The sequence below is a fragment of the Pseudomonas sp. FW305-25 genome, from assembly GCF_017351415.1.
Taxonomy (GTDB): domain Bacteria; phylum Pseudomonadota; class Gammaproteobacteria; order Pseudomonadales; family Pseudomonadaceae; genus Aquipseudomonas; species Aquipseudomonas chlororaphis.
Window position 1 is genome coordinate 1 of the sequence record NZ_JACNDE010000025.1, and the last position, 57671, is coordinate 57671.

The 57671-nt window shown below is 65.3% G+C and carries 40 protein-coding genes and 2 pseudogenes (1 of these 42 running past the window's edge); 20 read left to right on the forward strand and 22 right to left on the reverse strand.

Annotation, left to right across the window (positions count from 1 at the left end; translation table 11 throughout):
• Positions 1 to 58 precede the first annotated feature (58 nt).
• Positions 59 to 1054, forward strand: a complete 996-nt coding sequence (locus J4E58_RS21435; protein ID WP_087091121.1) for a LysR family transcriptional regulator — start codon at positions 59 to 61, stop codon at positions 1052 to 1054.
• Between the two features lie 161 nt (positions 1055 to 1215).
• A complete protein-coding gene (locus tag J4E58_RS21440) occupies positions 1216 to 1734 on the forward strand; it encodes a GNAT family N-acetyltransferase (protein WP_087091120.1) in 519 nt (172 codons plus the stop codon).
• A gap of 171 nt (positions 1735 to 1905) precedes the next feature.
• Here J4E58_RS21440 and J4E58_RS21445 read toward each other — a convergent pair whose 3' ends face one another.
• Positions 1906 to 2610 (reverse strand): aspartate/glutamate racemase family protein, encoded by a 705-nt coding sequence (locus J4E58_RS21445; RefSeq protein WP_087091119.1) that lies wholly within the window; start codon positions 2608 to 2610, stop codon positions 1906 to 1908.
• A gap of 79 nt (positions 2611 to 2689) precedes the next feature.
• Here J4E58_RS21445 and J4E58_RS21450 point away from each other — a divergent pair, with 79 nt between their 5' ends.
• Positions 2690 to 3496 carry a helix-turn-helix domain-containing protein gene (locus J4E58_RS21450; protein ID WP_087091118.1) on the forward strand — a complete coding sequence of 269 codons (807 nt, stop codon included), beginning with the start codon at positions 2690 to 2692 and terminating at the stop codon, positions 3494 to 3496.
• Positions 3497 to 3565: 69 nt separating this feature from the next.
• Positions 3566 to 4057, forward strand: coding sequence for a hypothetical protein (locus J4E58_RS21455; RefSeq protein WP_172963027.1), 492 nt, complete (start codon positions 3566 to 3568; stop codon positions 4055 to 4057).
• A 10-nt stretch (positions 4058 to 4067) separates the two neighbouring features.
• Here the strand turns inward: J4E58_RS21455 and J4E58_RS21460 are convergent, their stop codons facing one another.
• The 4 genes and pseudogenes from J4E58_RS21460 to ccoN form a co-directional block, all read right to left on the reverse strand.
• A complete protein-coding gene (locus tag J4E58_RS21460; protein WP_007930255.1) occupies positions 4068 to 4463 on the reverse strand; it encodes a hypothetical protein in 396 nt (131 codons plus the stop codon).
• A 1016-nt stretch (positions 4464 to 5479) separates the two neighbouring features.
• Positions 5480 to 5794, reverse strand: a pseudogene (locus J4E58_RS32020) (PAAR domain-containing protein); the annotation flags it as partial.
• Between the two features lie 106 nt (positions 5795 to 5900).
• Positions 5901 to 6128 carry a hypothetical protein gene (locus tag J4E58_RS21470; RefSeq protein ID WP_007930252.1) on the reverse strand — a complete coding sequence of 76 codons (228 nt, stop codon included), beginning with the start codon at positions 6126 to 6128 and terminating at the stop codon, positions 5901 to 5903.
• 73 nt (positions 6129 to 6201) lie between these two features.
• Positions 6202 to 7629 (reverse strand): cytochrome-c oxidase, cbb3-type subunit I, encoded by a 1428-nt coding sequence (gene ccoN / locus J4E58_RS21475; protein ID WP_037035619.1) that lies wholly within the window; start codon positions 7627 to 7629, stop codon positions 6202 to 6204.
• A gap of 494 nt (positions 7630 to 8123) precedes the next feature.
• Here ccoN and J4E58_RS21480 point away from each other — a divergent pair, with 494 nt between their 5' ends.
• The 12 genes from J4E58_RS21480 to J4E58_RS21535 all read left to right on the forward strand — a co-directional run bounded on the left by J4E58_RS21480 (position 8124) and on the right by J4E58_RS21535 (position 26943).
• Entirely contained in the window at positions 8124 to 9797 is a 1674-nt protein-coding gene (locus J4E58_RS21480) for a nitrite/sulfite reductase (protein WP_087091116.1), read from the forward strand.
• Between the two features lie 75 nt (positions 9798 to 9872).
• Positions 9873 to 10367: a DUF934 domain-containing protein gene (locus tag J4E58_RS21485; RefSeq protein WP_007927667.1), complete on the forward strand. Its 495-nt coding sequence runs from the start codon at positions 9873 to 9875 to the stop codon at positions 10365 to 10367.
• A 236-nt stretch (positions 10368 to 10603) separates the two neighbouring features.
• Positions 10604 to 11569: a hypothetical protein gene (locus J4E58_RS21490; protein WP_087091115.1), complete on the forward strand. Its 966-nt coding sequence runs from the start codon at positions 10604 to 10606 to the stop codon at positions 11567 to 11569.
• Positions 11570 to 11738: 169 nt separating this feature from the next.
• On the forward strand, positions 11739 to 12410 hold the full coding sequence (locus tag J4E58_RS21495; protein WP_087091114.1) for a DUF3313 domain-containing protein: 672 nt from the start codon (positions 11739 to 11741) through the stop codon (positions 12408 to 12410).
• A 379-nt stretch (positions 12411 to 12789) separates the two neighbouring features.
• Positions 12790 to 13233 (forward strand): SRPBCC family protein, encoded by a 444-nt coding sequence (locus tag J4E58_RS21500; RefSeq protein WP_087091113.1) that lies wholly within the window; start codon positions 12790 to 12792, stop codon positions 13231 to 13233.
• Between the two features lie 286 nt (positions 13234 to 13519).
• Entirely contained in the window at positions 13520 to 14020 is a 501-nt protein-coding gene (gene tpx, locus J4E58_RS21505; protein WP_087091112.1) for a thiol peroxidase, read from the forward strand.
• Positions 14021 to 14195: 175 nt separating this feature from the next.
• On the forward strand, positions 14196 to 15512 hold the full coding sequence (locus tag J4E58_RS21510; RefSeq protein ID WP_087091111.1) for an MdtA/MuxA family multidrug efflux RND transporter periplasmic adaptor subunit: 1317 nt from the start codon (positions 14196 to 14198) through the stop codon (positions 15510 to 15512).
• Positions 15509 to 18601 (forward strand): MdtB/MuxB family multidrug efflux RND transporter permease subunit, encoded by a 3093-nt coding sequence (locus J4E58_RS21515; protein ID WP_087091110.1) that lies wholly within the window; start codon positions 15509 to 15511, stop codon positions 18599 to 18601. Before J4E58_RS21510 ends, J4E58_RS21515 begins: the two co-directional genes overlap by 4 nt.
• Before the next feature lie 136 nt (positions 18602 to 18737).
• Entirely contained in the window at positions 18738 to 21845 is a 3108-nt protein-coding gene (locus J4E58_RS21520) for an efflux RND transporter permease subunit (protein WP_087091109.1), read from the forward strand.
• A complete protein-coding gene (locus tag J4E58_RS21525) occupies positions 21842 to 23320 on the forward strand; it encodes an efflux transporter outer membrane subunit (protein WP_087091108.1) in 1479 nt (492 codons plus the stop codon). The genes J4E58_RS21520 and J4E58_RS21525 overlap by 4 nt, the downstream gene beginning before the upstream one ends.
• 386 nt (positions 23321 to 23706) lie before the next feature.
• A complete protein-coding gene (locus tag J4E58_RS21530) occupies positions 23707 to 25785 on the forward strand; it encodes a bifunctional diguanylate cyclase/phosphodiesterase (RefSeq protein ID WP_087091107.1) in 2079 nt (692 codons plus the stop codon).
• A gap of 411 nt (positions 25786 to 26196) precedes the next feature.
• Positions 26197 to 26943 (forward strand): SDR family oxidoreductase, encoded by a 747-nt coding sequence (locus tag J4E58_RS21535; protein ID WP_062825763.1) that lies wholly within the window; start codon positions 26197 to 26199, stop codon positions 26941 to 26943.
• A 329-nt stretch (positions 26944 to 27272) separates the two neighbouring features.
• Here J4E58_RS21535 and mapR read toward each other — a convergent pair whose 3' ends face one another.
• The 3 genes and pseudogenes from mapR to J4E58_RS21550 all read right to left on the reverse strand — a co-directional run bounded on the left by mapR (position 27273) and on the right by J4E58_RS21550 (position 30668).
• Positions 27273 to 28682 carry a GntR family transcriptional regulator MpaR gene (gene mapR, locus J4E58_RS21540; RefSeq protein ID WP_007930974.1) on the reverse strand — a complete coding sequence of 470 codons (1410 nt, stop codon included), beginning with the start codon at positions 28680 to 28682 and terminating at the stop codon, positions 27273 to 27275.
• A gap of 133 nt (positions 28683 to 28815) precedes the next feature.
• Entirely contained in the window at positions 28816 to 30228 is a 1413-nt protein-coding gene (gene ccoG, locus J4E58_RS21545) for a cytochrome c oxidase accessory protein CcoG (RefSeq protein ID WP_087091106.1), read from the reverse strand.
• Positions 30229 to 30435: 207 nt separating this feature from the next.
• Positions 30436 to 30668 (reverse strand): annotated as a pseudogene (locus J4E58_RS21550) (DUF3203 family protein).
• Between the two features lie 198 nt (positions 30669 to 30866).
• Between J4E58_RS21550 and J4E58_RS21555 the strand changes: the two are divergent.
• Positions 30867 to 31373 (forward strand): MgtC/SapB family protein, encoded by a 507-nt coding sequence (locus tag J4E58_RS21555; protein ID WP_087091105.1) that lies wholly within the window; start codon positions 30867 to 30869, stop codon positions 31371 to 31373.
• Positions 31374 to 31472: 99 nt separating this feature from the next.
• Here the strand turns inward: J4E58_RS21555 and J4E58_RS21560 are convergent, their stop codons facing one another.
• A complete protein-coding gene (locus tag J4E58_RS21560) occupies positions 31473 to 31658 on the reverse strand; it encodes a hypothetical protein (protein ID WP_087091104.1) in 186 nt (61 codons plus the stop codon).
• A 246-nt stretch (positions 31659 to 31904) separates the two neighbouring features.
• Between J4E58_RS21560 and J4E58_RS21565 the strand changes: the two genes are divergently transcribed.
• From J4E58_RS21565 to glgB, 3 genes are all read left to right on the forward strand, one after another.
• Positions 31905 to 33905, forward strand: coding sequence for an alpha-1,4-glucan--maltose-1-phosphate maltosyltransferase (locus tag J4E58_RS21565; RefSeq protein WP_087091103.1), 2001 nt, complete (start codon positions 31905 to 31907; stop codon positions 33903 to 33905).
• A 288-nt stretch (positions 33906 to 34193) separates the two neighbouring features.
• A complete protein-coding gene (gene treS / locus J4E58_RS21570) occupies positions 34194 to 37511 on the forward strand; it encodes a maltose alpha-D-glucosyltransferase (protein WP_087091102.1) in 3318 nt (1105 codons plus the stop codon).
• Between the two features lie 42 nt (positions 37512 to 37553).
• Entirely contained in the window at positions 37554 to 39782 is a 2229-nt protein-coding gene (gene glgB / locus J4E58_RS21575; protein WP_087091101.1) for a 1,4-alpha-glucan branching protein GlgB, read from the forward strand.
• Between the two features lie 259 nt (positions 39783 to 40041).
• Here the strand turns inward: glgB and J4E58_RS21580 are convergent, their stop codons facing one another.
• From J4E58_RS21580 to J4E58_RS21640, 13 genes are all read right to left on the reverse strand, one after another.
• The gene (locus J4E58_RS21580; RefSeq protein ID WP_087091100.1) at positions 40042 to 41097 is read right to left on the reverse strand and encodes an autotransporter outer membrane beta-barrel domain-containing protein; all 1056 of its coding nucleotides are present in this window, start codon (positions 41095 to 41097) and stop codon (positions 40042 to 40044) included.
• A 491-nt stretch (positions 41098 to 41588) separates the two neighbouring features.
• Complete coding sequence (locus J4E58_RS21585; protein WP_087091179.1) at positions 41589 to 42389, reverse strand: endonuclease/exonuclease/phosphatase family protein; 801 nt, start codon at positions 42387 to 42389, stop codon at positions 41589 to 41591.
• Between the two features lie 93 nt (positions 42390 to 42482).
• Positions 42483 to 43238 (reverse strand): PIG-L deacetylase family protein, encoded by a 756-nt coding sequence (locus J4E58_RS21590; protein ID WP_007926788.1) that lies wholly within the window; start codon positions 43236 to 43238, stop codon positions 42483 to 42485.
• A gap of 292 nt (positions 43239 to 43530) precedes the next feature.
• The gene (glgX, locus tag J4E58_RS21595) at positions 43531 to 45699 is read right to left on the reverse strand and encodes a glycogen debranching protein GlgX (RefSeq protein WP_087091099.1); all 2169 of its coding nucleotides are present in this window, start codon (positions 45697 to 45699) and stop codon (positions 43531 to 43533) included.
• Between the two features lie 113 nt (positions 45700 to 45812).
• Positions 45813 to 46169 (reverse strand): DUF2934 domain-containing protein, encoded by a 357-nt coding sequence (locus J4E58_RS21600; RefSeq protein ID WP_087091098.1) that lies wholly within the window; start codon positions 46167 to 46169, stop codon positions 45813 to 45815.
• A gap of 21 nt (positions 46170 to 46190) precedes the next feature.
• Complete coding sequence (locus J4E58_RS21605) at positions 46191 to 48983, reverse strand: malto-oligosyltrehalose synthase (RefSeq protein WP_087091097.1); 2793 nt, start codon at positions 48981 to 48983, stop codon at positions 46191 to 46193.
• A complete protein-coding gene (gene malQ, locus J4E58_RS21610; protein ID WP_087091096.1) occupies positions 48980 to 51061 on the reverse strand; it encodes a 4-alpha-glucanotransferase in 2082 nt (693 codons plus the stop codon). Before malQ ends, J4E58_RS21605 begins: the two co-directional genes overlap by 4 nt.
• Positions 51058 to 52854, reverse strand: coding sequence for a malto-oligosyltrehalose trehalohydrolase (gene treZ / locus J4E58_RS21615; protein WP_087091095.1), 1797 nt, complete (start codon positions 52852 to 52854; stop codon positions 51058 to 51060). The genes malQ and treZ overlap by 4 nt, the downstream gene beginning before the upstream one ends.
• Positions 52855 to 52866: 12 nt before the next feature.
• Positions 52867 to 54435 (reverse strand): glycogen synthase GlgA, encoded by a 1569-nt coding sequence (glgA, locus tag J4E58_RS21620; RefSeq protein ID WP_053261026.1) that lies wholly within the window; start codon positions 54433 to 54435, stop codon positions 52867 to 52869.
• A 487-nt stretch (positions 54436 to 54922) separates the two neighbouring features.
• Positions 54923 to 55876, reverse strand: a complete 954-nt coding sequence (locus J4E58_RS21625; RefSeq protein WP_087091094.1) for a D-2-hydroxyacid dehydrogenase family protein — start codon at positions 55874 to 55876, stop codon at positions 54923 to 54925.
• 21 nt (positions 55877 to 55897) lie between these two features.
• Positions 55898 to 56908 carry an alpha/beta fold hydrolase gene (locus tag J4E58_RS21630; RefSeq protein ID WP_087091093.1) on the reverse strand — a complete coding sequence of 337 codons (1011 nt, stop codon included), beginning with the start codon at positions 56906 to 56908 and terminating at the stop codon, positions 55898 to 55900.
• A 134-nt stretch (positions 56909 to 57042) separates the two neighbouring features.
• Complete coding sequence (locus tag J4E58_RS21635) at positions 57043 to 57480, reverse strand: YqaA family protein (protein WP_087091092.1); 438 nt, start codon at positions 57478 to 57480, stop codon at positions 57043 to 57045.
• A protein-coding gene (locus J4E58_RS21640) for a DUF411 domain-containing protein (protein ID WP_016704754.1) crosses the window boundary here: on the reverse strand, positions 57477 to 57671 show its 3' end. The gene runs 255 nt beyond the window's last position; the window shows 195 of its 450 coding nt (coding positions 256-450); the start codon falls outside the window, past its right edge; the stop codon is at positions 57477 to 57479. Before J4E58_RS21640 ends, J4E58_RS21635 begins: the two co-directional genes overlap by 4 nt.

Genomic DNA, 57671 nt, shown 5'->3' on the forward strand with positions numbered 1-57671 from the left:
CGTCGCTGCCCGTACAACGCGCAATGGATGCCATCACCCACACGACAGGGAGTCACTCATGTCCTTTCTCGAACCCGTCCCGATCTCGGGCATCACCCCCTACATCGCCCAGGCCGAACCCCGGGAAGCCTGGCTGGCCCTGGCCGCCGGGATCGAGCCGGAGCTGGCCCAGTATTTCCTGGTCACCGCCCGTTGCGGCTGCTTCATGCAGGCGGCGCGCAGCCTGAACATCAAGTCGACGCTGCTGCGCAAACAGCTGGCGCACCTGGAGGAACAGTTGCGCCGCCCCTTGTTCAGCTTCCAGGGCAGCGCCCTGAGCCTCAGCCGCGAAGGCCAGCAGCTCAAGGCGCAGCTGATCGCCCTGGCCCACGAGCGCATGCTACCGGTGCTCGAACAGCCGCTGCTGCGCCTGGCCGTGGCCGAATCGATCCTGCACGACATCCTCGGTCGCGACCTGATTGCCCTGTTGCGGCGCAACGCCAGTGTGCGCCTGGAGATCATCTCCATCGACAGCGAGCTGTCGCTTCGGGCCCTGAGCGCGGACGTGGTGGTGTGGCTGGGCGGGGTGGATTCGCCCAAGCCGGGGCCGAGTTTCGTCACCAGCGCGCCGCAGCCGCTGGTGCGCCTGGACTACCTGCCGCATATCGCCAAGCGTTATTCGCGGGTCGCGGCGCGCCCCGACAGCCTGGACGACCTGGCCGACTACATGCTGGTGCAATGGCAGCAGGACCGTCAGGTCGAGCCGCTGCGGCCATGGAACCAGCTGGTGGAGCAGCGCCTGGCGGGGGTGGTGCAGGTGCATTCCTACGAGCTGATGCTGGAGATGATCCGCTGCAGCGCCTGCATCGGCCTGCTGCCTCATTACATGAGCCGCTTCGACCGCGGCCTGACGGCACTGCCCGGGCTGTTCGACGAGGCCATGGCGCGCCAGGTGTGGATGGCGGTGAACGCCGAAGTGGAGCACGACGCCGAGGTACAACAACTGGTCGACCTGATCCTCAATACCTTCCGGGAACGCAGCGAGTGGTTCGACTTCGACGACACGCCTCCGTAGGAGCGAAGCTTGCTCGCGATGGCGTCCTGCCTGATACACCGCGGCGCAGGCATCGCCAGCAAGCTGGCTCCTACAGAGAGAATCCCTGTGTCCGGCGCTCGCCATCCGCGGCGCTGGCGCTCTACACTCATCGGCCGTATCGCATGAACCAAGGAAGACTTATGCCCGCAGAGATCCCCAGCATCGTCATCGAACGCTTCAGCGAAGCCCATGTGCCGGGCATTACCGCGCTGTACAACGACCCCGCGGTCGCCCGTCAGATGCTGCAAATGCCGTTTCAACCTTCCGAGGTCTGGCGCAATCGCCTGGCGCCGAGCAACGAACGACTGGTGGCCCTGGTGGCGCTGCACCAGGGCGCGGTGATCGGCAGTTGCAGCATCGAGCAATACTCGCGCATCCGCCGCGCCCACTGCGGCAGCGTCGGCATGGGCGTGGCGGTGGAATGGCAGGGCCAGGGCGTTGGCAGCCGGCTGTTGGCGACGGTGCTGGAGGTGGCGGACAACTGGATGAACCTGCAACGGGTGGAACTGAGCGTATTCGCCGACAACGAAGCCGCACTGGGCCTGTACCGCAAGTTCGGCTTCGAAAGCGAAGGCCGGCTGCGCGACTACGCCGTGCGCGACGGCCAGTACGTCGACGTCCTGAGCATGGCGCGCCTGCGCCGCGCCCTCGCTACCTGAACGTTTACCTAACCTCCACCGGCCCCTGTAGCCGCTGCCGAGCGCCAGCGAGGCTGCGACAGGTCCGCAGGACCTCAGCGATCTCGAGAGCGCCGCGCCCGTTCCGGGCGATCGCAGCCTCGCCAGGGCTCGGCAGCGGCTACAGGCTTGCGGATGGCCGATGATCTGCGGTCAGCCATGCCGCGCTCCATCCAAGGCAAACGCCACCGCCGCCCGCGCATGCAGCTCGGTGGTGTCCAGCAGCGGCAGGGGGCTGTGTTCGGGCTTGAGCAGCAGGCCGATCTCGGTGCAGCCGAGGATGATGGCCTGGGCGCCGCGCTCCATCAGGGCCTGGATCACCTGCTGGTAGCGCTGGCGCGAGGCCTCGCTGATGACGCCCACGCACAGCTCGTCGTAGATGATCCGGTGCACGGCCTGGCGGTCCGCGGCGTCCGGCACCAGCACCTTGAGGCCGCGATCGAGCAGGCGCTGCTTGAGAAAATCCTGTTCCATGGTGAAGGCCGTGCCCAGCAGACCCACGCTGAGGGTGCCGGCCTTGAGCGCGGCCTCGGCGGTCGGGTCGGCGATGTGCAGGAAGGGCACCGACAGCACGGCCTGAATCTCGTCGGCGACCTTGTGCATGGTGTTGGTACAGAGCACCACGCATTCGGCGCCACCGGCCTCCAGGCGGCGCGCCGCATCCACCAGGATCCCGGCCGCGAGGTCCCAGCGCCCGGCGTGCTGGGCCTGTTCGACAGGCCCGAAGTCGACGCTGTACATTAGCAACCGCGCCGAACGCAGCGGCCCGAGACGGTCCCGTACCTGCTGGTTGATAAGGCGGTAATACTCGGCGCTGGACTCCCAGCTCATGCCGCCGATAAGGCCGATGGTGCGCATACACAGCTCCTGTTGCTGACAAACCTGAATGCCGAGAGTGTCCCGTGACGCAGCCCCGCGATCTATCAAGAAATTTCACATGTCCGGCGTGCTGAGCAGCAAAGTCCAGGATCACGAGCTGCTGCGCCGCGAACTACTGGGCGGCACGCTCGACCTGCAACTACTGCCGCGCGCGGCCTACAGTGCGCGCGATCCGCTGCAGTGGCAAAGCCTCGGCCTGAGCCTGGAGCGTCAGCAGGGCGTGCATGCCATCGGCAGCGACCGGCGCGAGGATTTCGACAGCTGGCCGGGGACCCTGGCCTTGACCCCGGCCGGGGTCGAGGTGTTTTCCGAGTCGCCCCAGGGCGGTGAATACCTGCTGCTGCGCTGGCTGGCCGACCCCCAGGCCCTGGGCATCACCCGCGGTTCGCGACGCCTGCAACGGCCCGGACACGCCCGGGCCCTGGCGTTGGGACGCCAGGCGCGGCGGCTGTTGCTGGAACCCGCTGGCGACCCATTGGCCCTGGAACAATGCGCCCTGCAGTTCGCCGGCCTGGCCGCCTTCGACCCAGCACCGGCCAAGGCCGCCAGGCGCACCGAGTTCAGCCGGGTGCTGACGCTGATCGAGCAGCAGTACGCCGAGCCCCTGTCGCTTGGTGAACTGGCGGCCTGCACCGGGCGTAACGAACTGCGTTTTCTGCGCGACTTCACCCGCGCCATCGGCATGACGCCCCATGCCTGGCTGGTCGAAGTCCGGGTGCAGGCGGCGCGCCGGCTGATCGAACGCAGCGACCTGCCGCTTGCCGCCATCGCCCTGGAAACCGGCTTCGCCCACCAGTCCCATATGGGCAGCGCCTTTCGCAAGATCCTCGGCCTGACCCCGAGCCAGTACCGCGCAGGTTTTTAGTCATACGCCGACACCCCCCATCTGCCATGCTCAAGGTCCGCAACCGCGGTTTCTCGAAGAGGTATGAACATGGACGACGTACGGCAACTGGGCGAGATGCTTCGGCGCTATGCAGAAAGCGAAGCACACAAGAAACAGCTGTTCGAAAGCCAGAAGGTGCTCTGGGCGAGCCGTATCACCGAGCTGTTCGAGCATATCCAGCAGTGGCTGGCACCGGTGCTGATGCCGGACCTGCTGACCTTGAATCGCGAACCCTACTTGGCCTTCAGCCCTAGCGTCCCGGTGAAAACCTCGACCTTCAAGACCGAGAAACTGACCATCGTCATCGCCGGCAAACCAGTGGAGTTCGTGCCCGATGTGATGGGCGCCGCCGGGCAGATTTCCCTGGCGGTCATGGGCCTGACCGCCGCGCGTTACGGCAGCGTGTCCCTGGTGGGCTTAGCCGACGGCAGCTGGCAATGGCGCCAGGCCAACGGCCTGAAGGAGTCCGACGTCTTTACCTTCGACGGCAACTTCCTGGCGTCGCAGTTGCAGGCGCTGATTCCCCGGGAGCGTGGGTGAGGGCCCGGAATCAGGGCTGCGCAGCTTCCAGCACCTTGAGTTGATAGGTCCTCTGTGCTTCCTGCCCTGTGCATTGAGTACCGTAGCTGCTGGTATACGCGTTGATGGTATAGGTGCCCGGTGTCAGCGGTTTACCGGTGATCAGCGCGTAATGGGTTCTTTTCTGGTAACTCAACTCCAGCCCCTCGGGTAACGGATGGTCGGGGTGAATATAAAAACCGGTCAGTGGCGTATCGGCGCCCACCACCTCCAGCTTGACGCTGAACGGCTGGCCGACGACGGCGGTGGGCAGGGTCTCTGGCTGCATCGTGAGATCCGGGCGGGTATAGCAGCCCGGAAGAAATCCCAGCCCACAACCGCTGAGCATGAGTGAAAGACCAATAGATGAAATCAGTGCGCGCTTCATGGGAGTTTCCTGGGAGCTGTTCAAGGGATCTTGCTGAACACAAGGCCGCCATATATGTATTTGAGAATGGTCTGCAGGGTCGATCCCGCTGGGATCTGATGCAATAACTCACCCCAGGAAAAGATCATTGAGGAACTGATGGTGTCACTGGGTGCCGTGGTCGAGGTGATGGGGCCGGATAAGGTTTTCGCTGGTTGCTCCCAGGTCACCCAGTGGTTTTTCATTTGCCCTGCATTGGCTGCCAGCATCCCCGCACCGATAAGGGTCGCCATATGAGTGCCGGGGCGGATGTACTGGAACAGTTCGCTCAACTGATCCTGGTTTATATGGGACGAGAACTGGATGTTGTCGAAAAGAATCTCGGCTCCCGCTTGTTTGAACCATTTTCCGAGCCCGGCGGGCAGGGTGATCCCGGAGAACATGTCATCCGGCTCGTCATAGGCGAACAGCAGGTTTTCACTGTCGCGCAAGCAGGCCAGGGTGATCCAGTCGATAGCCCAAATGCGGTCGCCTTCTGTGCCACGGCTGAAGTTTTTCGGATTGCAGGCGCCGTGGCTCGGCTTGATGTGCAACTGCCCGATGGTGGTTTCACCCGTTTCCCATAGCTCGGTGATGGCTTTTGCGTACAGGTCGGGACGGTCCATCAGCAAGGCATAGAAGAAGGTGGCCGGACCGCAGAGGCTGGTGTCTTTCTGGTCGGGGTAGGGGCTGATTGGATGAAAACGTTTCAGGCTGCCGCCTTGCGCCTTTGCCAGGCGAGCCTCAATCTGCTCGTGAATCTTGCTCTTCTCGAACGGGTCTTGCGGGGTGCCCATGGGGTGAGCCTGATCGTTGAAAATCCGCTCCTTCATAGGCGCCGCTTGAAAGTCGTCGAGAATTTTTGCTGCCGCTGCCCGCGGATCAGCGACGACCGCCGGGATGGTCGGAGCCAGTGCCGCCACGGCTGGCGCGCCAGCCAGCGCTGCGGCCTGTGGGGCAGCGGCAGGCACTAGGGCCGCTGTGGCCGCCGCCAGGTTCGGCATCGCCGACACCGCGCTGACCGGCGCCGCTGTAACGGTATCGCCAATGATCACACTGCCCGAACCGCCGACGATAATGCTGCCGTGGCTACAGGTACTGCTCTGTACCGCTGCATTACGGCCATTGATGAAGACGGTTGCCGACACCCCACCGACGATCGCCGCGCCGCAGGCGCTCTGGTCGTCGCGCCGGGCTGCGGCCAGGCCGTCGAACAGGACATCGGGAGAGCCGCTGACGAAGGGGTTGGTGCCATGGCCCGGCATCGGGCAGGAGGTCGGGTCGGTTACCCGGGCTGCTGGTTTTCCGCTCATTTTCGAAACGTCCGTGTTTAGTCAGCGGCGAAGACTAAGCGAAACCCCGGCCGCTGGCCAATCGGTTGTCCTTGGCGCGCAGTGGCGATCAGGCCGCGAGGCGGGGTCAGACCTCCATATTGCCCCAGCCGGGCCTGGCGGTTTGCGGTTCCGGCGCCACGGCGTCGATTTTCTTGCCGGTGGCCAGTTCCACCCGGCGTGCCACGTCCGGGTCGTCGGCGAAGGGGATCAGGCTGGCGTCGTCGAGGCTCTTGGCCGATTGATGGCGCAGGCAGTAGCCGATGCTGAGGTAGAGGAAGGTCACGCCGAGCAGGTCAAGGGCGAATTCGATCATCGGGGGGCTCGCTGTGCTGCAGGAGGGATGAGCGACGCGGGCCGGGTGTGGCCCGCGTCGTGCTCTTGGGCGATCAGGCGATCTGGGCGTCGCTGAGGGCGAGGCGCGGGTCGGCCACGCGCACGGTGCGCCATGTGTTGTAGGCCATCAGCAGCATGCCGCTGAGGAAGAACACGCCCCCGGCGAAGCGCACGATAAAGCCCGGGTGGCTGGCCTGCAGGGCCTCGACGAAGGAGTAGGTGAGGGTGCCGTCGTCGTTGACCGCGCGCCACATCAGGCCCTGGGTGATGCCGTTGACCCACATCGAGGCGATGTAGAGCACGGTGCCGATGGTCGCCAGCCAGAAGTGCAGGTTGATCAGTGGGATGCTGTGCATCTGCTCACGGCCGAAGACCTTGGGCACCATGTGGTAGATGGCGCCGAAGGTGATCATCGCCACCCAGCCCAGGGCGCCGGCGTGGACGTGGCCGATGGTCCAGTCGGTGTAGTGGGACAGGGCGTTGACCGTCTTGATCGCCATCATCGGCCCCTCGAAGGTCGACATGCCGTAGAAGGCCAGGGACAGCACCAGGAAACGCAGGATCGGGTCGGTGCGCAATTTATGCCAGGCGCCCGAGAGGGTCATCATGCCGTTGATCATGCCGCCCCAGCTCGGCGCCAGGAGGATCAGCGACATGGCCATGCCCAGCGATTGCGCCCAGTCGGGCAGGGCGGTGTAGTGCAGGTGGTGCGGACCGGCCCAGATGTACAGGGTGATCAGCGCCCAGAAGTGCACGATGGACAGGCGATAGGAATACACCGGGCGCCCGACCTGCTTGGGCACGAAGTAATACATCATCCCGAGGAAACCGGTGGTGAGGAAGAAGCCCACGGCGTTATGGCCGTACCACCACTGGACCATGGCGTCGGTGGCGCCGGAGTACACCGGGTAGGACTTGAACCAGTCCACCGGGATCGACAGGTGATTGACCACGTGCAGCATGGCGATCACCAGGATAAAGGCGCCGAAGAACCAGTTGCCGACGTAGATGTGTTTGGTCTTGCGCTGCACCACGGTGGTGAAGAACACGATGCCGTAGACCACCCAGACCACGGCCATCCACACCGCGCCGGAGAATTCGATTTCCGCGTATTCCTTGGTGGTGGTGTAGCCCAGCGGCAGGGTGACCAGCATGATCAGGATCACCGACTGCCAGCCCCAGAAGGTGAAGGCGGCGAGCTTGTCGGAATACAGCCGTACCTGGCAGGTGCGCTGCACCGCGTAGTAACTGGCGGCGAACTGGGCGCTGCCGGCGAAGCCGAAGATCACCAGGCTGGTGTGCAGCGGGCGCAGGCGGCCGAAGCTGGTCCAGGGCAAGTCGAGGTTCATTTGCGGCCAGACCAGTTGGGAGGCGATCCACACCCCCATGGCCATGCCGATCACGCCCCAGACCACGGTGGCGATGACGAATTGGCGTACCACCTTGTAGTTGTAGGCCGGTTCCATTGTTGCTGTGCTCATGGTCAATGCTTCCACGGTTGCAAAGGCTTGCCAGGCCACCCGGCCTGGCATGCCATGCACTGTAGAAAGCACGGGCGAAACAAAACAGGCTCAGAAAAACTGCATTAATACGGATCAGATTGACCGCCTGCCAGCACAGGTCCGAGAGCTGCTGATACGGTTTTTTAGTGTTTACCTGAATCTGTAACGTCCTGAGCTGCAAGTGCATAGTCACCACCACACCAAAACCCCCCGGATCACCCCTGGAATGCATAACCCCGTGGCCACCCTGGCCCTGTAGCCGCTGCCGAGCGCAGCGAGGCAGCGAACGAGTTGGGCGGCATCCCGATGGAGCGCTCGCAACCCGGATGGTGCGGTCTGGCTGACAGAGCGCATATGCCGGTTTTGCGGCTGCCTTGCAGCCGATCGCAGCCTCGCTGCGCTCGTCAGCGGCTACAGATTGCGAGGCCAGCTCCAGGGGACAGGATCGGGGGCAGCACTGATGAGGCCGTGACATGTATCACTATGACGAGTACGACCGGGCCCTGGTCTTTGAACGGGTGGCGCAGTTTCGCGATCAGGTCGAACGCTTCATGGCCGGCGAGCTGAGCGAAGAGGAGTTCCTGCCGCTGCGCCTGCAGAACGGCCTGTACATGCAGAAGCACGCCTACATGCTGCGGGTGGCCATTCCCTACGGCACCCTCAGTGCGCGGCAGATGCGCACCCTGGCCAGCATTGCCCGCGACTACGACCGCGGCTACGGCCACTTCACCACCCGGCAGAACATGCAGTTCAACTGGATCGAGCTGGCCCAGGTGCCGGACATCCTCGAACGCCTGGCCAATGTCGAGATGCATGCGATCCAGACCTCCGGCAACTGCGTGCGCAACATCACCACCGAAGCCTTCGCCGGGGTGGCCGCCGACGAGCTGATGGACCCGCGGCCCCTGGCGGAGATCCTGCGCCAGTGGTCGACCATCAACCCGGAATTCCTGTTCCTGCCGCGCAAGTTCAAGATCGCCATCTGCTCGGCCCGCCAGGACCGGGCGGCGATCATGATGCATGACATCGGCCTGTACCTGTACCGCGACTGGCGCGGGCAGATGCTGCTGCGGGTGATGGTCGGCGGCGGCCTGGGGCGCACGCCGATCCTCAGCCAGCAGATCCGCGACGGCCTGCCGTGGCAGCACCTGCTGTCCTATGTCGAGGCGGTGTTGCGGGTGTATAACCGCCACGGCCGGCGCGACAACAAGTACAAGGCGCGGATCAAGATCCTGGTCAAGGCCCTGGGTATCGAGGCCTTCGCCAAAGAGGTGGAAGAGGAGTGGCAGCACCTCAAGGACGGCCCGGCGCAACTGACCGAGGCCGAATACCAGCGGGTCGCCAGTGCCTTTGTGCCGCCGCTCTATGAACGCCAGCCGGCCACCGACCTCGACTACGGCAGCCGCCTGGCCGAGGAGCCGGCCTTCGAACGCTGGGTGGCGCATAACGTCAAGCCGCACAAGGTGCCGGGCTATGCCAGCGTGGTGCTGTCGACCAAGCCCGGCAGCGCCTCACCGCCCGGAGACGTGACGGCGGCGCAGATGGAGGCGGTGGCCGACTGGTCCGAGGCCTTCGGTTTCGGTGAAATCCGTATCGCCCACGAACAGAACATCGTCCTGCCGGACGTGCCCAAGGCCGCGCTGCATGAACTGTGGCGGCTGGCCGGCGAACAGGGCCTGGGCTGCGCCAACGTCGGCCTGCTGACCGACATCATCGCCTGTCCCGGCGGCGACTTCTGCGCCCTGGCCAACGCCAAGTCGATCCCCATCACCCAGGCGATCCAGGCGCGTTTCGACAACCTCGATTACCTGCACGACCTGGGCGACATCAGCCTGAACATCTCCGGCTGCATGAACGCTTGCGGCCATCACCACATCGGCAATATCGGCATCCTCGGCGTCGATAAGAACGGCAGCGAGTGGTACCAGATCACCCTCGGCGGCGCCCAGGGCAAGCACAGCGCGCTGGGCAAAGTCATCGGCCCGTCGTTCAGCGCCGAGCAAGTGCCGGGGGTGATCGAGCGCATCATCGCCACCTTCGTGCGTTACCGGGAGAGCGAAGAACTGTTCGTCGACACCGTGCAGCGCATCGGCCTGGAGCCGTTCAAGGAGCGGGTCTATCCGAAAGTGCTGGAGGCGCAGCCATGAGCCCGCAGCGCGATCGCGCAATAGAAGGCACAGCCGTGAGCGAGGAATTAAAGCCATGAGCCAGGAGTTACAGCCATGAATAATCTGCTGCGTCTGCAAGATGGCCAGGCCGGGCGGGTCGAGGACGATCCCTGGAGCCTGGTGCGCGAGGTGGACGGCCCGCTGCCCCAGGGCCCGTTGATTCTGCCGCTGGCCCGCTGGCTGATCCGCCGCATCGAGCACGAGCCGGCGCGGGACGGGGTCTGGCTCGGCCCGGACGATGAGGTGGAAAGCCTGCGGCCCTGGCTCAAGCTGATCCCGCTGATCGCCCTGGACTTCCCCAGCTTCCGTGACGGCCGGGCCTACAGCCAGGCCTACCTGCTGCGCACCCGGCTGGGCTGGATGGGCGAACTGCGGGCAGTGGGCGACGTGCTGCGCGACCAGCTCAGCCATATGCGCCAATGCGGTTTTGACAGCTTTGCCATCCGCGAAGACAAATGCGCCGACGACGCCCTCAAGGGGCTGGCGGGCATGAGCGTGCTCTACGGGCGCTCGGCGATCGAGCCGCGGCCGTTGTTCCGGCGCCGCTGAGATCCGCTGCCGCTGAAGAGCAGCGCCTGCCCGGGCCGGCGCTTCGACCGATGCTCACAGTCGCCCGGGAACAGGGCAGGCAACGGCCATTGTCTGGTCGCCAGGGGCATTTGTCCTTGGGTCGATGATGGCGCTTTGGTAGAGTCGCACCTCTTATGACGGAGCCAGGGATCGGCGACCGGCGATCAGTCGCCGGCGTGCCTGGCATGGGCCATCCATGGAAGAGAGTCGCGGCTGTGAGCGTTGCTAAAAAGATACTCGGGTTGTTTTCGTTGTTGCTGCTCCTGACCCTGTGGGTCGGCTATTTCTATGTGTATCAGGATGCCCGCAGCGGGCGCCTCGGCGACCCTCTCGACAGCTACGGCTGGTGCGGCCCCGCCGCGGATTCGGCGCATTCCTTCAAGCGCGACTACCTGCTGCTCAGGGTCACCAACAGCACCCAGGGCGAGTTCAAGGTCTCGGGGGAGGTCAACGTTTCCGAGCGCACCTACAACCGCTACGAGCTGGGCCGCTACCCGCTGAAACTGCGCCTGGAACCCTTGCAGTCCACCTACAGCATGCCGCCGTTGTTCTTTGAAGAGGTCAAGGTCAAGCCCTTGAACCGCAACTTCAGTTCGCCGCACAAGAATGCCTACGCCGACCTGGAGAGCCGCTCGATCCGGGTCAACGGCGAGTCCAGCCGGTTTCCCTTCGAGGTCTACCGTTACGGCTACAAGCCGGTGCTGTACATCCTCAAGGGCAACGAGCAGGTCGACCTGCCGTTCAAGCGCATCACCACGCAGTTGAACCTGTCCAATACTTTTACCCCGACCCGCCTGTACAACCCGGCGGACTACATCGCCGAGCAGAACAGCCTGGTCCGGCCCGGCGACTATCCCGCCTATGGCGCCAGCGAGTGCGCCTTCAGCATCGAGCGCAAAGGCTCGTTCAAGATCATCGTGCTGCTGTTATTGCTGGTGCTGTGCCTGCCGCTGTTGATGGTGCTGTATCGCGACGAGCCGACCATCGACTTTCTTGCTACCTTGCTGGGCGTGGCGGCGGTGCGGGTGTTCCTGGTCGGGCCGTTGCAGGACTACCAGTTGTACGGCATCGACTTCGTATTTGGCGCCGTGATCATCCTGGCCGGGACCTTTTCCCTGCTCAAGGCCATGCGCATCAATGCCTTGCGCGAGGCGGCGGCAAGACGCGGAACCACCTGGTAATGGGGCGAGGTGCGGCTTTGACGCCGCACCCGTCTGTTCGATTCGCCAAGAATTCTCCGGCCTGCTTTGGCGATTAATCCGCTTTTGCTGTGCTGATATGCCCGCTATTGGCTATACCTACACTTCCTCAAACCAGTAGCGCTTCCGGATTTCTGACAGGAGTTACCCTATGAAGCTCGCATCAATGATGAGCACGCTGTGCCTGGCCTCCCTAGGGTTGGTGGGCTGTTCCAGCAACGTCACCCAACCCGACGAGTACTCCGGTTTTCTCGGCGACTACAGCCAGCTCAAGGAAGCCAAGTCGCCGTCCGGCGTCGAGGTGATGCGCTGGGTCGATCCCAAGCTGGACCTGAAGCAGTACCGCAGCGTCTATATCGAGCCCACCCAGTTCTACCCCAAGCCGCAGCCGACGGTGAAGATCCCGCAGAACACCTTGTACGGCATCAACCGCTATTACGACGAGGCGCTCAAGCGCGAGATCGGCAAGGACTTGCCGCTAGCCACCGCGCCGGGGCCGGGGGTGATTGTGGTGCGCGCGGCGATCACGGCCGTGAGCAGCAAGACCGAAGGCCTGAAGCCTTACGAAATCATTCCCATCGCCCTGGTGGCGGCGGCGGTGAGCACGGCCAGCGGCATCCGCGACCAGGAGACCACCCTGGGTACCGAAGCGCAGTTCATCGACGGCGGCAACAACAAGGTGATCGCCCAGGTGGTACGCAAGGGCAGCGGCAAGCCGCTGCAGAACGACACCCAGGTCATGCAGCCTTCGGATGTGAAAAACGTCATCGACGGCTGGGCCTCCGACCTGCATCAGTCCTTCCAGAAACTGAAAAAACAGTAGGGCCGGGGTTTCTCCCCGAGCTTTTTTGCCCACTGCGTCGGGGTCAGGGCGAATACCTGACCCCTTCACTGAGCAGTTCCGGCAGTCAATCAAGAACACAGGTTTCGCTGGCGAGGCGAGGGCGCAAGGCCTGTTGACGGCATCGTCCGTGACAGGTTTTCACGTCCGCGGCAGGGTGGCCTGCTCCAGGATCGAGTGGCAGCGGAGCTTCAGGCTGTGCCTTCTTGTTCATGTGGAGTGTGATTATTTCCATTCTTTTAGAGTGGTTAAGTTAAAGTGATTTGTTAAGTTAAATAAATTCAATAAAAACATATAGATACAATATGTTTATGATGTCTTGAATGAAGTTTTTTTGAGGCTTTCAAGAGGATTTTCCAGCATGCCTGTGCTCGAACGCACGACTTTCATTACCGGTCGCAGCCCGGCCCAGGTGCTGGATTTCTGTCTTGAAGGCGCCAACTTCCCGAAGATATTTCCCGAACGCATCAGCCCCTTGCGGGGCGTGGATATCAATGACCTGCGGATCAGCGTCGGGCGCCAGTTCAGCTTTCGCCACTGGATGTGGAGTGTCATACCGGTGACATGGACGGTGGTTATACGTGAAGTCAGCGATCGCCATTTCGTCGACGAGATGCTCAAGGGGCCGCTGCGTGCCTTCTCTCATGAACACCGGGTCGAGGCCTGCGACGGGGGTACCCTGTATACCGACCGAGTGACTTATCGGGCGCTGGGCGGCGCACCTGTGGAATGGCTGGTGGTCAATGCCTACATGGCGCGCATTTTCGCGGCCCGGCATCGCACTATGTTGCGCTTGCTGGGTTGAAGCAGGCCTTTGTAGCCGCTGCCGCAGGCTGCGATCGACCGCAACGCGGGTGCGGGATGCCGATATCGCCGAAGGCCTGCGGCCTTATCGCAGCCTGCGGCAGCGGCTACAGTGTTTTCGTGTTCCGCCGGTATTTCAACGGCCTCCAGAGTTGCGCTCCGCTCTCGGGGCTTGTTCTACAATTTGTATCCCGAGCATAGGTGGCCGGGCCATTTCATGTTTAACTTCCGGCCTCTCGATTTTCTTTACAGCTGTTCAATGACAATCGTTTAAAAGGACTCCGTTCATGGCTCAAGTCACCCTTAAAGGCAACCCGGTTCAAGTCAACGGCCAACTGCCACAAACCGGCGCCAAGGCGCCAGCGTTCTCCCTGGTAGGCGCCGGTCTGGCCGACATCACCCTGAGCAGCTTTGCCGGCAAGCGCAAAGTGCTGAACATCTTCCCGAGCGTCGACACCCCGACCTGCGCCACCTCCGTGCGCAAGTTCAACGCCCAGGCCAGCGGCCTGAACAACACCGTGGTGCTGTGCATCTCGGCTGACCTGCCGTTCGCCCAGGCCCGTTTCTGCGGCGCCGAAGGCCTGGAAAACGTGCAGAACCTGTCGACCCTGCGTGGCCGCGAGTTCATCGAGAACTACGGCGTGGCCATTGCCGACGGCCCACTGGCCGGCCTGACTGCTCGCGCGGTGGTGGTACTGGACGAGAACGACACCGTGCTGCACAGCGAGCTGGTCAAGGAAATCGCTGAAGAACCGAACTACGACGCGGCCTTGGCCGTTCTGAAGTAACAGGTTTTACAATTATTCACGGCCTGGCCCTGTCCAGGCCGTTTTTATTTGTGCTTCAGTGGCTTAGCAGACACTTGCAAACGTAAGCCCAAGGTAAATTGCCGGTAAAGGCGCTTTGCTAAACACCGGCCAGTGCTTATCTTTCAGCCTTCTGAAAAAGATCCCCTCGCGCCCAATGGTTGATCACTCCATGCAATCCTCCGTTTCCCGCAACTCCCGTCGCTGGCTGCTCGGCCTGCTTGTCCTGTTGGCCATCGTCGGCCTGTGCTGGAAGTTCTGGCCGGCCTCGACCGCCCCAAAGGATGCCGCCGGGCAAAAGGCCGCGGCCGGACACACCGGTCGCAGCGGGTCTATGCGGCCGGGGTTTGGTGGCGCGAGCGGGCCGATCCCGGTGCGGGTGGCGCCGGCCACGCGTGGGGACTTCGCGCTGTATTACAAGGCGCTGGGCACCGTCACCGCGCTGAACACCATCAATGTGCGCAGCCGGGTGGCCGGTGAGCTGGTCAAGGTGGCCTTCGAGGAAGGGCAGATGGTCAAGGCCGGCGACCTGCTGGCGGAAATCGACCCGCGGCCTTACCAGAACGCCTTGCTCCAGGCCGAAGGCACGCTGTTGCAGAACCAGGCGCAACTGAAGAACGCCCAGGTCGACTACGAGCGTTATCGCGGCCTGTATGCCCAGGACAGTATCGCCAAGCAGACCCTGGACACCGCCGCGGCGCTGGTCGGCCAGTACCAGGGCACGGTCAAGACCAACCAGGCGGCGGTCAACGACGCCAAGCTCAACCTCGAATTCACCAAGATCCGCGCGCCGATCACCGGCCGCGTCGGCCTGCGCCAGCTGGACGTCGGCAACCTGGTGGCGGCCAACGACACTACTGCGCTGGCGATCATCACCCAGACCCAGCCGATCAGCGTGGCCTTCACCCTGCCGGAGAACAACCTGAGCAGGGTGCTGGAGCGTTATCGCAGCGGCGCCAGGCTGCCGGTGGAAGCCTGGGACCGCGGTGACCAGGCGCTGCAGGCCTGCGGTGTGCTGCAAAGCCTCGACAACCAGATCGACACCACCACCGGCACCCTGAAGTTCAAGGCGCGCTACGAGAACCGCGACCAGGCCCTGTTCCCCAATCAGTTCGTCAACGTGCGCGTGCTTGCCGACACCCTGAAAAACGTGGTGCTGGCGCCGTCGGCGGCGATCCAGTTCGGCACCAACGGCACCTTCGTCTATGCCCTGGACGGCGCCAACAAGGTCAAGATCCGCCAGTTGCAGGTCGGCGACAGCAACGGCGATTCCACCGTGATCAAGGCCGGCCTGGAAGCCGGCGACCGCGTGGTGCTGGAAGGCACCGACCGCCTCAAGGACGGCAGTGAAGTGGAAGTGGTCAACACCACCGAAGAAGTGCCGGCCACCCCGACCCAGCACCTGCAGGGCAAGCCGGCCAGCTCGGCGACCACGCCGGCCACCGAGACTCCGGCGGGCAAGGTCGGCGCATGAATATCTCGCGGCTGTTCATCCTCCGCCCGGTAGCCACCACCCTGAGCATGCTGGCCATTGTCCTGGCCGGCCTGATCGCCTATCGCCTGTTGCCGGTCTCGGCGTTGCCCCAGGTCGATTACCCGACCATCCGGGTGATGACCCTGTACCCCGGTGCCAGCCCCGACGTGATGACCAGCGCGGTCACCGCGCCCCTGGAACGCCAGTTCGGGCAGATGCCCGGCCTGACCCAGATGGCCTCCACCAGCTCCGGCGGTGCCTCGGTGCTGACCCTGCGCTTCAACCTCGACATCAATATGGATGTCGCCGAGCAGCAGGTGCAGGCGGCGATCAATGCCGCGACCAACCTGCTGCCCAGCGATCTGCCGGCGCCACCGGTGTACAACAAGGTCAACCCGGCGGACACCCCGGTGCTGACCCTGGCCATCACCTCCAAGACCATGCTGCTGCCCAAGCTCAACGACCTGGTCGACACCCGCATGGCGCAGAAGATCGCGCAGATCAGCGGCGTCGGCATGGTCAGCATCGCCGGCGGCCAGCGCCAGGCGGTGCGGATCAAGGTCAACCCCGAGGCCCTGGCGGCCAACGGTCTCAACCTGTCGGACGTGCGCACCCTGATCGGCGCCTCCAACGTCAACCAGCCCAAGGGCAACTTCGACGGCCCGACCCGGGTGTCGATGCTCGACGCCAACGACCAGCTGACCTCGCCCAAGGATTACGCCGAGCTGATCCTGGCCTACAAGAATGGCGCGCCGCTGCGCCTGAAAGACGTCGCGCAGATCGCCGGCGGCGCCGAGAACGAACGCCTGGCGGCCTGGGCCAATGAGAACCAGGCGGTGCTGCTGAATATCCAGCGCCAGCCCGGGGCCAACGTGATCGAGGTGGTGGACCGGATCAAGGCGCTGCTGCCGAGCATCACCGACAACCTGCCGGCGGGCCTTGACGTCACCGTGCTCACCGACCGCACCCAGACCATCCGCGCCTCGGTCACCGACGTGCAGCACGAATTGCTGATCGCCATCGCCCTGGTGGTGATGGTGACCTTCCTGTTCCTGCGCCGGGCCAGCGCCACGGTGATCCCGTCGATCGCCGTGCCGTTGTCGCTGATCGGCACCTTCGGCGTGATGTACCTGGCGGGCTTCTCGGTCAACAACCTGACCCTGATGGCCCTGACCATCGCCACCGGCTTCGTGGTCGACGATGCGATCGTGATGCTGGAGAACATCTCGCGCTTCATCGAGGAGGGCGACAGCCCGATGCAGGCCGCGCTCAAGGGCGCCAAGCAGATCGGCTTCACCCTGGTGTCGCTGACCCTGTCGCTGATCGCCGTATTGATCCCGCTGCTGTTCATGGCCGACGTGGTCGGGCGGCTGTTCCGCGAATTCGCCATCACCCTGGCGGTGGCGATCCTGATTTCCCTGGTGGTGTCCCTGACCCTGACGCCGATGATGTGCGCGCGCCTGCTCAAGCGTGAGCCCAAGGAGCAAGAGCAGGGCCGGTTCTACCGGGCCAGCGGAGCCTGGATCGATTGGCTGATCGCCAGCTACGGGCGCCGCTTGCAGTGGGTGCTCAAGCACCAGCCGCTGACCCTGCTGGTGGCCGTCGGCACCCTGGCGCTGACCGTATTCCTGTATATGGTGGTGCCCAAGGGCTTCTTCCCGGTGCAGGACACCGGGGTGATCCAGGGCATTTCCGAAGCGCCGCAGTCGGTGTCCTTCGCCGCCATGAGCCAGCGCCAGCAGGACCTGGCGAAAATCATCCTGGCCGATCCGGCGGTGCAAAGCCTGTCGTCCTATATCGGGGTCGACGGCGACAACGCCACTCTCAACAGCGGCCGGCTGCTGATCAACCTCAAGCCGCACCGCGAACGCGACCTCAGCGCCGCCGAGGTGATCGCGCGCATCCAGCCCCAGGTCGACCAGTTGGTGGGCATCCGTCTGTTCATGCAGCCGGTGCAGGACCTGACCATCGAGGACCGGGTCAGCCGCACCCAGTACCAGTTCAGCATGTCGTCGCCGGATGCCGACCTGCTGGCCCTGTGGAGCGGGCGCCTGGTGGATGCCCTGACCCACAGGCCGGAGCTGACCGATGTCGCCAGCGACCTGCAGGACAAGGGCTTGCAGGTGTACCTGGTGATCGACCGCGACGCCGCGTCGCGCATCGGCGTCTCGGTGTCGAACATCACCGACGCGCTGTACGACGCCTTCGGCCAGCGGCAGATTTCCACCATCTACACCCAGGCCAGCCAATACCGCGTGGTGTTGCAGGCCCAGGCCGGGGAAACCATCGGCCCGCAGGCGCTGGAACAGATCCATGTGAAGACCACCGACGGCGGCCAGGTGCGGCTGTCGAGCCTGGCCCGGGTCGAGGAGCGCCAGGCGCAGCTGGCCATCGCCCATATCGGCCAGTTCCCGGCGGTGATGATGTCGTTCAACCTGGCGCCCGGCGTGGCCCTGGGCGAGGCGGTGAACGTCATCGAACAGGTGCAGCAGGACATCGGCATGCCGGTGGGTGTGCAGACCCAGTTCCAGGGCGCGGCCCAGGCGTTCCAGGCCTCGCTGTCGAGCACCTTGCTGCTGATCCTGGCGGCGGTGGTGACCATGTACATCGTGCTCGGGGTGCTCTACGAGAGCTACATCCACCCGATCACCATCCTCTCCACACTGCCGTCGGCGGCGGTGGGCGCCTTGCTGGCGCTGATCCTCAGCGGCAACGACCTGGGCATGATCGCGATCATCGGCATCATCCTGCTGATCGGCATCGTCAAGAAGAACGCGATCATGATGATCGACTTTGCCCTCGACGCCGAACGCAACCAGGGCATGGCCCCGGAGCAGGCGATCTACCAGGCGGCGCTCCTGCGTTTCCGGCCGATCCTGATGACCACCCTGGCCGCGCTGTTCGGCGCCGTGCCGCTGATGCTGGCCACCGGTTCCGGCGCCGAACTGCGCCAGCCCCTGGGCCTGGTGATGGTCGGTGGCCTGTTGCTGAGCCAGATCCTCACGCTGTTCACCACACCCGTTATCTACCTGGCGTTCGACCGGCTGGGGCGGCGGTTTGCCAAGCCAGCCGTAGGAGAAGTGGGGTGAGGGGCGTGAGCGGCAAGCTTCAAGCTGCAAGCGGCAAGCTGAATCAAAAGCCAGAGCCGCTGCGTGACCCGCTTTTCTCTTGCCGCTTGCAGCTTGAAGCTTGCCGCTGCTCTCTTGCAGCTTGGAGCTGCCGCCCATGAACCTGTCCGGACCTTTTATCAAGCGCCCCGTGGCGACGATGCTCTTGAGCCTGGCGATTATGTTATTGGGCGGTGTCAGCTTCGGCCTGCTGCCGGTGTCGCCGCTGCCGCAGATGGACTTCCCGGTGATCGTGGTCCAGGCCAGCCTGCCGGGGGCCAGCCCCGAGGTGATGGCGTCCACCGTGGCCACGCCCCTGGAGCGTTCCTTCGGCGCGATCGCCGGGGTCAACACCATGAGCAGCCGTTCCAGCCAGGGTTCGACCCGGGTCATCCTGCAATTCGACCTGGACCGCGACATCAACGGCGCGGCGCGGGAAGTGCAGGCGGCGATCAACGCTTCGCGCAACCTGCTGCCCAGCGGCATGCGCAGCATGCCTACCTACAAGAAGGTCAACCCGTCCCAGGCGCCGATCATGGTGCTGTCGCTGACCTCCGACGTGCTGGAAAAGGGCCAGCTCTACGACCTGGCCTCGACCATCCTGTCCCAGAGCCTGTCCCAGGTGTCCGGGGTCGGCGAGGTGCAGATCGGCGGCAGTTCGCTGCCGGCGGTGCGCATCGAGCTCGAGCCGCAGTTGCTCAACCAGTACGGCGTGGCCCTCGACGATGTGCGCAAGACCATCGCCGAGGCCAACGTGCGCCGGCCCAAGGGCTCGGTGGAGAACAGCGAGCAGATGTGGCAGGTACAGGCCAACGATCAGCTGGAGAAGGCCAAGGACTACGAGCCGCTGATCATTCACTACAAGGACGGCGCGGCCCTGCGCCTGAAAGACGTGGCCAAGGTCAGCGACGGCGTCGAGGACCGCTACAACAGCGGCTTCTTCAACGATGACGCGGCGGTGCTGCTGGTGATCAACCGACAGGCCGGGGCCAACATCATCGAGACGGTTAACGAGATCAAGGCGCAACTGCCGGCGTTGCAGGCGGTGCTGCCGGCCAGCGTCAAGCTCAACCTGGCGATGGACCGTTCGCCGGTGATCAAGGCCACCCTGCATGAGGCCGAGATGACCCTGCTGATCGCCGTGGCCCTGGTGATACTGGTGGTCTACCTGTTCCTCGGCAATCTGCGCGCCTCGCTGATCCCGACCCTGGCGGTGCCGGTGTCGCTGGTGGGCACCTTCGCGGTGATGTACCTGTACGGTTTTTCCCTGAACAACCTGTCGCTGATGGCGCTGATTCTCGCCACCGGGCTGGTGGTGGACGACGCCATCGTGGTGCTGGAGAACATTTCCCGGCACATCGACGAAGGCATCGCGCCGATCAAGGCGGCCTACCTGGGAGCCAAGGAAGTCGGCTTCACCCTGTTGTCGATGAACGTCTCGCTGGTGGCGGTGTTTCTGTCGATCCTGTTCATGGGCGGGATCATTCAAAGCCTGTTCCGCGAATTTTCCATCACCCTGGCGGCGGCCATAGTCGTGTCCCTGGTGGTGTCCCTGACCCTGACCCCGATGCTCTGCGCCCGCTGGCTCAAGCCCCATGTGCCGGGCCGGGAGAACGGCCTGCAGCGCTGGAGCCAGCACGCCAACGACTGGATGGTGGCCAGATACGCCAGCAGCCTGGACTGGGTGCTGTGCCACAAGCGCCTGACCCTGCTCAGCCTGTTCGTGACCATCGGCGTCAACATCGCGCTGTACGTGGTGGTGCCCAAGACCTTCATGCCGCAGCAGGACACCGGCCAGTTGATCGGTTTCGTGCGTGGCGACGACGGCCTGTCGTTCACCGTGATGCAGCCGAAGATGGAGATCTTCCGCCGCGAAGTGCTCAAGGACCCGGCGGTGGAGAGCGTGGCCGGTTTCATCGGTGGCAATAACGGCACCAACAACGCCTTCATGCTGGTGCGCCTCAAGCCGATCAAGGAACGCAACATGTCCGCGCAGAAGGTCATCGAGCGTCTGCGCAAGGAAATGCCCAAGGTGCCCGGCGCCCAGCTGATGCTGATGGCCGACCAGGACCTGCAGTTCGGCGGCGGCCGCGAGCAGACCACCTCGCAGTATTCCTACATCATCCAGAGCGGCGACCTGGGGATGTTGCGCGAGTGGTACCCGAAAGTGGTCATCGCGCTGCGTGCCTTGCCGGAACTCACCGCCATCGACGCCCGCGAAGGGCGGGGCGCCCAGCAGGTGACCCTGGTGGTCGACCGCGACCAGGCCAAGCGCCTGGGGATCGACATGAACATGGTCACCGCGGTGCTCAACAACGCCTACAGCCAGCGGCAGATTTCCACCATCTACGACAGCCTCAACCAGTATCAGGTGGTGATGGAGGTCAACCCGAAATACGCCCAGGACCCGGTCACCCTCAACCAGGTGCAGGTGATCACCGCCGATGGCGCGCGGGTGCCGCTGTCGACCATCGCCCACTACGAAAACAGCCTGGAAGACGACCGGGTCAGCCACGAAGGCCAGTTCGCCTCGGAAAGCATTTCCTTCGACATGGCCGAAGGGGTGACGGTGGAGCAGGGCACGGCGGCCATCGAACGGGCGATCGCCAAGGTCGGCATGCCCGAAGACGTGATCGTCAAGATGGCCGGCACCGCCGACGCCTTCGCCGCGACCCAGAAGAGCCAGCCGTTCATGATCCTCGGCGCGCTGCTGGCGGTGTACCTGGTGCTGGGCGTGCTCTATGAAAGCTATATTCACCCGCTGACCATTCTCTCCACGCTGCCGTCGGCCGGGGTCGGCGCGTTGCTGTCGATCTACGTGCTGGGCGGCGAGTTCAGCCTGATCTCGCTGCTGGGGCTGTTCCTGCTGATCGGCGTGGTGAAGAAAAACGCCATCCTGATGATCGACCTGGCGTTGCAGCTGGAGCGTCACCAGGGCCTGGGCCCGCTGGAGTCGATCCGCAGCGCCTGCCTGCTGCGCCTGCGGCCGATCCTGATGACCACCCTGGCGGCGATCCTCGGTGCCTTGCCGTTGCTGCTCGGCAGCGCCGAAGGCGCGGAAATGCGCCAGCCCCTGGGCCTGACCATTATCGGCGGCCTGGTCTTCAGCCAGGTCCTGACCCTCTACACCACCCCGGTGGTCTACCTCTATCTCGATCGCCTGCGCCATAAGTTCAACCACTGGCGTGGGGTCCGTACCGATGCCGCTCTGGAAACGCCGCTATGACTGACTGTTCGCCACGCAACCTTCCTCAGCGCCTGGCCCTGGCCCGCGGTTCGCGGCTGTTGAGCCTGAGCTTGAGCCTGGCGCTGCTCAGCGCCTGCGCCATTGGCCCGGACTATCAGCGCCCGCAAGTCGCCGAGCCGGCGCAATACAAGGAAGCGGCGGGCTGGCGCCAGGCCAGCCCCAGCGATTCCCTGGCCCGCGGCGCCTGGTGGGAGCTGTACGGCGACCGCCAGCTCAACGGCCTGATCGACAAGCTCAACAGCGCCAACCAGAGCGTGGCGCAGTCCGAGGCCCAGTACCGCCAGGCCCAGGCCCTGGCGCGCAGCGCCCGTGGCTCGCTGTTCCCCACGGTGGACCTGAGCGCCGGCAAAACTCGCGCCAGCCAGGGCACCGGCAGCAGCAGTTCGGCCCTGAGCAGTTCCTCCAGCGGCATTCGCGACACCTACAACACCCAGCTCGGGGTGAGCTGGGAAGCGGATGTCTGGGGCAAGCTGCGCCGCGGCCTGGAAGCCAACGAAGCCAGCGCCGAGGCCAGCTTCGCCGACCTCGCGGCGATGCGCCTGAGCCAGCAGTCGGAGCTGGTGCAGAACTACCTGCAACTGCGGGTCATCGACCAGCAGAAGCGCCTGCTCGAAGCCACGGTGGCGGCCTACCAGCGCTCGCTGACCATGACCGAGAACCAGTACCGCGCCGGGGTGTCCGGCAAGGACGCGGTGGCCCAGGCGCAAACCCAGCTGAAAACCACCCAGGCCGACCTGATCGACCTGATCTGGCAGCGCGCCCAGCTGGAAAACGCCATCGCGGTGCTTATCGGCCTGCCGCCGGCCGAGTTCAGCCTGGCCGAGACCCAGGACATCCCGGCCTTGCCCCAGGTGCCGCTGAGCCTGCCGTCGCAGTTGCTGGAGCGGCGCCCGGACATCGCCTCGGCCGAGCGTTCGGTGATCGCCGCCAACGCCAATATCGGCGTGGCCAAGGCCGCCTATTACCCGGACCTGACCCTGAGCCTGGCGGGCGGCTACAGCAGCAGTACCTACGCCGACTGGATCAGCCTGCCGAACCGCTTCTGGTCGGTGGGGCCGAAACTGGCCATGACCCTGTTCGACGGCGGCCAGCGTTCGGCGGAAGTCGACCGCACCGAGGCGGCCTACGACCAGACCGTGGCCAAGTACCGCCAGACCGTGCTCGACGGCTTTCGCGAGGTGGAGAACTACCTGGTGCAGCTCAAGGTCCTGGAAGACGAGGCCGCGGTGCGCCAGCAGGCCCTGGATTCGGCGCGCGAGTCGTTGCGCCTGACCGAGAACCAGTACAAGGCCGGGGTGATCGCCTACCTGGACGTGGTGGTGGTGCAGGCCACGGCGTTGAGCAACGAACGCAGCGTGCTGACCCTGCTGCAAAGCCGGCTGGTCACCAGCGTGCAACTGATCGCCGCCCTCGGCGGCGGCTGGGACGGCCAGCTGCAGGCCAGCAAGGAGTAACAGGCTGAATCCGCGATCCGCCTGTTTTTCGCAGGCTACGGACAGCCTGTAGCCGCTGCCGAGCCCGCGAGGCTGCGAACGGTAGCGCAGCGACCGCAGCTCCTGAAACCACGGCCTGCCTGGAGAAGCGCGTTGCCTGGTTTCACGACCGCTACGCGCTCGATCGCAGGCTGCGCCAGCGGCTACATCGATAGCGGCGTCCCTGGCGTTGTGTCACCGTTGCCAGCGGTCGAGTCGCTGTAACCGGTTTGTTTTATCAACCGGCTACTTTCGTCCGACTGATGGCTTTTTGCTTACTTTGTGAATGTGTTTCTATACGCAAGCAGTACAATTGCGCCTTTTTACCGCCGGGCATGGACGCTTCCGGCTAACGCCACGAGACGTTCATGCTCACCGGTACCTACTCTCCCGCCCTGGTTCTGATTTCCCTGTTTGTGGCGATTCTCGCCTCTTACACCGCGCTCGACCTGACCGGTCGCATCGCCACCACGCGTGGTCGGGCGGCGTTGCTGTGGATGGCCGGCGGCGCCCTGGCCATGGGCATCGGGGTGTGGTCGATGCACTTTATCGGCATGCTCGCCTTCAGCCTGCCCATCGACCTGGGCTACGACACTGGCATCACCGCGCTGTCGCTGCTGATTTCCGTGCTGTCCTGCGGTTTCGCCCTGTGGCTGGTGAGCCAGCAGAGTCTGCCGCTCTGGCAGCTGGCCTTCGGCGCGCTGATCATGGGCGCCGGGATCAGCGCCATGCATTACACCGGCATGGCGGCGATGCGCATGCAGCCGGGCATCGACTACGATCCGAGCCTGTTCGGCGCCTCGCTGCTGATTGCCGTCGGCGCCTCGGCCGCGGCGCTGTGGATCGCCTTTCACCTGCGCCGTAATACCCCTTATGTACGCCTGGCCCGTTGTGGGGCCGCGGTGGTGATGGGCATCGCCATTGTCGGCATGCACTACACCGGCATGGCCGCGGCGCGCTTCGCCGACGGCAGTTTCTGTGGCGCGGCGGTGGACGGCCTGAGCGGCAAGGGCCTGGACAACCTGGTGCTGATCACCACCCTGGCGGTGCTGGTCATTGCCTTGCTGACCTCGGTACTCGACGCGCGCCTGGAAGCGCGCACCGCGGTGCTCGCCGAGTCGCTGACCGTGGCCAACCGCGAGCTGACCCAACTGGCGCTGCACGACACCCTGACCGGCCTGCCGAACCGCACGCTGCTGGCCGACCGTATCGACCAGGCGATGCAGCGGGTGACGGAGCAGGGCGGTTGTTTCGCGCTGATGTTCATCGACCTGGACGGCTTCAAGCCGGTCAACGACGCCTTTGGCCATCACATGGGCGACCAGTTGCTGCGCGAGGTGGCGGTGCGCCTGCGCGAAGACCTGCGCAGCCAGGACACCCTGGCGCGGATCGGCGGCGACGAGTTCGTGCTGCTGGTGCAACTGAACGAGGCGGAGGATGCCTTGCGCCTGGCCGCGCGCCAGGTGGGCCTGATCGGCCAGGCGTTCCGGGTCGCCGAACACGAGTTGCAGATCTCCGCCAGCGTCGGTATCGCGGTGTACCCGGGCAACGGCCTGACGCCCCAGGAACTGCTGATGAACGCCGATGCGGCGATGTATCACGCCAAGGGCACCGGCAAGAACGGCTACAGCTTCTTCGACGCCTCGATGAACAGCGACGCGCGCCGGCAACTGCAATTGCTGCAGGACCTGCGCCATGCCGTCGAGCACGGCGAGTTCCGGCTCTATTACCAGCCCAAGTTCGATGCCACCAACGGCTTGCCGGTGGGCGCCGAAGCCTTGCTGCGCTGGGAGCACCCGCAACTGGGGCTGCTGCTGCCGGACAAGTTCATCGACCTTGCGGAAAAGACCGGGCTGATCATCCCCATCGGCGAGTGGGTGCTCAACGAGGCCTGCCGGCAGATGCGCGAGTGGTACAGCGAAGGTTATGAAGGCTGGCGGATCGCAGTGAATATCTCCGCGTTGCAGTTCTGCCATGCCGGGCTGGTCGACAGCGTGGCCAAGGCGCTGAGCCTGCACCGCTTGCCGGCCAACAGCCTGACTCTGGAGATCACCGAGACCACGGCCATGAGCGATGCTGATGCCAGCATGACTGTGCTCAAGCAACTGGCGGAGATGGGCGTGGACCTGTCCATCGACGACTTCGGTACCGGTTATTCGAGCCTGATGTACCTCAAGCGCCTGCCGGCCAACGAGTTGAAGATCGACCGCGGCTTCGTCCGCGACCTGGAGCACGACAGCGACGACGCGGCGATCGTCTCGGCCATCGTCGCCCTGGGCCGGGCCCTGGGCTTGCGGATCGTCGCCGAGGGCGTGGAAACCGATGTGCAGCAGACCTTCCTGACCCAGTTGGGCTGCGATTCGCTGCAAGGTTATTTCCTCGGCCATCCGCTGCCGGCCGCACGGTTCATGCAGAACATCCATCAGGCCGAACAGCTGGCGCTCTGAGTGCGTCGAACGCCTGTCTGCTTCGCAGGTTCGCAGCCTTCGGCAGCGGCTACAGCGCGTCTGTAGGAGCGAGGCTTGCCCGCGATGACGATGGACCAGACGGTAGAAAATCCCAAGACCGTGCTACCGCAGTAACATCACGGCCGTGCCGGCCGATCGCAGCCTGCGGCAGCGGCTACATCGATCGCGTTTTAGCCGACTCCTGTAGCCGCTGCCGAGCCTGCGAGGCTGCGTCCGGTCTGGGCGGCATTCCGACGCAGCGAGCGCAAACCCCAAGCCCGCGATCTGCCTGGATAGACACGCCGACCGGCGATCAGCCACGGGGTGGATGACGGCCCCGAGAAGGTTTGCAACGCTCGCCGCAGGGTGTTTAATTGCTGGCGTTCAAAGATCAGCGAGGGAGTTGGCAGCATGGACAAAGTCATCCTCATCACCGGTGGCGGTCGCGGTATTGGCGCGGCCACCGCGCTGCTGGCCGCGCAACAGGGCTATCGCATCTGCATCAACTACCAGGCCGACGAACAGGCGGCCTTCCAGGTGCTGGAGCAGGTACGCGGCCTGGGCGCCCAGGCGATTGCCGTGCGGGCCGATGTCAGCATCGAGGACGAAGTGATCGCCCTCTACCAGCGGGTCGATGCCGAGCTGGGGCGGGTCACCGCGCTGGTGAACAACGCGGGGACCGTCGGGCAGAAGTCGCGGCTCGACGAAATGTCCGAATTCCGCATTCTCAAGACCATCAAGACCAACGTGCTCGGGCCGATCCTCTGCGCCAAGCACGCGGTGCTGCGCATGTCGCCAAGGCATGGCGGGCAGGGCGGCAGCATCGTCAATGTGTCCTCGGTCGCCGCCCGCCTGGGCGCGCCCGGCGAGTACATCGACTACGCCGCCTCCAAGGGGGCGCTGGACACCTTCACCATCGGCCTGTCCAAGGAAGTCGCCGGCGAAGGCATCCGCGTCAACGGCGTGCGCCCGGGCTACATCTACACCGACTTCCATGCCCTGAGCGGCGACGCCGACCGCGTCAGCAAGCTGGAATCCGCCATCCCCATGGGCCGCGGCGGCCGCCCGGACGAAGTGGCGGAGGCGATCATCTGGCTGCTGTCGGACAAGGCCTCGTATTCCACCGGGACCTTTATCGACCTGGGCGGCGGCCGCTGAGAGCCTCACGCGTGTAGCCGCTGCCGAGCCCGCGAGGCTGCGATCGACTGCGCAGCAGTCGCAAGGCCGGACGGCGCACCTATCCAGACAAATCGCAAGTTCAGGATTTGCGGTCGCTACGTCGGAGTGCCGCCCAAACCGATCGCAGCCTCGCAGGCTGGGCAGCGACTACAGGGGAGCGCGATCGGTGTAGCCGCTGCCGCAGGCTGCGATCGGCCCGGAACGGGACGTGCTCTTGAGGCCGTCGAAGGTCCTGCGGACCTTGTCGCAGCCTCGCAGGCTCGGCAGCGGCTACAGGTTCCACGTTTACGTGGGGCGCTGGCCCGGCTTCAGAACGACCGCACGATCCTGCCCAGGGTTTCCATGGCCTGTTCCGCCGCTTCGTTCCACGGGCTGCCGTAGTTGAGGCGGATGCAGTTTCGAAAGCGCTGGGTCGGCGAGAAGATCGGTCCCGGGGCGATGCTGATGCCCTGGGCCAGGGCCATCTGGAACAGCTTCAACGAATCCATCTGCGCCGGCAGCTCCAGCCACAGGAAGTAGCCGCCGGCCGGCTGGCTGACCCGGGTCTGCGCCGGGAAGTAGCGGGCGATGGCGGCGAGCATGGCGCTCTGCTGTTCTTCCAGGGCATAGCGCAGTTTGCGCAGGTGACGGTCGTAGCCGCCGTGTTGCAGGTAGTCGGCGATGGCCGCCTGGGCCGGCATCGAGGCGCACAGCGAGGTCATCAGTTTCAGCCGTTCGATCTTCTGCGCGTAACGCCCGGCGGCGACCCAGCCGATGCGATAACCCGGGGCCAGGCTCTTGGCGAACGAGCCACAATGCATCACCAGGCCCTCGGTGTCGAAGGCCTTGGCCGGTTTCGGTGCCTGCTGGCCGTAATACAACTCGGCGTAGACGTCGTCCTCGATCAGCGGCACCTGATGGCTACGCAGCAACGCCACCAGTTCCTGCTTCTTCGCCTCGGGCATGGTCGCGCCCATGGGGTTCTGGAAGCTGGTCATGCACCAGCAGGCCTTGATCGGGTGCCGCTCCAGGGTCTGCGCCAGCACTCCGAGATCGATGCCGTCCCGCGGGTGCACGGGGATTTCCACCGCCTTGAGTTTCAGGCGCTCCAGCACTTGCAGGCTGGCGTAGAAGGCCGGTGCCTCGATGGCCACCAGGTCGCCAGGTTCGGTCACCGCCTGCAGGCACAGGTTCAGGGCTTCCAGGGCGCCGTTGGTGATCAGCAGTTCTTCCATGGGCAGCATCAGCCCGCCGACCATGTAGCGCAGGGCGATCTGCCGGCGCAGCTGCGGGTTGCCCGGCGACATGTCGGTGACCACCACCCGTGGGTCCATCTCGCGGCTGGCGCTGGCCAGGGAGCGCGACAGGCGCTGCAGCGGGAACAGGGTCGGGCTGGGAAAGGCCGAGCCGAACGGCACGGTGGTCGGGTCCTTGATCGAGTCCAGCACCGAGAACACCAGTTCGCTGACATCGACTTCGGTGGACTCGTTGACCTGGCTGCTGATCACCGGCTCCGAGAACGGGCTCGGCGCATGGGTGTTGACGAAGTAGCCGGAGCGCGGCCGGGCGCGGATCAGGCCGCGGCGTTCCAGCAGGTAATAGGCCTGGAACACCGTGGACGGACTGACCCCATAGGTCTGGCTGGCATAACGTACCGAAGGTACGCGCTGGCCGGGGCCGAGCACCCCGGAGCGGATCAGTTCTGCGATGTCGTCGGCGAATTTTTCGTAGCGTTTCATGGGGCGGCTCGGGTTGGAGGCTGCGGTGGCTGAGCGATTTATCGCGAGCAAGCTCGCTCCTACAAGGACCAATGCGCACCTGTAGGAGCGAGCTTGCTCGCGATAGCCGCAAAGCGGCGCCCAGTCTAAGGGATCAACGGTTCAAGGGCGCAACAAACCGGCTCTTGGCCACGCTGTAGATCTGCGGCTGGTCGGCGTCGACCACCTTGAAACTGAGTTCCTGGGAACTGCTCTGCGGCTGCTCGGCGATCATCGCCACCGACACTGGCAGGTCGACGATCTCGCCCGCGGCCAGGCTGACTTCGGTCTTGCCTTGCAGCTGGAAGCCGTCGCCGTCCACCAGTTGCAGGCGGTAATCCTGGCGTTGCTGGGTCTTGTTGATGATCTTCAGGCTGTAGATGTTCTCGATCTGGCCCAGGCTGTTTTCGCGGAACAGGCCACGGTCCTTGCTGACGTCCAGCGACACCATCGGCCGCTCCACCAGCGCCAGGGCCAGGGCGCCGATCATCACCAGCAGCACCGCGCTGTAGCCGATCAGGCGTGGGCGCAGCAGATGGGTCTTGCCTCCCTGCAACTGGTGCTCCGAGGTGTAGCTGATCAGGCCCCGGGCATAGCCCATCTTGTCCATGATCGAATCGCAGGCATCGATGCAGGCGGCGCAGCCGATGCATTCCATCTGCAGGCCGTCGCGGATGTCGATGCCGGTCGGGCAGACCTGCACGCACAGCTGGCAGTCAATGCAGTCGCCGAGGCCGATATCGGTGGGTTTCACGCCACGCTTGCGCGGGCCGCGGATTTCGCCGCGGGCCGGGTCGTAGGAGATGGTCAGGGTGTCCTTGTCGAACATCACGCTCTGGAACCGCGCATACGGGCACATGTGCATGCACACCGCCTCGCGCAGCCAGCCGGCGTTCAGGTAAGTGGCGCCGGTGAAGAACAGCACCCAGAACAGGCTGACGCCGCCGATCTGCAGGGTCAGCAACTCCTCGGCCAGCGGCCGGATCGGCGTGAAGTAACCGACGAAGGTCAGGCCGGTGAGCAGGCTGATGGCCAGCCACAGGGTGTGCTTGGCCGAACGGCGGATCAGCTTGTTCAGGTTCCAGGGCGCGGCCGCGAGCTTGATGCGCTGGTTGCGTTCACCCTCGGTGATCTTCTCGCACCACATGAACAGCCAGGTCCAGGAACTCTGCGGGCAGGTATAGCCACACCAGACGCGGCCGGCGAACACGGTGATGGCGAACAGGCCGAAGGCGCAGATGATCAGCAATGCCGAGAGCAGGATGAAATCCTGCGGCCAGAAGGTGGCGCCGAAGATGTGGAACTTGCTTTCCGCCAAGTCCCAGAGCACCGCCTGGCGGCCGCCCCAGTTCAACCAAACGGTGCCGAAGAACAGCAGGAACAGGAAGCCCGCGCCGCTCATGCGCAGGGTGCGGAACAGGCCGGTGAAACTGCGGGTGTGGATCAGGTTGTCGCTGGATTTGGCCTTCGTCTTTGGGCGCGCAGGCTCGAATGTTTCTACTAATCGGACGGGGATTCTTTCGCTCATGGTCGTTCGCTCATCAGCCTCCATCAGGCAGACGAACTATGCCCAGCGATCTGTTTGCATAACAGACTCAGGTATCGCAATAAAAAGCAGATCAGATGCCCGTCAGGCGCCGCCCTGCGACAACTTGCCATACCCGGCCAGACGCCTGCTATCGGGCGCCGTCGGCGTCTGGCACAGGCCTGCACCGGGTGCCGTGATGCAGATCAGTCAAATCACCGAATCACTGTCGCTGGCGCGCAGATGACGCCGGCCGTCGGTGGCGCCTGCTACGGTCAATGCGTCGGCTTCCGCTTCGGTGATGTAGATGCGCCGGCCTTCGAGGTCGACCGCCGACATCGCCTGGCCGCGTCGGTGATCACGGTCACGGCGCTGGCTGGCAGGCGGGCGTGAAGGTCTTCGGTGTCGAAATGGCAGATCCGGTTTTCGATGCGCAGGCTCATGGTCGAATCCTGTTGTGCGGTGGGTACGGTTTTCAGGGCCCGGCTGCCGTCCGGGGTTCTGCCCGATCGATCAATGGTCGCCCGCTGGCGGATCGCACCTTTTGCCCGGCGTCGCTGTCCTTTCATTAAGGAGGGCTGCCTCGTTGTCCGCCCGCCAGCCAACAAGAACCTGAGAACCCGAACGGAAAGGACCTGCGCATGAACGCCTGGTGGCATGAAGTATGGGTCACCCTGCAAGCGGAGTTCGCCGACATCGGCGATGCCCGGCAACTCACCCAGATCACCGTACGCCTGCTGATCGCCGCGCTGCTGGGCGGCATTCTCGGTTTCGAACGCGAGCACAAGGGCAAGGCCGCCGGGGTGCGCACCCATATGCTGGTGGCGCTGGGGGCGGCGCTGTTCGTGCTGGTGCCGCAGATGTCCGGCGCCCAGGTCGATGCCATGAGCCGGGTGGTGCAGGGGGTGATCGCCGGTATCGGTTTTCTCGGCGCGGGCACCATTCTCAAGGGCAAGCAGGACGAGGAAGGGCACGTCAAGGGCCTGACCACCGCGGCCGGGCTGTGGATGACCGCGGCGATCGGCGTCTCGGCGGGCGTCGGCCGCGAAGCCACGGCGGTGTTCAGTACCCTGCTGGCGCTGGCGGTCTTCAGCGTGATGCCCTGGATAGTGCGCAAGCTGGAAGGCGACGATGAACCGCCCGGATAAACGCCCTGAAGCGTCGCGGGCACACTCGCCGCCAGCAACGAAGGGATGCCCGCTGCCGGTTGGCGACGGCAGCGACGGGCAACCGATTGTCTACGCTTGTCATGGTTTGGGCGTAATGCTGTGACCGCAGGCGATGACCGGTGCCGGATCGCTCGGCGGCTCCTCCTTGGGCGGTGGGGTAGTTTCGGGTGGATCTTCCTCGGGCACCGGTTGCGGCTCGGTTGGCGGCAACGTCGGGTGGTCGATGTTCGGGTCGGGCGTTTCCGCCGGGATCGGGATACTCATCGGCATGGCCTCCTTTGTGCTTGGTTTTGCACAGTCTCCCAAGGTGGACCCTCGGCTCGGTGATTTGATTCCCGGTGCGAAGGGAGGCAAATCCGGGTGAACTTTCCTGGCCCTGGTGTCTCGGAACCTAAGTGCTTCGCTGATCCGCGCGGGCCATTGCCGACCCTGGGGCCGTTCCCAAGGGAGGGCGCCGCGCCGGAATAGACCAGCAACAGAGCGTCCATGGGGCGTAAGGGGTGATGCTCGATGACTGCCGAAAAAAGACCGACTGAACTGCAATACAACCCGAACCTGCCCCTGTCGCAGGCCTTGCTGCTGCCGCGTATCGTCATCGAGAACACCCGGCCGCTGATCGACGGTGGCCAGTTCGCGGTCAAGGCGGTGGCAGGGCAGGTGGTGCGGGTCAGCAGCAAGGTGTTCGCCGACGGCCACGACAAACTGGCCGTGCGCATCCGCTGGTGCGCCGAAGCCGACAGCCACTGGCACAGCGAAACCATGGAAGACCTCGGCAACAACGGCTGGGAAGGCCAGTTCACAGTGCCCAGCCAGGGCCGCTACCTGTATTGCATCGAGGCCTGGATCGATCAGTTCGCCAGCTTTTGCTACGACCTGCAGAAGAAACACCAGGCCGGCATCGCGGTCAGCCTCGAATTGCAGGAGGGCCGCAGCCATGTGCTGCACGCCGCCGAGCGCAGCGAAGGGCCGCTGCGCGAGCAGTTGCTGGCGCTGCACCATGAGCTGGCGACGCTGCTCGAAGCCGAGCAGGTGGCGCTGTTCCTGCACGAACGCAGTGCACGGCTGATGGCCGAGTCCGACTACCGTCCCTACCTGAGCCTGAGCCCGCAATACCCGCTGGACGTGGAGCGCGAACGCGCGCAGTTCGCCAGCTGGTACGAGCTGTTTCCCCGCTCGATCACCGATGACCCGGCCCGTCACGGCACTTTCAATGATGTGCACTCGCGCCTGGCGATGATCCATGACATGGGTTTCGACGTGCTGTACTTCCCGCCGATCCATCCCATCGGCCGCAGCTTTCGCAAGGGCCGCAACAACTCGCTGACCGCCGGCCCGGACGAGCCGGGCAGCCCCTATGCGATCGGCAGCGAAGAGGGCGGCCACGAGGCGATCCATCCGCAGCTCGGCAGCCGCGAGGATTTCCGCCGCCTGGTGGCGGCCGCCGCCGAGCACGGCCTGGAGATTGCCCTGGATTTCGCCATCCAGTGTTCCCAGGATCATCCCTGGCTCAAGCAGCATCCGGGCTGGTTCAACTGGCGCCCGGACGGCAGCATCAAATACGCCGAGAACCCGCCGAAGAAATACCAGGACATCGTCAACGTCGACTTCTATGCCATCGAGGCCATCCCCAGCCTGTGGCTGGAGCTGCGCGACATCGTGGTTGGCTGGGTCGAGGAGGGGGTGAAGATCTTTCGCGTGGACAACCCCCATACCAAGCCACTGCCGTTCTGGCAGTGGCTGATCGCCGATGTGCGGGCGCGCTACCCGGAGGTGATCTTTCTCGCCGAGGCCTTCACCACGCCGGCGATGATGGCGCGCCTGGGCAAGGTCGGTTATTCCCAGAGCTACACCTATTTCACCTGGCGCAACACCAAGAGCGAACTGGCGACTTACTTCACCGAACTCAATCAGTCGCCGTGGCGCGAATGCTACCGGCCGAACTTCTTCGTCAATACGCCGGACATCAACCCGTTCTTTCTCCATGACTCGGGGCGCCCGGGGTTTCTCATCCGCGCCGCGCTGGCCACCATGGGCTCGGGCCTGTGGGGCATGTATTCGGGGTTCGAGCTGTGCGAGGCGGCGCCGGTTCCGGGGCGCGAGGAATACCTGGACTCGGAGAAATACGAGATCCGCCCCCGGGACTTCAGCGCCCCCGGCAACATCATTGCCGAGATCGCCCAGCTCAACCGCATCCGCCGACAGAACCCGGCGCTGCAGACGCACCTGGGCTTGCAGGTCTACAACGCCTGGAACGACAACATCCTGTATTTCGGCAAGCGCACCGCCGACCTCAGCAACTTCATCCTGGTGGCGGTCAGCCTCGACCCGTTCAACGCTCAGGAAGCGCATTTCGAATTGCCGCTGTGGGAACTGGGCCTGCCCGACGATGCGCAGACCCAGGGCGAGGACCTGATGAACGGCCATCGCTGGACCTGGTACGGCAAGACCCAGTTCATGCGGATCGAACCCTGGCAGCAACCGTTCGGCATCTGGCGCATCAGCGTTGCCTGATTCACACCGGTAGCCGCTGCCGCAGGCTGCGATCGGCCCGGAACGGGACGCGCTCTTGAGGCTGTCGAAGGTCCTGCGGACCTTATCGCAGCCTCGCAGGCTCGGCAGCGGCTACAGGCGCGATCGGTGTAGCCGCTGCCGCAGGCTGCGATCGGCCCGGAACGGGACGCGCTCTTGAGGGCCTTGAAGGTCCTGCGGACCTTGTCGCAGCCTCGCGGGCTCGGCAGCGGCTACAGGTGCAGCGCTATATCTGCGCGGCACGGACCCATGAATGTTCAGGAGTTACCCATGGCGAAGAAACCCAGGTCAGCCACCTTCATCAAGGACCCGCTCTGGTACAAGGACGCGGTGATCTATCAGGTTCACGTCAAATCCTATTTCGACTCCAACAACGACGGGATCGGCGACTTTCCCGGGTTGATCGCCAAGCTCGACTACATCGCCGACCTGGGGGTGAACACCATCTGGCTGCTGCCGTTCTACCCCTCGCCGCGCCGCGACGACGGCTACGACATCGCCGAATACCGCGGCGTCAGTCCCGACTACGGGACCCTGGCCGACGCCCGGCGCTTTATCGCCGAGGCCCACAAGCGCGGGCTGCGGGTGATCACCGAGCTGGTCATCAACCACACCTCGGACCAGCACCCCTGGTTCCAGCGGGCGCGCAAGGCCAAGGCCGGCTCCAAGGCGCGGGACTTTTATGTGTGGTCCGATGACGATCAGAAGTACGACGGCACGCGGATCATCTTTCTCGACACCGAGAAATCCAACTGGACCTGGGACCCGGTGGCCGGCCAGTACTTCTGGCACCGCTTCTATTCCCACCAGCCAGACCTCAACTTCGACAACCCGCAGGTGATGAAGGCGGTCCTGTCGGTGATGCGCTACTGGCTGGACATGGGCATCGACGGCCTGCGCCTGGACGCTATTCCTTACCTGATCGAACGCGACGGCACTAACAACGAGAACCTGCCCGAGACCCACGACGTGCTCAAGCAGATCCGCGCCGAGATCGACGCCAACTACCCGGACCGCATGCTGCTGGCCGAAGCCAACCAGTGGCCGGAAGACACCCAATTATATTTTGGCGATGTGAAAGGCGACGACGGCGACGAATGCCACATGGCCTTCCACTTCCCATTGATGCCGCGCATGTACATGGCGCTGGCCCAGGAGGACCGCTTCCCGATCACCGACATCCTGCGCCAGACCCCGGAGATTCCCGCCAACTGCCAATGGGCGATCTTCCTGCGCAACCACGATGAGCTGACCCTGGAGATGGTCACCGACCGCGAGCGCGATTACCTGTGGAACTACTACGCTGCCGACCGCCGCGCGCGGATCAACCTGGGCATTCGCCGGCGCCTGGCACCGCTGATGGAGCGCGACCGCCGCCGCGTGGAACTGCTCAATAGCCTGCTGCTGTCGATGCCGGGTACGCCGACCCTGTATTACGGCGACGAGATCGGCATGGGCGACAACATCTACCTGGGCGACCGCGATGGCGTGCGCACACCGATGCAATGGTCGATCGACCGCAACGGCGGCTTCTCCCGGGCCGACCCGGCGAGCCTGGTCTTGCCGCCGATCATGGACCCGCTGTACGGCTACCAGTCGGTGAATGTCGAGACCCAGGCCGGCGACCCGCATTCGCTGCTCAACTGGACCCGGCGCATGCTGGCGATCCGCAAACAGTCCAAGGCCTTCGGCCGCGGCAGCCTGAAGATGCTGTCGCCGAGCAACCGCCGGATCCTGGCCTATACCCGCGAATACACCGGGCCCGACGGCAAGCACGAAATCATCCTCTGCGTGGCCAATGTGTCGCGCAGCGCCCAGGCGGCGGAGCTGGACCTGTCGGCGTTCGCCGGCATGGTGCCGGTGGAGATGCTCGGCGGGAATGCCTTCCCGCCGATCGGCCAGCTGAATTTCCTCCTGACCCTGGCGCCCTACGGTTTCTACTGGTTTGTCCTGGCGGCGGAAAACCAGATGCCGAGCTGGCATGTGGAGCCGGCCCAGAGCCTGCCGGACTTCACCACCCTGGTGCTGAAAAAACGCCTCGAGGAATTGCTCGAAGCGCCGTCGCGCACCACCCTGGAGCAGAGTTCGCTGCCGACCTGGCTACCCAAGCGTCGCTGGTTCGCCGGCAAGGACAGCGCCATCGAACAGGTGCACATCGCCTATGGCGTGCGCTTTGGCGATCCGCAGCATCCGGTGTTGCTCAGCGAGCTGGAGGTCAGCGGCGGCGGTCAGAGCGGGCGCTACCAGCTGCCGTTCGGCCTGCTCGGCGAAGAGCAGATCGGCGCCGCGCTGCCGCAGCAACTGGCCCTGGCGCGGGTGCGCCGTGGCCGCCAGGTGGGGCTGATCACCGACGCCTTCGCCCTGGAAAGCTTTGTGCACAATGTCCTGCAGGCGATCCAGACGCACACCGTGTTGCCCTGTGGCGATGGCGAGATCCGCTTCGAGGCCACGGAGCAGCTGGCGGGGCTCGGCCTGGGCGCGGAATCCGAAGTGCGCTACCTGTCCGCCGAGCAATCCAACAGCTCGGTGGTGATCGGCACCAGCCTGGTGCTCAAGCTGATCCGCAAGGTGGCCAGCGGCGTGCACCCGGAACTGGAGATGAGCGCCTACCTGACCGCCGCCGGCTTCCAGCACATTTCACCCTTGCTCGGTTCGGTGATTCGCCGGGACGGGCAGGGCGAGGACAGCCTGCTGATGATCGCCCAGGGCTACCTGAGCAATCAGGGCGATGCCTGGGAATGGACCCAGAACAACCTGGAGCGGGCGATCCGCGACGAACTGGCCGACGCCATGTCCGAGCAGGACCAGCACTACAACGCCCTGGGCGAGTTGCGCGACTTTGCCGGCATGCTCGGCCAGCGCCTGGGGGAAATGCACCAGGTCCTCGCGGCACCGACCGCCAACCCGGCCTTCCGCGCGCGGCCGAGTACCGACAAGGACGCCCAGGCCTGGGCCAGGCAGATTGGCGCGCAACTGGAACGGGCCTTGCACTTGCTCAAGCAGCATCAGGCTGAGCTGACGGCTGAGGATCGACAGCGCGTGGCGTCGTGGAGCCAACACAAGACGGCGATCCTGGCGCATATCCAGGGCCTGGCGAAACAGGCGGTCGGCGGCCTGCGCATGCGCGTCCACGGCGACCTGCACCTGGGCCAGGTGCTGGTGATCAAGGGCGACGCCTACCTGATCGATTTCGAGGGCGAACCGGCCCGGCCGCTGGACGAGCGCCGGGGCAAGCACAGTCCGTACAAGGACGTCAGTGGGGTGCTGCGCTCCTTCGACTATGCTGCGGCGCTGGCCCTCGGCGGCCAGAGCCTCGACGCGTCGGCCCACGCCCTGGCGGCCCGGCAGCGGGTCACCGAGCGTTATCTGCGCGAAGCCCGCGAGTCGTTTGTCCAGGCGTACCGGCTGGCGGCAGCTAGTCTTGCTCATGCCTGGCAGGAAAAGAATGGCGAGGACGCCGCGCTGGCCTTGTTCAGCCTGGAGAAAGCAGCCTACGAAGTGGCGTATGAAGCGGAAAACCGTCCGGCCTGGCTCGCGGTGCCGCTGCGGGGGCTGCATGTGCTGCTAAGTGATATGAAGGTTGAGTGATGTGAAACCCTTTTCCGATACAAAAAGTGCTGGAGAGCAGTCATGAGTTTCTCGAACAAGGAACAGGGTGAGGTCAAACAGGCAATGCCCGCCGCGCGGGATATCGAGGCACTGGTGCGTGCCGAGCACCAGGACCCCTTTGCCGTGCTCGGCCCCCATGGCGACGGCGCCGGCGGCCAATTCATCCGTGCCTTCCTGCCGGGCGCCCTGAGTGTGCAGGTGCTGGCTCGCGATGGCGGGACAGTGCTGGGCAGCCTGGAGGGCACCGAGGTGCCGGGGTTGTTCGTCGGGCACTTTGCCCAGGCCCAGCCCTATCTGCTGCGCACGCAATGGGCCGGTGGCGAGCATATTGGCGAAGACCCTTACAGCTTCGGCCCGTTGCTGGGGGAGATGGACCTGTACCTGTTCGCCGAGGGCAACCACCGCGACCTCAGCGCCTGCCTCGGCGCGCAGCTGAAAACCGTGGAGGGCGTCGACGGCGTGCGTTTCGCGGTCTGGGCGCCGAATGCCCGGCGGGTCTCGGTGGTCGGCGACTTCAACGTCTGGGACGGACGGCGGCACCCGATGCGCCTGCGTCATCCGTCCGGGGTCTGGGAGCTGTTCGTGCCGCGCCTGGGCCCGGGCGAAGCCTACAAATATGAAATCCTCGGCGCCCACGGCATCCTGCCGCTGAAGTCCGACCCGGTGGCGCTGGCCACCCAGCTGCCGCCGGATACCGCCTCGAAAGTCGCCAGCCCGCTGAGCATCGACTGGCAGGACCTCGACTGGATGCAGGCCCGCGGCGAACGCCAGCGCACCGACGCGCCCTTGTCGATCTACGAACTGCATGCCGGCTCCTGGCAATGCGAGGTGGACGATCTGGGCGAGGTGGCGCGCCAGTACGACTGGCACGAACTGGCCGAACGCCTGATCCCCTATGTGCAGAACCTGGGGTTCACCCATATCGAGCTGATGCCGATCATGGAACATCCCTTCGGCGGTTCCTGGGGCTATCAGCCGCTGTCGCAGTTCGCCCCCAGCGCCCGCTACGGCAGCGCCGACGACTTCGCGGCATTCGTCAACGCCTGCCACCTGGCGGGCATCGGGGTGATTCTCGACTGGGTGCCGGCGCACTTTCCCACCGATGCCCACGGCCTGGCGCAATTCGACGGCACCGCGCTGTACGAGTACGGCAACCCGCTGGAAGGTTTCCACCAGGACTGGGACACCCTGATCTACAACCTGGGGCGCACCGAGGTCCACGGTTTCATGCTGGCGTCGGCGCTGCACTGGCTCAAGCATTTCCATGTCGACGGCCTGCGGGTGGATGCCGTGGCCTCGATGCTCTACCGCGACTATTCGCGCAACGCCGGGGAGTGGGTGCCCAACCGCCATGGCGGGCGCGAGAACCTCGAAGCCATCGACTTTTTGCGTCACCTGAATGACGTGGTGTCCCTCGAGGCGCCGGGCGCCCTGGTGATCGCCGAGGAGTCCACGGCCTGGCCGGGCGTCAGCCAGGGCACACAGCAAGGCGGCCTGGGCTTCGCCTATAAATGGAACATGGGCTGGATGCACGACTCGCTGCATTACATCCAGCAGGACCCGGTGTACCGCGCCCATCACCACAACGAACTGAGCTTCGGCCTGGTGTATGCCTGGTCCGAGCGCTTCATCCTGCCGATCTCCCACGACGAAGTGGTGCACGGCAAACGCTCGCTGATCGACAAGATGCCCGGCGATCGCTGGCAGAAGTTCGCCAACCTGCGGGCCTACCTGAGCTTCATGTGGACCCACCCGGGCAAGAAGCTGCTGTTCATGGGCTGCGAGTTCGGCCAGTGGCGCGAATGGAATCACGATCAGCAACTGGACTGGTACCTGCTGCAATACCCCGAGCACCGCGGCGTGCAGAAGCTGGTGGGCGATCTCAACCGGCTGTACCGCGAGCAGCCGGCGCTGCACGACCAGGACGACGCGCCCCAGGGCTTCCAGTGGCTGATCGGCGACGACGCGATCAACAGCGTCTACGCCTGGCTGCGCTGGAGCAAGGACGGCAAGCCGCTGCTGGTGGTGGCCAACTTCACCCCGGTGCCGCGCCAGGCCTACCGGATCGGCGTGCCCTTCGCCGGGCGCTGGGGCGAGTTGTTCAACAGCGACTCCGATACCTACGCCGGGTCCAACTATGGCAATGGCGGCGGGGTGTTCACCGAGGACGTGGCGAGCCACGGCCAGGCGTTGTCGCTGGCGTTGAACCTGCCGCCGCTGGCGGTGCTGATCCTGCAACCCGAAGCGTGATATCGACTGCCCGCTGCGCGCAGCGGATCGCGAGCAAGCTCGCTCCTACAGAGGTTGCGCGTTCCCTGTAGGAGCGAGCTTGCTCGCGATGACATCCGCCCAGACACCCTCAAGTTGTCCCTGAAAACCCAATCTCCTGTAGCCGCTGCCGCAGGCTGCGATCGGGCTCGCAGAGCCCGCAACCCGGACGACGCATATGGCCGATGCTCCCTTTGCGTCGGCTGCGCCGCCAATCGCAGCCTGCGGCGGCTACAGGTTTTTACCAGCGCATCCGCACACCCAGGCTACCGATCAGCCCGTTGAGGTCGTTGTCGTCCACGTCGCTGCTGTAGTCGGCGCTCACATACAGGCTGACGACAGGGGTAAGCCTGGCCACCAGGCCCAGGCCGACTTCGACCGTGGAGGACTTGCGGCTGCTGCTGATCTTGTCGACCTTGTCCAGGGTCAGGGTGTCGCCGCTGTACACCGTGTGCCACAAGCTGGTGCGCACATAGGGTTCCACCGAGTGCCCGGCGACGTCGTAACGGCCTTGCAAGTGGGCCCCGACGCGGCCGCTCCAGGCGTTCAGGTTGCCGGCGGAGTGGGTGCTGCTGTCGGCATTCGGGTTGTCCAGGCTGACGCGCTGGTTGATCAATTGCGCCTGGGGTTCGACCACCCAGTTGTCGCTGATGCCGATGGGAATCCCGCCTTGCACCGACAGGGTCACCGCGCTGCCTTCGGCGGCTTGCCGCTGGCCTTGCTCGGTGCGGCTGAAGCCGCTGACCCGGGCGCCGCTGGCCGACAGATCGACGTGCCAGCCCTGCGGACCGGTCAGGCTCCAGAACGCGCCAAGACTTTGACCCTGGACACTGAAGCGGTCGTTACGCGGGTCGCTGAAGCCGCCGGGCACGCCCTGGCCGTTGGCCTGGAACTGGCTCTGGCCGCCCAGCAGGCCGATGCGCTGGGTATGCCCGCTGCTGCTTTCCAGGGTGTAGAGCACCGGGCCGCCGGGCGTGTCGTTGATGCTGCTGGCAAAACGCGAACCGAGGTAGCCGACTTCGGTCTGCCGCGCCGCGGGCCCGTACAGCGGATCCCAGACCTGCGGGCTGCCTTGCACGATACCCAGGCTGTTGCCTCGGGGCTGGCTGGCCGGCATGGGCGTCGCGGAGGGCGCGGGTGTCAACAGGCGGTTCAGGAGCAGGTCCTGGCGATACCAGAGCTGCGCCTCGTCCTCGGCAGGGGACGCTTGTACCTCCATGGAAGAACACAGCAATACCGAAGCGGAAACTGTGCACAGAATGATCTTGATCTCTTGTGGGGTGAGTGAAGTTTTCATGGAGGGCTACCTTGCAATCGCATGCCGTGTCTCGCCGTGGCGTCTCTCCTACCCCGAATGAGGGGCGACCGAGTTCGTTGAGGCAAGGCTCGGCGACCCGCTCTAGAGCAGGTATCCGAGGCTTGCCCCTGGTTGTATTTCCGGGGGTAGTAAGCTGTAGCTAAGGAGACGACTCCGCGATCGTCAAGAAAATGACCGACCAATGGCGTAGGTAATTCAGGCGCTGTAACCGACTGAAAAAAAGCGATTCTCTAAGTTCTTGTTTGTGCGAAAAAACGTCGGAAGAGATGGGGGAAAGCGATTTTCGGTAGCCCACTACCGACTCGTCCTTTGCGGGCGAGTCGGTGATTTTCCTGGGCCAAGGGCAGCGTCAGGCCTTGGCCAGCGCGCTGGCCGTTTCGTCGATCAGGCCGGCGACCGCGGTTGCCGGAGAAGCGAGAATGGCCTGGTGGGCCGCCAGACCGATGATCCTCGAGGCCTGGGCGAAGGCATCAGAGGTGCACTTCCACCGCCAGCGGCAGGTGATCCGACAGGTGAGTCCAGGGCTTGTGCCCGAGGATCTTCGGTGCGTGGCTGCTGGCGTTGCGCAGGTAGATGCGGTCCAGGCGCAGCAGTGGCCAGCGCGCCGGGTAGGTCTTGGCCGGCCTGCCAAGGTGGCGTTCGAAGGCTTCGTGCAGGTCGTCGCGGCGGGCGAGGGTGGCATTGCCATGCAACTGCCAGTCGTTGAAGTCGCCGGCGATGATCACCGGTGCATCGTCCGGCAGCGACTCGAGCAACTGGCACAACAGCGCCAGTTGCAGCTGGCGATGGCTTTCCAGCAGGCTCAGGTGCACGCAGATCGCGTGCACTTCGGTATGCCCCGGTACATCCAGCACGCAATGCAACAGCCCGCGGCGCTCCGGGCCGGTGATCGAGACATCGAGGTTGCGGTACTGGCGGATCGGGTATTTCGACAGCAGGGCGTTGCCGTGATGGCCATCGGGATAGACCGCGTTACGCCCGTAGGCGAAGTCGCTCCACATGCTGTCGGCGAGAAACTCATATTGCGACTGCTGGGGCCAGTTGCCGTAGCGGCTGGCGTGGCGGTCGTGCTCGCCCAGCACTTCCTGGAGAAACACCAGGTCGGCCTGGGTGCTGCGGACCGCGTCACGCAGCTCCGGGAGAATGAAACGGCGGTTCAGGGCGGTGAAGCCCTTGTGGGTGTTGACGGTCAGGATGCGCAGGCGATGGACCGCCGGGGTTTCGTCTGGCGCTGCCGACGTGACCGGACGCCTGGTTGAATCGGTGCTCACGCTCACTCCTCGTAATCAGGGCGGTTACTCATGCGACTGACACTTTGCCGGTCAGTTCAGGTTTTCCCCCGGTCTGCCCGCATCGGGGCAGCCCTACATGAAAAAGATTTCGTAGGACTGGCGCAGCCGCTCCAGCACCACCGGCGTCAGGGTCGGGGCCAGGCCGATGCCCGGATCGCCCTGCAACTGGCTGGCATAGGCATGCGCCGCATGGCGCTTGCGGGCCACGGTCCAGGTGTCGAGGCGCAACTTGCGGGCGCGGTGCCAGGGCAGCAGCTGTTCATCGCGCGCCGGCCAGTGCCAGGCCCACACCGGCACTTCGTGGAACGCCACGCCAGCCTGGGCCGCGGCCTTGGCGCTGGCCCGGCCGACGGCGTCGTGATCGTCGTTGCCGTCTTCGCGCCAGGTGCTGAACACCACGTCATCGGGGCGCAGGTAACGGCCAATGAACTGGCTCAACTGATGCTCGCGTTCCTGCAGTCCACTGTCGGCAAAGCCGCCGCGAATCCACTGCAGGCTGTGCAGGGGCAAACCCAGGCGGCGCAGGGCCTCGACACTTTCCTGGGGGCGGAACACGCTCAGGCGCCGCTCCGACCACAGGTCGGAGCCGGGGTGGCTGGCGCTGCCGTCGGTGATGGAAATCAGTTGCAGCGGATGGCCATGGTGGGCCAGTACCTGCAGCAGGCCGCCGCAGGTCAGCACTTCGTCGCCGGGGTGCGGGGCAATGACCACCGCACGAAATCCGGGCGGCACCAGGCTGGCAAGGTTGATGGAGGGGACGTCGAGCAGTTGGCGGGCGCCGTTCCAGACCTGCTCCGGCCAGTTGTCGCTCAGGGGTATGGATCTCATGGGTGTCACATCCTTGTTCCGGGGCAGTCGGCGCGCGGTGACGGACCGGGCCGCTTGGGTTCGCACCCGGTATCGGTCCGGGTGCCGGCGCTCCATACCTTGGATTGCCGTCTTGCAAGAGCGTTCAATCATACACAGCCGTTGGCCACCGTCGCAGGGGGCAGCGATTTTTTCCGATGGCGACGCTCAGCTGTTCAAGATAGCGGGGAATGGATATCCGGCACCATCGTACATGTGTCTGATGGGCTGGCCACTGCCCGCCATTCAATCCGGCAAATGGCCAATAACCTGTTCAATCGTCATCCTCGTGCTGCAGTTCGAACAGCAGCAGCGAGCGCCCGGTCACCGAGTACCGGTGGCCGAACTCGAAGCGTTCCTGGCCTTTCACCGAGGGCTGGTTGGTGTCGATCATGCAGGTCCAGAAGCCGCCGTCGGGCACTTCCGGCAGGCTGAAGTTGACGATGTCGTGATGGGCGTTGACCACCAGCAGCAGGGTCGCGTCGGCGCCGGGGCGGCGTATCCCGGTTTCCTGGGCGCGGCCGTCGAGCAGCATGCCCAGGCAGCGGCCGTGGCTGTCCTGCCATTGTTCGATGGTCATCTCGCTGGCGTCCGGGGCGAGCCAGGTGACGTCCTTGACCCCGATATCCTCGTTGTAGTTGCCCACCAGGAAGCGTCCGCGGCGCAGGATCGGGTAGGTCATGCGCAGCTTGACCAGGCGCTTGACGAACTTGAGCAGCGACTTGCCGTCCTCGTCCAGGTCCCAGTTGACCCAGCCGATTTCGCTGTCCTGGCAATAAGCGTTGTTGTTGCCGTGCTGGGTGCGGGCGAACTCGTCGCCGGCGACCAGCATCGGCGTGCCCTGGGCCAGCAGCAGGGTGGCGAAGAAATTGCGCATCTGGCGCAGGCGCAGCGCATTGATCTGCGGGTCGTCGGTGGGGCCTTCGACGCCGTGGTTCCACGACAGGTTGTGGTTGCTGCCGTCCTGGTTGTCTTCGTCGTTGGCTTCGTTGTGCTTGTCGTTGTACGACACCAGGTCATGCAGGGTGAAGCCGTCGTGGGCGGTCACGAAATTGACAGAGGTATAAGGCCGCCGGCCGCGCTGGTTGAACATCTCGCCGGAGGCGGTCATGCGCGCGGCGAAGTCGGCGAGCTGGCCGTCGTCGCCTTTCCAGAAGGCGCGCACGGTGTCGCGGAACTTGTCGTTCCACTCCACCCAGCCCGGCGGGAAGCCGCCCACCTGATAACCGCCGGGGCCGATGTCCCACGGCTCGGCGATCAGCTTCACCTGGCGCAGCACCGGGTCCTGGCGGCAGGCCACGAGGAAACTGTGGCGCTCGTCGAAGCCATCGTGGTAACGCCCGAGAATGGTCGCCAGGTCGAAGCGAAAACCGTCCACGTGCATTTCCGTGGCCCAGTAGCGCAGCGAGTCGGTGACCATCTGCAGCACGCAGGGATGGCTCAGGTCGAGGGTGTTGCCGGTCCCGGAGTCATTGATATAGAAGCGTTTTTCGTCGGGCATCAGGCGGTAGTAGGAGGCGTTGTCGATGCCGCGCATGGACAGGGTCGGGCCTTGCTCGTTGCCCTCGGCGGTGTGGTTGTAGACCACGTCGAGTATCACTTCGAGCCCGGCTTCGTGCAGGTGCGCGACCATTTCCTTGAATTCGGCGATCTTGCCGCTGGCCAGGTAGCGCGGGTCTGGGGCGAAGAAGGCGATACTGTTGTAGCCCCAGTAATTGGTCATGCCCTTGTGCAGCAGGTGCTGGTCGTTGACGAAGGCATGGATCGGCAACAGCTCCACCGACGACACCCCGAGCTTGCGGATGTGCTCCAGCACGTCGTCGACCATCAGCCCGGCGAAGGTGCCGCGCACCGCCTCCGGCACCGAGGGGTGACGCATGGTGAAGCCACGCACGTGAGTCTCATAAATGATCGTTTTGTCCCAGGGCACGCTGACCCGATGATCGTGGCCCCAGGTGTGGGCCGGGTCGATCACTTTGCATTTGGGCACGAAGGGCGCGCTGTCGCGCTCGTCGAAACTGAGGTCGGCATCGGGGTGCCCGATGGTGTAGCCGAACAGCGCCTCGGACCATTTCAGCTGGCCCACCAGCTGCTTGGCATACGGGTCGATCAACAGCTTGTTGGGGTTGAAGCGATGACCGTTGGCCGGGTCGTAGGGGCCATGCACCCGATAGCCGTAGATCAGCCCAGGGTGGGCGTCGGGCAGGTAGCCGTGGAAGATCTCGTCGGTGTATTCCGGCAGTTCGATGCGTTCCAGCTCGACTTCGCCCGTGGCATCGAACAGGCATAACTCGACCTGGGTGGCATTGGCCGAGAACAGGGCGAAGTTGACCCCCAGGCCGTCCCAGGTCGCGCCGAGCGGGAAGGGCAGGCCTTCGCGGATGCGCGAGGGCTCGGTGGCTTGCGGGGTTTTCGGCGTGGCGGCTGCTTTGGCGGTGGTCATGGGTGCTCCTGCGGATCAGATGGGCGAATGGGCTCCCTGTGGCGCTCGGGCGCGCCACGCACATGGGCAAGGTCGGCAGTGGAGGGTGGCGCGAGCGCCTCGCGGCAGAGGCGTCAGCTGGCCGCTGGCTTGCGCGGTGCCCGCGGCTTTTTCGCCGCGCTGCTTTTGCTCCCGGGTGGCAATCCTTTTTCTGCGGGAGGCCGCTTTTCTCCAGGAGGCACCCTTTCTCCAGGAGGTACCAGGGGTGCTGCCGCCGCGGGTTTGGCGACGGCCTTGGGCTTTGCCGCGGGCTTGCCAGGCTTGGCGCTGGCGGCGCGGGTCGCCCTGTGCGGCTTGCTCGGGGCCAGGGCCTCGGCTTCGGCCAGCTTGCGGGCCATTTCCCAGTGCCGGTGTTCCTGGCCGTCGGGCCGGCCTTCCGATTCCCATATTTGATAGGCGAACTCACGAATGCGTTTGTCGTCGGTACTCATCGCAATGCTCCTGAACTGAACTCAAGTTTGGATGAAGAGGTTGACCGGGAAATCCCGCAATGCGCTGCTGATCATCAGATCCTTGTGGGGTGTGACTGCCCCCGTGGAAAAAAGTCCCTTCAGGTTTTGTCCTGGCGCGGCGAATGGCAGATGCACACGCGTATCGCCCCAATCCGGCGCGTCGACCCGCGGTTGCGCGCCGCTTTCCAGCAGTCCGGCGACCAGCCTGGGCACAATCACCACGGCGCGCAGGCCCTGGTGTTCGCGCATAAAGGCCAGCACCTTGCCGGCGTGTCGGCCCTGTACCGGCAGCGGCTGGTAAGTGCCCCGGCGAAACAGCTGCGGGTACTCGCCCCGGCGCGCCAGCGTAGCGGCGATCAGGGCCTGCTTGATGCGCCCGTCGCGCCAGTGGGCCAACAGTTCCATGGTTTCGCCGCAAGGGTCCAGAGCCTGCTGTCGGGCGGCGAAATCCACCGGGCGACGGTTGTCCGGGTCCACCAGGCTGAAGTCCCAGAACTCGTTGCCCTGATACAGGTCCGGCACGCCGGGCACGGTCATGCGCAGCAAGGATTGAGCCAGGCCGTTGAGGGCGCCAGCGGGCGCGATGACCTGGACGGCTGTGCCGATGGCGCTGCGCAACGGCAGGCCCTCGGGGCTGAGCAACAGGCGCTCGATGAAGTGGTGCACGGCACTTTCATAGGCCTCGTTGGCCGCCGCCCAGCTGCTGTGCAGCTTGGCTTCGCGCAGGGCTTTTTCCTGCCATTGCCAGAGGCGCTGGGCATAGCCGCGCAGGCCCTGGCGGTCGTCGCTGTGCAGTTCCAGCGGCCAGCTGCCGAGCAGGGCCTGATAGAGGATCAGCTCGTCGCCGGCACCGGGCGCCTGGGGATCGCTGCGCAGGGCCTGGGCCAGGCTGCGCCAGTGTTCCACCTGTTCGACGTACCAGGGGCCGAGTTCGCTGAGTACCGCCAGGCGCGCGCGGGTATCTTCGCCGCGCTTGTGGTCGTGGGTGGCGCTGGCCAGCAGGTTGTCGGGGAAAGCCTCCAGGCGCTCGCGGCAGGCGGCGTGGAAATCTTCCACCGGGGCGCAGAACTGCTCGGTGGAGAAACCCACATCGTTGCGTGACAGCAGCACCGCCGAGCGATAGAGCGCGGTGTCTTCCACCGCCTTGGCCGCCGCCGGCGAGGTCAGTTGCTGGAAGCGCACGCAGGCATGCTTGAGCACCTTGCGCGGGCGCCCCGGCGGCAGCTGGCGCCAGCCGCGGCCGCCGAGCCACTGTTGCAGGTAGGCCAGCACCGGCCAGTCGGCTTCGCCCAGGGTGTCGCGGGCGCCTTGCAGGGCCTGCTGGAAAAACACCTCATCTGTCGCCGAGCGCCCGCAGGCACCGATGTAGGTGCGGTACACCGGGAAGTGCACGATCAGTTCCTGCAAGGCACGGCGAATGGCGCCGAGGGTCAAGTCGCGGCTCATCACATCGTTGCGCGCCACTTGCAGCAGGGCCTGGGCCACGCTTTCGAAATCGCTGGCCAGCGAGCCGTTGAGCAATTGCTGGCGCGCCAGCCGGGCCTCTTCGAGAAAGGCCGCCGGCCGTTCGCTGTGCCGGCTCCAGAGTTCGGCCAGGGGGGCGGCGCCTTGCGGGTCGTGTTGCAGCAGCGACAGCTGGTTCATGAACTCATAGCCGGTGCTGCCGTCCACGCCCCAGTCGCGGCGCAGGGTTTCGCCAGCGCCGAGGATCTTCTCGACATAGATCGGCAAGTGCTGGCCGGGACGCAGGGCGTCGACCCGGCGCCGCAGTTTGCGGCAGTAGCCGCGGGGATCGGCCAGGCCGTCGATATGGTCGATGCGCAACCCGTCCACCAGGCCGGCGGCGATCAACTGGAAGATTTTGCCGTGGGTGGCCTCGAACACCGCCGGGCGCTCGACCCGCAGCCCACCCAGCTCGTTGACGTCGAAGAAACGCCGCCAGTTGATGTCGTCCGCCGCGGTGCGCCAGCTGGCCAGGCGGTAGCTCTGCTGCTCCAGCAGGGCGTGCAGGCGGGCGAAGCCCTGCGGCTGGCGCGAATCGTAGCGCGCCAGGTGCTGCTCGATGGCTGCGCGGACCTGCGGTTCACGGGCGGCTTCCTGCAGTTGCTGTTGCAATGGCTCGGCCTGGGTGTGGGCGTCGGACTGGTAGCGCAGGGTGCTGAAGGCATCGGCCAATGGCTTGAGACGCTCGGCCGGTTCGGCGTCGGTCTCGTCCTGGAGCCGCAGCAGTTCGCCATAGTCGCTGGGGCAGATCGGGAAATGATGTTGGTAATGCTCGACATGAAACTCGCCCCGTTCGGCATCGAAGCACAGCCTCAGCGCGCCTTCCTGCAGGGTCACGCCGTAGTCGCTGCCGAGGAACGGCAGCAGCAACTGGCCTTCCAGCAAGGGGTCGGGGGAGTGCCACTGGATATCGAAGAATTCGCCGTAGGGGCTCAGGCGGCCCCAGCGCAGCAGGTCCTGCCACCAGGGATTGTCCGCGCCGCCGACCGCCATGTGGTTGGAGACGATATCCAGCAGCAGGCCCATGTCGTGCTGGCGCAGGCTGCGGACCAGGCGCTCCAGGGCGGCCTCGCCACCCAGCTCGGGATTGACCCGGGTCGGGTCGACCACGTCGTAGCCATGCATTGAGCCGGCGCGGGCGCACAGCAGCGGCGACGCGTACAGGTGGCTGATGCCCAGGCGGGCGAAGTAGGGCACCAGCGGCACCGCGTCGTCGAGAGTGAAGCCGCGATGAAACTGCAGGCGCAGGGTGGCCCGCATGGGCGGGCTGTGGTGCGTGGAATCCTTCATCGGTCGCGCTCGTGGGCCTGTTGCCGGGCGCAGGCCAGCAGCTCCAGGCGGCGCGCGGCGTCCGGGTCGTCGAGCAAGGCCGCGCTGCTGCCGGCCAGGCGCCGACGCCAGTTGGGATGGCTGTCGAGGGTGCCGGGCAGGTTGGCCTGTTCGTCGATGCCCAGGGCGTCCTCCAGGGGCAGCAGCACCAGCGGTGCGCGGGTATGGCCGAGGAAGCGCACGCTGGCGTCCACCACCTGGTCGGCTTCGTGAGTGTCTTCACGAAAATTCTGCGGGTCGCGACTCAGGGCGTGGCGCAGGCCCTCGCGTTCGCGCTGGCGATGTTCGCGCCAATGGGTTTCGCCGCTTGCGTCCACCAGGCCCAGGCGCGCGCTCCAGTCGATGTCGCGACCCTGCCACCAGCCGTTGAGGGTCGGCAGGTCGTGGGTGCTGGTGGTGGCCAGGGAATTGTCCGGCCAGTCGAGGATCGGCCGGAAGTGCGTGCCGTGCTCCTGCTCGAACAGCAGCACGCGCATGCCGAGCATGGCCCGCGCGCTGAGTTTTTCCCGCAGGCCGTCGGGCACCGTGCCGAGGTCCTCGCCGAGGACGATCGCCTGGTGCCGGTGCGATTCCAGGGTCAGCAGGCGCAGCAGGTCGTCCACCGGGTAATACAGGTAGGCGCCGTCGCAGGGCGGGGCGCCGAGGGGGATCACCCACAGCCGCTGCAACCCCATCACATGGTCGATGCGCAGGCCGCCGGCATGGGCGAAGTTGGCCCGGAGCATTTCGATGAAAGCGTGGAAGCCGTTGCGCACCAGGCCCTCCGGGGAAAAGGCGGAAATGCCCCAGCCCTGGCCCTGGCGATTGAGAATGTCCGGCGGCGCGCCGACGGTCAGCGCCGCCAGCAGTTCGTCCTGGCGGCTCCAGGCCTGGCTGCCGCCGCCGTCGGCGCCCACCGCCAGGTCGGCGATCAGGCCGATGCCCATGCCGCTGCTGCGGGCGGTGGCCTGCACCCGCTCCAGGCAACGGGCGATCAGCCATTGGCAGAAGGCATAAAAGCCGATATCGGCGGCGTGCTCCTCGGCGAACTGCGCCAGCGCCGGACTGCGTGGGGTGCGCCAGGCGTCGGGCCATTCGCGCCAGTCGAGGCTTTCGCCGCAGGCCGCGCGCTGGGCCTGGATGGCTTCGAAGCGGCAGTGGTTTTCCAGGGCCTCGCCACTGGCGTGGCGGAAGCTGGCGAAGTCCTGGTGCAGCGGATGCTCGCCCTGGCAGAAGCCGTCATAAAGCGCGCGCAGGACTTTCTGCCGGGCGTGGGCCGCCACCGGCCAGTCGACCATCGGCTGTTGTTCCAGCTGTTGCAGTTGCGGCCCGAGGCCGCTGGCATCGATCGCGCTGCGCCAGGCCCGCTCGCCGAGAATGGTCCCGGGCGCGGCGTACAGGTTGTTGAGAAACAACCGGCTGGACGGCGAATAGGGGCTGTAGCGGCCGGTGTCGCTGCTGAACATGGCATGCAGCGGGCTGATGGCCACGGCCTCGGCGCCCCGTTCGCCGGCGACCCGGACCAGGTCTTCGAGCGCTTGGGTATCACCATAACCACCGTCGCCTGCGCGGCGCAGCGAATACAGCTGCACGCTCAGGCCCCAGGCGCGGGGCGTGGCCTGGTCCACGGCGTCGGCGACGCTGTAGCAGCGCTCGGGCGCCACGGCCAGGGTGAAGTGCTGGCCGGCGATGCTCACCTCCTGATAACCCACCGGCACCAGGCCCGGCAGCATGGAGTTGGCGTCCAGCCTGAGGTTGAGCACACCGCCGTCTTCCAGGTGGATTTCGCAGGGCGTATCCGGGGCGAAGTAATGCCCCAGGTCCAGGCCCTGGCCGGCGTCGGCGGTCAGCAGCGGCGGCAGTTGCCGGCTCTGCTGCACCTGTAGCAGCTGGCGCAGGCTGGCTTCGATCTGCCGGTCGTTGTCGGCCGGATGGCCGAGGCTGGCCAGCACGGCGCGCAGCACCCGTGGCTCGACCCGTTGCGGGCGGCCGTTGGCGTCGATCCAGTCGACGGCCAGGCCGGCCCGGCTGGCGAGGATTTCCAGTTGCGCGTCGCTCATGGGTGTTCTCCGTCAAGGTCTGGCGTGGGGGCGACTGCGCCGAGGCTGACCAGCGCGCTATAGGGGGCGAGAGTGCCTTGGTGCAACCGCTCGAACGCCTGGGCCGGGTATTCGAACAGGCGCCGCGCCGCGCTTGGCGGCTGTTGCTCGACGTTGTGCGGGCTCAGGTTGAGGTCGATGCGCAGTTCCTGGCCATTGCCCAGGCGCCAGCGGGCACAGAGCGCGCCTTCGGCCAGCACCTCGGCGCCCAGGGCTTCGGCGCCGGGCAGGTAGGGCACGATGTGCTCGCGGCGCAGTTGCAACAGCTGGCGATACAGCGCCAGGGTCTGCTCGCCCTGGACCGGGTCCGCCTGCGGCCTCGACGCGAGGAAGGTGTCCGGTGCGTTCGGGTCGGGAATCTGCTCGCGTTTATGCGGATCGGCGAAGGCGCTGAAGGCAGCGAATTCGCCGCGCCGGCCCTCGCGCACCGCGTCCGCCAGTTCGCCGTGGTGGCTGGTGAAAAACAGGAAGGGCTGCGGCGCCGCCAGTTCGTCGCCCATGAACAGCAGCGGGATCATCGGCGACAGCAGCAACAGCACCGTGGCCGCCTGCAATGCCTGTGGCTCGGCCAGGCGCACCAGGCGCTCGCCGAAGGCGCGGTTGCCGATCTGGTCGTGGTTCTGCAAAAACAGCACGAAGGCGCTGGGCGGCAAATGGCTGCTGGGTTCGCCGCGAGGGGTGCCGTGGCGGGTGATGTGGCCCTGATAGGCAAAGCCCTGGCTCAGGCAGCGCGCCAGTTTCTCGGTGGGGCGTTCGGCGAAGTCGGCGTAGTAGGCGTCGGTCTCCCCGGTGAGCAGCACATGCAGGGCGTTGTGGCCGTCGTCGTTCCACTGCGCGTCGAAGTGCTGTTCCAGCAGGCTGGCCTGGTTGTACTCGTTTTCCACGGTCAGCCAGACCTGCCGCGCCGGGTCGATCCGGCGGCGTACCCGCTGCGCCAGTTCATGCAGGAAGTCCGGGTCGTCGATCGCATGCACGGCATCCAGGCGCAGGCCGTCGAAGCGGTACTCCAACAGCCACATCAGGGCATTGTCGATAAAGAAGTCGCGCACGGGCTGGCGGCGAAAGTCGATGGCCGCTCCCCAGGGCGTGTGCCGGTCTTCCCTGAAGAAGGCCTTGGCGTAGTGGTGCAGGTAATTGCCGTCGGGGCCGAAGTGGTTGTAGACCACGTCGAGTATCACCGCGAGATCCAGGCCGTGGGCGCTGTCGATGAGGTGCCTGAGGTCGTCGGGCGAACCGTAGGAGGCTTCCGGCGCATAAGGCAGGACGCCGTCGTAGCCCCAGTTGCGATCGCCGGGAAACTCCGCCAGGGGCATCAGCTCGATGGCGGTGATGCCCAGCTCGGCCAGGCGTGGCAAGTGTTTTTCCACTGCGCGGTAACCGCCGAGCACGCCCACATGCAGCTCGTAGATCACCGCTTCGTGCCACGGCCGGCCTTGCCAGTGCGGGTGCCGCCAGCGATAGGCCCGGGGATCGACCACCAGGCTGGGGCCGTCGATGTCGCCGTCCTGGGCCCGGGACGCCGGGTCGGGCACGCGGATCTGGTCATCGATATCGAAGCGGTAGCGGGTGCCGGGCGGGCACTGGCCGATGACCATGAACCAACCGTTGGCCTGGGGCAGCATGGGCAGCGACACGCCGTCTTCGAGTTCGACGCTGACGTGCTGTGCGTCCGGCGCCCAGAGGGCAAAGCGGGTGCGCTCGGCATCGAGCGCAGTAGCACCGTGGGGCCAGGTTTCCAGAGTCCTTGACGGCATCCAGGGGCCCTCTCAGGGTTTGGCCGATTTTCCCAAGGCCTTGGCCACCAGCTGTTCATAGAGTTCGGCGTAGGGTTCCACCGCCTTGCACCAGTTGAAGGGCGCGGCCATGGCCCGGCAGCGCATGGCGTTGAGCAACTGCGGATAGGCGAACACCTTGAAGGCGCGGCCCAGGGCCTCTTCGTAGCTGGCCACGGTGGATTCGTCGAACAGAAAACCGGTGACGCCGTTCTCGATGGTGTCGGCCAGGCCGCCGGTATTGCGCGCCACCGGCAGCGAACCGAAGCGCTGGGCGTACATCTGGCTCAGGCCGCAGGGCTCGTAGCGCGAAGGCATCAGCAGGAAGTCGCTGCCGGCGAACATGCGGCGGGCGTCGGTTTCGTTGAAACCGATGTTCACCCCGATGCGCCCGGGGAAACGCGCGGCCAGGGCGCGCATGGCCTGTTCTTCCTCCGGCTCGCCGCGACCGATAATCGCGATCTGGCCGCCGGACTTGACGATGTACTCGGCCACGCCTTCGGTAAGGTCCAGGCCTTTCTGGTAGACCAGCCGCGAGACCACCGCGAACAGCGGGCCGCTGCTGGGGTCGAGGCCGAACATCCGCCGCACATGGGCGGCATTGGCGGCCTTGCCTTGCCAGTCGCCAATGGCGAAGGGGGTGGACAGGTGCGGGTCGGTGGCGGCGTCCCAGCTTTCGTCGATGCCGTTGGGGATGCCGCTGAGCAGGCCTTGCTGGGTCTTGCTGGCGAGGAAACCGTCAAGCCCGCAGCCGAAGGCCGGGGTGGTGATTTCCTGGGCATAGGTGGCGCTGACGGTGGTGATGTGGCTGGCGTAGGCCATGCCCGCCTTGAGGAACGACAGCTTGCCGTAGAACTCCATGCCTTCCTGTTGCAGGGCATGTTCGGGGATGCCCAGCTCCGGGCAGGAAGCCAGGCTGACCACGCCCTGGTACGCCAGGTTATGGATGGTGAACAGGGTCGGCGTGCGTTGCCCGCGCCAGTGCATATAGGCCGGCGCCAGCCCGGCGGGCCAGTCGTGGGCGTGCACCAGGTCCGGGCACCAGTGGATCTGTGCCAGGTTGGCGGCGATGTCGGCGGCGGCCAGGCCCAGGCGGGCGAAGCGGATATGGTTGTCCGGCCAGTCGCGGCCGTTGTTGGCGCCGTAGGGCGAGCCTTCGCGCTCATAGAGTTCGGGGCAGATCAGCACATAGATCACCAGGCCGTCGGGCATGTCCATGCGCCCGATCTTGCAGGCCGGCAGGGCCGCGTGGCCGCCCAGCTCGCCAATGATATGAATCGGGTTTTCGCTGTGCATCACCTGCCGGTAGCCAGGGATCAGCAGGCGTACATCGTGCAGATGCGCCATGGCGCGGGGCAGGGCGGCCGACACGTCGCCCAGGCCACCGGTCTTGACCAGGTCGGCGATTTCCGAAGTGACGAACAGGACCTTCTTGCGATTGGGGTTGTGGCGGATCAAGGGTAGTGACGTCTTGCCACCTGGGGCGAGAATCGATGTGGAGACCGTTTCACCGGCCAGCGGCAGAGGATGCTTTCCCTGGGTTTGCAATACGGCACTGGTCATCTGTTTCTCCCGTTTTATTGATCTGTTCCTGGCATCTGCCGGCGGTGTCAAAAGGCCAATCCGCTGGCCGGGCACAAAAAACGTTGCGCATGCGAAAGCCGAACGCAGCCTCATGCGTCGACGCAAAGAGGGTGAAGGGGCCATTGCAAGGATTGCACCAGTCGCGAAGGCCCTACCTTTAACCTGACCCAAGGCGTGAGCCAAAAGTTTCGACTTTATTTCCCCGGGAGTGACTGTCCGGTCACTTTTCGAATTCCAGTCTAGGACAGAAGTTAGAGCGCGGGCGTGACGATTAGGTTTTCTCGGGGCGAAGGTTGCGCTGCCCCGGAATAAAGCCGACGAAAGGCAGTCTCGCGCACCGGCCGGGGGCGAGGTTTTTTCGTCTTGGCGCGAAAACGGTGAGGGGCTGCAAGGGTGCGGTGCGGGGCGAAGGTGCCGACGCTCGATGATGGTGCAGGGCAGTGCTGGCGCAATGCCCTGGCGTGGTTCAGCGCAACTGACGGATCGGCTGGCCGGCGGCCCAGGCCTGGATGTCTTCGATCATCTGGGCGAAGAACTGCCGGTAGTTCTGTTGGCTGACATAACCGACATGGGGCGTGGCCAGCACGTTGGGCAGGCGGCGCAATGGATGATCGAGGGGCAGCGGTTCCTGCTCGAACACATCCAGCGCCGCGCCGGCCAGGCGCCCGCGTTCGAGGGCGCTGATCAGCGCCGCTTCATCGACGATCGGCCCGCGGGCGGTGTTGACCAGCAGCGCCGAGGGTTTCATCCAGGCCAGCGCCTGGGCGTCCACCAGGCCGCGGCTGCGTTCGCTGAGCACCAGATGCACCGAGAGCACGTCGGCCTGTTCGAACAGCTGTTGCTTGTTCACGTAGGTCACGCCGGCCGCCGCGGCCCGTTCGGCGGTGAGGTTCTCGCTCCAGGCAATCACCCGCATGCCGAACACCTGGCCGAACTGCGCCACCCGCTGGCCGATGCTGCCCAGGCCGAGAATGCCCAGGGTCTTGCCGTGCAGGTCGCCGCCCAGCCCCTGTTGCCAGAGGCCGGCGCGCAGCGCGCTGGCTTCGCTGAGCAGGTTGCGGGTCTGGGCCATGATCAGCGCCCAGGTCAGCTCCGGCGCCGCGTGCTTGTAACTGTCGGTGCCGCACACCTGGATGCCCAGGCTGGCCGCGGCGGCCAGGTCGATGGCGGCGTTGCGCATGCCACCGGTGAGCAGCAGCTTGAGCCGCGGCAGGCTGCGCAGCAGGGCCGCGTCGAAACGGCTGCGCTCGCGCATCACGCAGATCACCTCGAACGGCGCCAGGCGCTCGCTCATGGCGGCGGTGTCGCTGGGGTAGTCATGGATAAAACTGACCTGGCCGATGCCCGCCAGCACCGACCAGTCGACGACGTCACGGGCAACGTCCTGCCAATCATCGATTACCGCGATCTGCACACTCATGAAGGCTCCGGGGAAAACGCATCAATGTGACGCCAGCCAGCCCAGCAGGGCCTGGTGGAATTGCGCCGGTTGTTCCATCTGCGGGGCGTGGCCCAGGCCCGGGAACTCGATCAGGGTCGAGCGCGGGATAAGCCCGGCCACCTGCTTGCCCAGCACCTGGTAGTTGCCGATCCGCGCCTTGACCGCCGGCGGCGCGATATCGCTGCCGATCGCCGTGGTGTCGGAGGTGCCGATCAACAGCAGGGTCGGCATCTTCAGGTCCTTGAACTCGTAGTACACCGGCTGGGTGAAGATCATGTCGTAAATCAGCGCCGAGTTCCACGCCACCCGCGTGTGCCCCGGGCCCTTGTTGAGGCCGGCGAGCATGTCCACCCAGCGCTCGAATTCCGGCTGCCAGCGGCCGCCGTAATAAGTGCTGCGTTCATAGTTGCGGATGCCTTCGGCCGACAGCTTGAGCTCGCGGACGTACCACTGGTCGACGCTGCGGTAGGGCACGCCGAGGGCCTTCCAGTCTTCCAGGCCGATCGGATTGACCAGCGCCAGTTGCTGCACCTGCTCGGGGTATTGCAGGGCATAACGGGTGGCCAGCATGCCGCCGGTGGAATGGCCCAGCAGGCTGACCTGCCGGACGCCCAGCCGGTCCAGCAGTTGCCGGGTGTTCTGCGCCAGCTGCTGGAAGCTGTATTGATAGTGCTCGGGCTTGCTGGAGGTGCAGAAGCCGATCTGGTCTGGGGCTATGACCCGGTAACCGGCGTCGCTCAAGGCCTTGATCGAGGTGTCCCAGGTCGCGCCGCAGAAATTCTTGCCGTGCATCAGCAGCACACTGCGACCGTTGGGCGTGCCCTTGGCCGGCACATCCATATACCCCATCTGCAAGGCCTGGCCCTGGGACTCGAAGGCAAAGTGCTGCAGCGGGTAGGGATAGTCGAAGCCCTGCAGCTCGGGACCGTAGGCCGGGCCTTCGGCGGCAAGGGCGGGCAGGGTGGCGGTCAGCAACAGGCTGGGTAACCAGCAGGCGAACCTACGAGACATACATGACCTCCGAGGGAAATGAGCCGATCCTGGCGCGGCGTGATTAGCGCGACATTAATAAGCAGAGGCCATCGCCAGGGCGAAACGTTCCCTTCGTGGTCATGCTTATGAGCCTGGAGGCGTGCCCCGTCAGCTCAACCGACCCAGCCGAGGGTCATCCAGGCCAGCACGCCATACCGCGCGCCCTTGGCCAGGGTGACGACCAGCAGGAAGCGCTTTAGCGGTTCGCCCATGATTCCGGCCACCAGGGTCAGCGGGTCGCCGATGATCGGCAGCCAGCTCAGCAGCAGGGACCAGTGGCCGTAGCGCTGGTAATGGCTGCGGGCCCGTTGCAGATGGCGTGGGCCGACGGGGAACCAGCGGCGGTCCTTGTAGTGTTCCAGGCGCTGGCCCAGCCACCAGTTCACCAGGGAGCCCAGGACATTGCCGAGGGTGGCGACGGCCAGCAGCAGCCAGACCGGGTGCTGGCCGTTGAGCAGCAGCCCCACCAGCACGGCCTCGGATTGCAGCGGCAGCAGGGTGGCGGCGCCGAAGGCCGCCAGGAACAGGCCGAGGCAGGCGGTGAGGATCAATGGGCCGGGTAGTCCGCGACCACTACGTCCTTGCCGTCCTTGGTCAAGCCGATGACCTGGTAGGCGTCGGCGGGCATGCCGTCCATTTCCATACCGGGCGAGCCCATGGGCATGCCGGGAGCGGCGACGCCGAGCAGGTCATCGCGCTTGCTCAGGGCCAGCACCTGGTCCGCCGGCACATGGCCTTCGAC

Excerpts from the sequence above, each read along its gene's own strand:
- J4E58_RS21515 (WP_087091110.1), top strand. The coding sequence starts at position 15,509 with ATGAATATCTCGCGGCTGTTCATCCTCCGCCCGGTAGCCACCACCCTG.
- J4E58_RS21590 (WP_007926788.1), bottom strand. The coding sequence starts at position 43,238 with ATGAGATCCATACCCCTGAGCGACAACTGGCCGGAGCAGGTCTGGAAC.
- J4E58_RS21460 (WP_007930255.1), bottom strand. The coding sequence starts at position 4,463 with ATGAAGCGCGCACTGATTTCATCTATTGGTCTTTCACTCATGCTCAGC.
- J4E58_RS21600 (WP_087091098.1), bottom strand. The coding sequence starts at position 46,169 with ATGAGTACCGACGACAAACGCATTCGTGAGTTCGCCTATCAAATATGG.
- J4E58_RS21485 (WP_007927667.1), top strand. The coding sequence starts at position 9,873 with ATGAATAATCTGCTGCGTCTGCAAGATGGCCAGGCCGGGCGGGTCGAG.
- J4E58_RS21560 (WP_087091104.1), bottom strand. The coding sequence starts at position 31,658 with ATGAGTATCCCGATCCCGGCGGAAACGCCCGACCCGAACATCGACCAC.
- J4E58_RS21625 (WP_087091094.1), bottom strand. The coding sequence starts at position 55,876 with ATGAGTGTGCAGATCGCGGTAATCGATGATTGGCAGGACGTTGCCCGT.
- J4E58_RS21510 (WP_087091111.1), top strand. The coding sequence starts at position 14,196 with ATGGTTGATCACTCCATGCAATCCTCCGTTTCCCGCAACTCCCGTCGC.
- J4E58_RS21495 (WP_087091114.1), top strand. The coding sequence starts at position 11,739 with ATGAAGCTCGCATCAATGATGAGCACGCTGTGCCTGGCCTCCCTAGGG.
- J4E58_RS21500 (WP_087091113.1), top strand. The coding sequence starts at position 12,790 with ATGCCTGTGCTCGAACGCACGACTTTCATTACCGGTCGCAGCCCGGCC.
- J4E58_RS21450 (WP_087091118.1), top strand. The coding sequence starts at position 2,690 with ATGTCCGGCGTGCTGAGCAGCAAAGTCCAGGATCACGAGCTGCTGCGC.
- glgB (WP_087091101.1), top strand. The coding sequence starts at position 37,554 with ATGAGTTTCTCGAACAAGGAACAGGGTGAGGTCAAACAGGCAATGCCC.
- J4E58_RS21535 (WP_062825763.1), top strand. The coding sequence starts at position 26,197 with ATGGACAAAGTCATCCTCATCACCGGTGGCGGTCGCGGTATTGGCGCG.
- J4E58_RS21455 (WP_172963027.1), top strand. The coding sequence starts at position 3,566 with ATGGACGACGTACGGCAACTGGGCGAGATGCTTCGGCGCTATGCAGAA.
- J4E58_RS21555 (WP_087091105.1), top strand. The coding sequence starts at position 30,867 with ATGAACGCCTGGTGGCATGAAGTATGGGTCACCCTGCAAGCGGAGTTC.
- J4E58_RS21440 (WP_087091120.1), top strand. The coding sequence starts at position 1,216 with ATGCCCGCAGAGATCCCCAGCATCGTCATCGAACGCTTCAGCGAAGCC.
- glgA (WP_053261026.1), bottom strand. The coding sequence starts at position 54,435 with ATGACCAGTGCCGTATTGCAAACCCAGGGAAAGCATCCTCTGCCGCTG.
- J4E58_RS21580 (WP_087091100.1), bottom strand. The coding sequence starts at position 41,097 with ATGAAAACTTCACTCACCCCACAAGAGATCAAGATCATTCTGTGCACA.
- ccoN (WP_037035619.1), bottom strand. The coding sequence starts at position 7,629 with ATGAGCACAGCAACAATGGAACCGGCCTACAACTACAAGGTGGTACGC.
- glgX (WP_087091099.1), bottom strand. The coding sequence starts at position 45,699 with ATGACCACCGCCAAAGCAGCCGCCACGCCGAAAACCCCGCAAGCCACC.
- treS (WP_087091102.1), top strand. The coding sequence starts at position 34,194 with ATGGCGAAGAAACCCAGGTCAGCCACCTTCATCAAGGACCCGCTCTGG.
- J4E58_RS21470 (WP_007930252.1), bottom strand. The coding sequence starts at position 6,128 with ATGATCGAATTCGCCCTTGACCTGCTCGGCGTGACCTTCCTCTACCTC.
- malQ (WP_087091096.1), bottom strand. The coding sequence starts at position 51,061 with ATGAGCGACGCGCAACTGGAAATCCTCGCCAGCCGGGCCGGCCTGGCC.
- J4E58_RS21525 (WP_087091108.1), top strand. The coding sequence starts at position 21,842 with ATGACTGACTGTTCGCCACGCAACCTTCCTCAGCGCCTGGCCCTGGCC.
- treZ (WP_087091095.1), bottom strand. The coding sequence starts at position 52,854 with ATGCCGTCAAGGACTCTGGAAACCTGGCCCCACGGTGCTACTGCGCTC.
- J4E58_RS21565 (WP_087091103.1), top strand. The coding sequence starts at position 31,905 with ATGACTGCCGAAAAAAGACCGACTGAACTGCAATACAACCCGAACCTG.
- J4E58_RS21605 (WP_087091097.1), bottom strand. The coding sequence starts at position 48,983 with ATGAAGGATTCCACGCACCACAGCCCGCCCATGCGGGCCACCCTGCGC.
- ccoG (WP_087091106.1), bottom strand. The coding sequence starts at position 30,228 with ATGAGCGAAAGAATCCCCGTCCGATTAGTAGAAACATTCGAGCCTGCG.
- J4E58_RS21435 (WP_087091121.1), top strand. The coding sequence starts at position 59 with ATGTCCTTTCTCGAACCCGTCCCGATCTCGGGCATCACCCCCTACATC.
- tpx (WP_087091112.1), top strand. The coding sequence starts at position 13,520 with ATGGCTCAAGTCACCCTTAAAGGCAACCCGGTTCAAGTCAACGGCCAA.
- mapR (WP_007930974.1), bottom strand. The coding sequence starts at position 28,682 with ATGAAACGCTACGAAAAATTCGCCGACGACATCGCAGAACTGATCCGC.
- J4E58_RS21530 (WP_087091107.1), top strand. The coding sequence starts at position 23,707 with ATGCTCACCGGTACCTACTCTCCCGCCCTGGTTCTGATTTCCCTGTTT.
- J4E58_RS21480 (WP_087091116.1), top strand. The coding sequence starts at position 8,124 with ATGTATCACTATGACGAGTACGACCGGGCCCTGGTCTTTGAACGGGTG.
- J4E58_RS21520 (WP_087091109.1), top strand. The coding sequence starts at position 18,738 with ATGAACCTGTCCGGACCTTTTATCAAGCGCCCCGTGGCGACGATGCTC.
- J4E58_RS21630 (WP_087091093.1), bottom strand. The coding sequence starts at position 56,908 with ATGTCTCGTAGGTTCGCCTGCTGGTTACCCAGCCTGTTGCTGACCGCC.
- J4E58_RS21445 (WP_087091119.1), bottom strand. The coding sequence starts at position 2,610 with ATGCGCACCATCGGCCTTATCGGCGGCATGAGCTGGGAGTCCAGCGCC.